Source organism: Sphingomonas sp. LaA6.9, assembly GCF_022601895.1.
Classification (GTDB): Bacteria; Pseudomonadota; Alphaproteobacteria; order Sphingomonadales; family Sphingomonadaceae; genus Sphingobium_A.
Map to the genome: position 1 here is coordinate 115,344 of NZ_JAKVIO010000005.1, position 40,695 is coordinate 156,038.

44 protein-coding genes (1 of these 44 cut by a window edge) are annotated in these 40,695 nt (G+C 65.6%); 27 read left to right on the forward strand and 17 right to left on the reverse strand.

Features of this window, described 5'->3' with window-relative positions:
- The 5 genes from gltB to MKI88_RS04435 all read left to right on the forward strand — a co-directional run.
- On the forward strand, positions 1-3,231 hold the 3' portion of the coding sequence (gltB, locus tag MKI88_RS04415) for a glutamate synthase large subunit (protein WP_241629744.1). It extends 1,305 nt beyond the left edge of the window; 3,231 of the gene's 4,536 nt are visible here — the last part of the coding sequence; its start codon lies beyond the left edge, outside the window; its stop codon occupies positions 3,229-3,231.
- An 89-nt stretch (positions 3,232-3,320) separates the two neighbouring features.
- Positions 3,321-3,764: a hypothetical protein gene (locus MKI88_RS04420; protein ID WP_241629745.1), complete on the forward strand. Its 444-nt coding sequence runs from the start codon at positions 3,321-3,323 to the stop codon at positions 3,762-3,764.
- 77 nt (positions 3,765-3,841) lie between these two features.
- The gene (locus MKI88_RS04425) at positions 3,842-4,513 is read left to right on the forward strand and encodes a glutathione S-transferase family protein (protein WP_241629746.1); all 672 of its coding nucleotides are present in this window, start codon (positions 3,842-3,844) and stop codon (positions 4,511-4,513) included.
- Positions 4,513-4,965 (forward strand): RidA family protein, encoded by a 453-nt coding sequence (locus tag MKI88_RS04430; protein WP_241629747.1) that lies wholly within the window; start codon positions 4,513-4,515, stop codon positions 4,963-4,965. Before MKI88_RS04425 ends, MKI88_RS04430 begins: the two co-directional genes overlap by 1 nt.
- A gap of 130 nt (positions 4,966-5,095) precedes the next feature.
- Positions 5,096-5,506 (forward strand): hypothetical protein, encoded by a 411-nt coding sequence (locus MKI88_RS04435; RefSeq protein ID WP_241629748.1) that lies wholly within the window; start codon positions 5,096-5,098, stop codon positions 5,504-5,506.
- Between the two features lie 28 nt (positions 5,507-5,534).
- On the opposite strand, the gene ubiG is transcribed toward MKI88_RS04435, so the two are convergent.
- On the reverse strand, positions 5,535-6,263 hold the full coding sequence (gene ubiG / locus MKI88_RS04440) for a bifunctional 2-polyprenyl-6-hydroxyphenol methylase/3-demethylubiquinol 3-O-methyltransferase UbiG (RefSeq protein ID WP_241629749.1): 729 nt from the start codon (positions 6,261-6,263) through the stop codon (positions 5,535-5,537).
- Positions 6,264-6,330: 67 nt separating this feature from the next.
- Between ubiG and MKI88_RS04445 the strand changes: the two genes are divergently transcribed.
- The 9 genes from MKI88_RS04445 (at position 6,331) to MKI88_RS04485 (ending at position 17,083) form a co-directional block, all read left to right on the forward strand.
- On the forward strand, positions 6,331-7,593 hold the full coding sequence (locus MKI88_RS04445; protein WP_241629750.1) for an aspartate kinase: 1,263 nt from the start codon (positions 6,331-6,333) through the stop codon (positions 7,591-7,593).
- Positions 7,590-8,609 (forward strand): nitronate monooxygenase family protein, encoded by a 1,020-nt coding sequence (locus MKI88_RS04450; protein WP_241629751.1) that lies wholly within the window; start codon positions 7,590-7,592, stop codon positions 8,607-8,609. Before MKI88_RS04445 ends, MKI88_RS04450 begins: the two co-directional genes overlap by 4 nt.
- Positions 8,610-8,729: 120 nt before the next feature.
- Complete coding sequence (gene ptsP / locus MKI88_RS04455; RefSeq protein WP_241629752.1) at positions 8,730-11,015, forward strand: phosphoenolpyruvate--protein phosphotransferase; 2,286 nt, start codon at positions 8,730-8,732, stop codon at positions 11,013-11,015.
- Positions 11,016-11,121: 106 nt separating this feature from the next.
- Positions 11,122-12,042, forward strand: a complete 921-nt coding sequence (locus MKI88_RS04460) for a helix-turn-helix domain-containing protein (protein ID WP_241629753.1) — start codon at positions 11,122-11,124, stop codon at positions 12,040-12,042.
- A gap of 82 nt (positions 12,043-12,124) precedes the next feature.
- On the forward strand, positions 12,125-13,036 hold the full coding sequence (locus tag MKI88_RS04465; RefSeq protein ID WP_241629754.1) for a tol-pal system YbgF family protein: 912 nt from the start codon (positions 12,125-12,127) through the stop codon (positions 13,034-13,036).
- A 45-nt stretch (positions 13,037-13,081) separates the two neighbouring features.
- Positions 13,082-14,020, forward strand: coding sequence for a tRNA lysidine(34) synthetase TilS (gene tilS / locus MKI88_RS04470; protein WP_241629755.1), 939 nt, complete (start codon positions 13,082-13,084; stop codon positions 14,018-14,020).
- A 90-nt stretch (positions 14,021-14,110) separates the two neighbouring features.
- Positions 14,111-16,063: an ATP-dependent zinc metalloprotease FtsH gene (gene ftsH, locus MKI88_RS04475; protein ID WP_281063706.1), complete on the forward strand. Its 1,953-nt coding sequence runs from the start codon at positions 14,111-14,113 to the stop codon at positions 16,061-16,063.
- A gap of 3 nt (positions 16,064-16,066) precedes the next feature.
- Positions 16,067-16,453 carry a hypothetical protein gene (locus MKI88_RS04480; protein ID WP_241629756.1) on the forward strand — a complete coding sequence of 129 codons (387 nt, stop codon included), beginning with the start codon at positions 16,067-16,069 and terminating at the stop codon, positions 16,451-16,453.
- A 39-nt stretch (positions 16,454-16,492) separates the two neighbouring features.
- Positions 16,493-17,083, forward strand: a complete 591-nt coding sequence (locus MKI88_RS04485) for a DUF3800 domain-containing protein (RefSeq protein ID WP_241629757.1) — start codon at positions 16,493-16,495, stop codon at positions 17,081-17,083.
- A 264-nt stretch (positions 17,084-17,347) separates the two neighbouring features.
- Here the strand turns inward: MKI88_RS04485 and MKI88_RS04490 are convergent, their stop codons facing one another.
- Positions 17,348-17,899 (reverse strand): hypothetical protein, encoded by a 552-nt coding sequence (locus MKI88_RS04490; protein WP_241629758.1) that lies wholly within the window; start codon positions 17,897-17,899, stop codon positions 17,348-17,350.
- Between the two features lie 355 nt (positions 17,900-18,254).
- On the opposite strand from MKI88_RS04490, the gene MKI88_RS04495 reads away from it, so the two are divergent.
- The gene (locus MKI88_RS04495; protein ID WP_241629759.1) at positions 18,255-19,376 is read left to right on the forward strand and encodes a sensor histidine kinase; all 1,122 of its coding nucleotides are present in this window, start codon (positions 18,255-18,257) and stop codon (positions 19,374-19,376) included.
- Positions 19,377-19,398: 22 nt separating this feature from the next.
- The gene (locus MKI88_RS04500; RefSeq protein ID WP_241629760.1) at positions 19,399-20,124 is read left to right on the forward strand and encodes a LytTR family DNA-binding domain-containing protein; all 726 of its coding nucleotides are present in this window, start codon (positions 19,399-19,401) and stop codon (positions 20,122-20,124) included.
- 55 nt (positions 20,125-20,179) lie between these two features.
- On the opposite strand, the gene MKI88_RS04505 is transcribed toward MKI88_RS04500, so the two are convergent.
- From MKI88_RS04505 to MKI88_RS04515, 3 genes are all read right to left on the reverse strand, one after another.
- Positions 20,180-20,680: a hypothetical protein gene (locus MKI88_RS04505; protein ID WP_241629761.1), complete on the reverse strand. Its 501-nt coding sequence runs from the start codon at positions 20,678-20,680 to the stop codon at positions 20,180-20,182.
- 258 nt (positions 20,681-20,938) lie between these two features.
- Positions 20,939-21,328, reverse strand: coding sequence for a UrcA family protein (locus tag MKI88_RS04510; RefSeq protein WP_241629762.1), 390 nt, complete (start codon positions 21,326-21,328; stop codon positions 20,939-20,941).
- A 273-nt stretch (positions 21,329-21,601) separates the two neighbouring features.
- Positions 21,602-22,867, reverse strand: coding sequence for a dicarboxylate/amino acid:cation symporter (locus tag MKI88_RS04515; protein ID WP_241629763.1), 1,266 nt, complete (start codon positions 22,865-22,867; stop codon positions 21,602-21,604).
- A 117-nt stretch (positions 22,868-22,984) separates the two neighbouring features.
- Between MKI88_RS04515 and MKI88_RS04520 the strand changes: the two genes are divergently transcribed.
- From MKI88_RS04520 to MKI88_RS04540, 5 genes are all read left to right on the forward strand, one after another.
- Positions 22,985-24,031, forward strand: coding sequence for a cupin-like domain-containing protein (locus tag MKI88_RS04520; protein ID WP_241629764.1), 1,047 nt, complete (start codon positions 22,985-22,987; stop codon positions 24,029-24,031).
- A gap of 66 nt (positions 24,032-24,097) precedes the next feature.
- Entirely contained in the window at positions 24,098-24,544 is a 447-nt protein-coding gene (locus MKI88_RS04525; RefSeq protein WP_241629765.1) for a MarR family winged helix-turn-helix transcriptional regulator, read from the forward strand.
- A 522-nt stretch (positions 24,545-25,066) separates the two neighbouring features.
- Entirely contained in the window at positions 25,067-25,759 is a 693-nt protein-coding gene (locus tag MKI88_RS04530) for an energy transducer TonB (protein ID WP_241629766.1), read from the forward strand.
- A 157-nt stretch (positions 25,760-25,916) separates the two neighbouring features.
- Entirely contained in the window at positions 25,917-28,865 is a 2,949-nt protein-coding gene (gene uvrA, locus MKI88_RS04535) for an excinuclease ABC subunit UvrA (RefSeq protein ID WP_241629767.1), read from the forward strand.
- A gap of 142 nt (positions 28,866-29,007) precedes the next feature.
- Positions 29,008-29,442, forward strand: a complete 435-nt coding sequence (locus tag MKI88_RS04540) for a CHRD domain-containing protein (RefSeq protein WP_241629768.1) — start codon at positions 29,008-29,010, stop codon at positions 29,440-29,442.
- A gap of 129 nt (positions 29,443-29,571) precedes the next feature.
- On the opposite strand, the gene MKI88_RS04545 is transcribed toward MKI88_RS04540, so the two are convergent.
- Positions 29,572-30,120, reverse strand: coding sequence for a hypothetical protein (locus MKI88_RS04545; RefSeq protein ID WP_241629769.1), 549 nt, complete (start codon positions 30,118-30,120; stop codon positions 29,572-29,574).
- Positions 30,121-30,329: 209 nt separating this feature from the next.
- Here MKI88_RS04545 and MKI88_RS04550 point away from each other — a divergent pair, with 209 nt between their 5' ends.
- Positions 30,330-31,004, forward strand: coding sequence for a hypothetical protein (locus MKI88_RS04550; protein ID WP_241629770.1), 675 nt, complete (start codon positions 30,330-30,332; stop codon positions 31,002-31,004).
- Positions 31,005-31,046: 42 nt separating this feature from the next.
- Here the strand turns inward: MKI88_RS04550 and MKI88_RS04555 are convergent, their stop codons facing one another.
- The 4 genes from MKI88_RS04555 to MKI88_RS04570 form a co-directional block, all read right to left on the reverse strand.
- Positions 31,047-31,715 carry a hypothetical protein gene (locus tag MKI88_RS04555; RefSeq protein ID WP_241629771.1) on the reverse strand — a complete coding sequence of 223 codons (669 nt, stop codon included), beginning with the start codon at positions 31,713-31,715 and terminating at the stop codon, positions 31,047-31,049.
- Positions 31,716-31,857: 142 nt separating this feature from the next.
- The gene (locus MKI88_RS04560) at positions 31,858-32,364 is read right to left on the reverse strand and encodes a DUF3237 domain-containing protein (protein WP_241629772.1); all 507 of its coding nucleotides are present in this window, start codon (positions 32,362-32,364) and stop codon (positions 31,858-31,860) included.
- 39 nt (positions 32,365-32,403) lie between these two features.
- Positions 32,404-33,219, reverse strand: a complete 816-nt coding sequence (locus MKI88_RS04565) for a hypothetical protein (protein ID WP_241629773.1) — start codon at positions 33,217-33,219, stop codon at positions 32,404-32,406.
- Between the two features lie 266 nt (positions 33,220-33,485).
- On the reverse strand, positions 33,486-33,860 hold the full coding sequence (locus MKI88_RS04570; protein ID WP_241629774.1) for a GFA family protein: 375 nt from the start codon (positions 33,858-33,860) through the stop codon (positions 33,486-33,488).
- Between the two features lie 209 nt (positions 33,861-34,069).
- Here MKI88_RS04570 and MKI88_RS04575 point away from each other — a divergent pair, with 209 nt between their 5' ends.
- The 3 genes from MKI88_RS04575 to MKI88_RS04585 all read left to right on the forward strand — a co-directional run bounded on the left by MKI88_RS04575 (position 34,070) and on the right by MKI88_RS04585 (position 34,864).
- Positions 34,070-34,237: a hypothetical protein gene (locus MKI88_RS04575; protein WP_241629775.1), complete on the forward strand. Its 168-nt coding sequence runs from the start codon at positions 34,070-34,072 to the stop codon at positions 34,235-34,237.
- A gap of 122 nt (positions 34,238-34,359) precedes the next feature.
- Positions 34,360-34,566 (forward strand): cold-shock protein, encoded by a 207-nt coding sequence (locus MKI88_RS04580; protein WP_241629776.1) that lies wholly within the window; start codon positions 34,360-34,362, stop codon positions 34,564-34,566.
- Between the two features lie 85 nt (positions 34,567-34,651).
- The gene (locus tag MKI88_RS04585) at positions 34,652-34,864 is read left to right on the forward strand and encodes a hypothetical protein (protein WP_241629777.1); all 213 of its coding nucleotides are present in this window, start codon (positions 34,652-34,654) and stop codon (positions 34,862-34,864) included.
- 58 nt (positions 34,865-34,922) lie between these two features.
- Here the strand turns inward: MKI88_RS04585 and MKI88_RS04590 are convergent, their stop codons facing one another.
- The 3 genes from MKI88_RS04590 to MKI88_RS04600 form a co-directional block, all read right to left on the reverse strand.
- Entirely contained in the window at positions 34,923-35,204 is a 282-nt protein-coding gene (locus MKI88_RS04590; protein WP_241629778.1) for a hypothetical protein, read from the reverse strand.
- 108 nt (positions 35,205-35,312) lie between these two features.
- Positions 35,313-35,657, reverse strand: a complete 345-nt coding sequence (locus MKI88_RS04595) for a hypothetical protein (RefSeq protein WP_241629779.1) — start codon at positions 35,655-35,657, stop codon at positions 35,313-35,315.
- A gap of 54 nt (positions 35,658-35,711) precedes the next feature.
- Complete coding sequence (locus tag MKI88_RS04600) at positions 35,712-35,867, reverse strand: hypothetical protein (protein ID WP_241629780.1); 156 nt, start codon at positions 35,865-35,867, stop codon at positions 35,712-35,714.
- A 367-nt stretch (positions 35,868-36,234) separates the two neighbouring features.
- Here MKI88_RS04600 and MKI88_RS04605 point away from each other — a divergent pair, with 367 nt between their 5' ends.
- Positions 36,235-36,597 (forward strand): VOC family protein, encoded by a 363-nt coding sequence (locus MKI88_RS04605; protein WP_241629781.1) that lies wholly within the window; start codon positions 36,235-36,237, stop codon positions 36,595-36,597.
- A 54-nt stretch (positions 36,598-36,651) separates the two neighbouring features.
- On the opposite strand, the gene MKI88_RS04610 is transcribed toward MKI88_RS04605, so the two are convergent.
- From MKI88_RS04610 to MKI88_RS04625, 4 genes are all read right to left on the reverse strand, one after another.
- On the reverse strand, positions 36,652-37,482 hold the full coding sequence (locus MKI88_RS04610; protein ID WP_241629782.1) for a hypothetical protein: 831 nt from the start codon (positions 37,480-37,482) through the stop codon (positions 36,652-36,654).
- Positions 37,479-38,255 carry a DUF2092 domain-containing protein gene (locus MKI88_RS04615; RefSeq protein ID WP_241629783.1) on the reverse strand — a complete coding sequence of 259 codons (777 nt, stop codon included), beginning with the start codon at positions 38,253-38,255 and terminating at the stop codon, positions 37,479-37,481. The genes MKI88_RS04610 and MKI88_RS04615 overlap by 4 nt, the downstream gene beginning before the upstream one ends.
- 215 nt (positions 38,256-38,470) lie before the next feature.
- On the reverse strand, positions 38,471-38,896 hold the full coding sequence (locus MKI88_RS04620) for a VOC family protein (protein ID WP_241629784.1): 426 nt from the start codon (positions 38,894-38,896) through the stop codon (positions 38,471-38,473).
- 80 nt (positions 38,897-38,976) lie between these two features.
- A complete protein-coding gene (locus MKI88_RS04625; RefSeq protein ID WP_241629785.1) occupies positions 38,977-39,843 on the reverse strand; it encodes a helix-turn-helix domain-containing protein in 867 nt (288 codons plus the stop codon).
- 46 nt (positions 39,844-39,889) lie between these two features.
- Between MKI88_RS04625 and hisN the strand changes: the two genes are divergently transcribed.
- Positions 39,890-40,678 carry a histidinol-phosphatase gene (hisN, locus tag MKI88_RS04630; RefSeq protein WP_241629786.1) on the forward strand — a complete coding sequence of 263 codons (789 nt, stop codon included), beginning with the start codon at positions 39,890-39,892 and terminating at the stop codon, positions 40,676-40,678.
- The last annotated feature ends 17 nt before the right edge of the window (positions 40,679-40,695 follow it).

Consider the following 40,695-nt stretch of genomic DNA (forward strand, 5'->3'; position numbering starts at 1 on the left):
CGCGCGATCAAGGACCGCATCTCGACCGAGCTTCCCTATGCCGAAATGGCGGGGCGCTTCCTGTCGATCGACGATCTCCCCGCCGCCGCAGCCGATGCGACCCCAGCTTGGGACCGCGCCGAACTGACGCGCCGCCAGGTCGCCGCAGGCCAGACGCTCGAGGACATGGAACTGATCCTCTCGCCCATGGTCGAGGACGCCAAGGAGGCGATCGGCTCGATGGGCGACGACACGCCGCTCGCGGTCATCTCGGACAAGCCGCGGCTGATCAGCCAGTTCTTCCGCCAGAACTTCTCGCAGGTCACCAACCCGCCGATCGACAGCTTGCGCGAAACGCAGGTGATGAGCCTCAAGACGCGCTTCGGCAACCTCGCAAACATCCTCGACCGCGAGGCGCAGAATGACGGCGTGCTCGTGCTCGACAGTCCCGTCCTCACCTGCGCCGAATGGGCGCGTTTGAAGGCGCATTTCGGCGCGCAGGCGGCCGAGATCGACTGCACCTTCGAGACCGGCGGCGGACAGGAAAGCCTGCGCGCTGCGATCTCGCGCATCCGCGCCGAAGCTGAACAGGCCGTGCGCGAGGGGCGCTCGGAAATCTTCCTGACCGACGAGAATGTCGGGCCCGATCGTGTCGCGATCGCGGGCGTGCTCGCCGCGGCCGCGGTGCATACGCACCTCGTCCGCAAGGGCCTGCGCTCATATGCATCGGTCAACGTGCGGACCGCCGAATGCCTCGACACGCATTATTATGCGGTGCTGATCGGCGTCGGAGCGACCACGGTGAACGCCTATCTCGCCGAAGCCGCGATCGCCGATCGTCAGGCGCGTGGCCTGTTCGGCGACTTCAGCCTCGAGGAATGCCTCACGCGCCACAAGAAGGCGGTCAATGACGGCCTTTTGAAGATCATGTCGAAGATGGGGATCGCGGTGATCTCCAGCTATCGCGGCGGCTATAATTTCGAGGCCGTCGGCCTGTCGCGCGCGCTGGTCAACGATTTCTTCCCCGGCATGCCCGCCAAGATCTCGGGCGAGGGCTATGCCTCGCTCCACCTGAGCGCGCTGATGCGGCACGAGGCGGCCTTCGACAAGGCGGTGGTCACGCTGCCGATCGGCGGCTTTTATCGCCAGCGCCACGGCGGCGAGACGCACGCCTATTCGGCGCAGCTCATGCACCTGCTCCAGACCGCGGTCTCGACCGACAGCTATTCGACCTATCTCCAGTTCGCGCGCGGCGTGCGCGATCTGCCCCCGGTCTATCTGCGCGATCTGCTCGAGTTCAATTTCACCAACGAGCCCGTTGCGATCGACAGCGTCGAGGCGATCACCGAGATTCGCAAGCGCTTTGTCACCCCGGGCATGTCGCTCGGCGCGCTCTCTCCCGAAGCGCACGAGACGCTCGCGATCGCGATGAACCGCATCGGCGCCAAGGCGGTATCGGGCGAGGGCGGCGAGGATAGCGCGCGCTACAAGCCCTATGAGAATGGCGACAACGCCAATTCGGTGATCAAGCAGATCGCCTCGGGGCGTTTCGGGGTCACGGCCGAATATCTCGGCGCGTGCGAGGAAATCGAAATCAAGGTGGCGCAGGGCGCAAAGCCCGGCGAGGGCGGCCAGCTTCCCGGCTTCAAGGTCACCGAGTTCATCGCGAAGCTCCGCCATGCGACCCCGGGCGTCTCGCTGATCTCGCCCCCGCCGCACCACGACATCTATTCGATCGAGGATCTGGCGCAGCTGATCTACGACCTGAAGATGATCAACCCGCGCGCGCGCGTCTGCGTCAAGCTCGTCTCCTCGGCGGGTATCGGCACGGTCGCGGCGGGCGTTGCGAAAGCCCATGCCGACGTCATCCTCGTCGCGGGCCATGTCGGCGGCACCGGCGCCAGCCCGCAGACCTCGGTCAAATATGCGGGCACGCCCTGGGAAATGGGTCTCAGCGAGGTCAATCAGGTGCTGACGCTCAACGGGCTTCGCCACCGCGTGAAATTGCGCACCGATGGCGGCCTCAAGACCGGGCGCGATATCGTGATCGCCGCGATCCTCGGCGCCGAGGAATTCGGCATCGGCACATTGTCGCTGGTCGCGATGGGCTGCATCATGGTGCGTCAGTGCCATTCGAACACCTGCCCCGTCGGCGTCTGCACGCAGGACGAGAAGCTCAGGCAGAAATTCGTCGGCACCCCCGAAAAGGTCATCAACCTGATGACCTTCATCGCCGAGGAAGTGCGCGAGATTCTCGCACGGCTGGGCTTCAAGTCGCTCGACGAGATCATCGGACGCACCGAGCTGCTGCGTCAGGTCAGCCGCGGCGCCGAACATCTCGACGATCTCGACCTCAACCCGATACTCGCCAAGGTCGATGCCGACGATGATCTGCGCCGCTTCAACCTGCCGACCTTCCGCAACGAGGTGCCTGACAGCCTCGACGCGCAGATGATCGCGGATGCCAAGGCGGTGTTCGAGCGTCGCGAGAAGATGCAGCTCACCTATAATGTCCGCAACACGCACCGTGCGGTCGGCACGCGCTTCTCGTCAGAGATCACGCGGCTCTACGGCATGTCGGCGCTCGCCGACGGGCACGTCCATGTCCGGCTGCGCGGCTCGGCGGGGCAGTCATTGGGCGCCTTTCTCTGCAAGGGGATCACGCTCGAGGTCTTCGGCGACGCCAACGACTATGTCGGCAAGGGGCTTTCGGGCGGCATCGTGACCGTGCGTCCCACGGTCAGCTCGCCGCTCGACAGCCATGCCAACACGATCATCGGCAATACCGTCCTCTACGGCGCAACCTCGGGCAAGCTGTTCGCGGCGGGTCAGGCGGGTGAGCGCTTCGCGGTCCGCAACTCGGGCGCAGAGGTCGTGGTCGAGGGCTGCGGCGCCAATGGCTGCGAATATATGACGGGCGGCACCGCGGTCATTCTCGGCAAGGTCGGCGCCAATTTCGGTGCGGGCATGACGGGCGGCATGGCCTTCATCCTCGACGAGGACGGCCATTTCGAACGTCGCGCCAATCCCGACAGCATCGTCTGGCAACGCCTCGACTCCGCGTACTGGGAAGCCAAGCTCAAATCGCTCATCGCCGAGCATGCGGTCGCGACCGACAGCAAATGGTCCAACGCGATCCTCGACGACTGGGACCGCAGGCGGCTCCAGTTCTGGCAGGTCTGCCCGAAGGAGATGCTGTCGCGGCTCGAATACGCGCTCAGCGACACCCCCGCGGAGGTCGCGGCCGAATAAGCACGGAACCCGTTCAGCCTGGACTCATTTTAACTTATATATGTGTCCAGGCCGTACCCGCGCGTGCCTCGCGCGTCTGGAGGATTGCGATGCGTTATTTCGTGCTCGGCCTTGTTGCGCTGGCCTTCACCGCGCCCGTCCACGCGCAGGACAATGATGTCGCGCCCGAGGAACGGATTGCGAAGACGATGAACGATCCCGTCATGCAGGACCGCGTCGCAGGCGCGATGTCGGGCGTGATGGGCGCGGTGCTCGACATGCGCATCGGCGAGATCGAGCGCGCGATCGACCCGACCTCGCGCACGCCGCGCGACGAGACGCTGCGCGACCGCGCCGAGCGCGACGATCCCTATTTTGAAGAGCGCATGACGCATCGCACGCGTGCGATGACGGGCACGATGGGCGCCATGGCGACGCAGATGGTGGTGATGATGCCCGAATTGCGCAGGTTGATGGCAGAGATGGCGGGCCGCATGGCCGATATCGGAAGCCGCGTATCGCTGCCCGATTACGAATACGATTGGGACGATTGAGAAAAAGCGCCGATCGCGCCTGCTGCGCCGCATCAAAGGCTGGACGGACTCGCCGCGCGCGCTAAAGTCGCGCCTCCATGTGGCACCTCTTCCAGTTTCCGCTCTGTCCCTTTTCGCGCAAGGTCCGGCTTCTCCTCGGTGAGAAGGGCGTCGGCTATGAACTCGTGCGCGAATCCCCGTGGGAACGCCGCGACGAGTTCATCGACATGAACCCCGCGGGGCAGACCCCGGTGATGACCGAGGCCGATCGCAGCCTGATCCTCATCGATTCCTCGGCGATCTGCGAATATTTCGAGGAAACCACCGACAAGGCGCAACTCATCGGCGGCACCGCCGCGCACCGCGCCGAGGTCCGCCGGCTGGTTTCATGGTTCGACCACCAGTTCTACGGCGATGTCGTCGCGCCCCTGATGCACGAGCGCATGAAGAAGCGGCTGATCGACCGCGCCGCGCCCGATGCGCGCATCCTGCGCGAGGCGATGAAGAACGCGCACAGCCATTTCGACTATCTCGACTATCTGCTCGATCACCGCACCTGGCTGGCGGGCGCGACATTGAGCCTCGCCGATCTCGCGGCGGCGGCGCATATTTCGGTCGCGGACTATCTGGGCGGCATCGACTTCAAGGGGCACGAACTGGTCAAGCGCTGGTATGCGGGCCTCAAGTCGCGCCCGAGCTTCCGTCCACTGCTCTCCGAGCGGATGGAGGTCATCAAGCCCCCCGAATATTACGACAAGGTGGATTTCTGATGCGCCATGCCCGGCTTCTTGCGCTCGCCTCGTCGCTCGCGCTCGGACCGGGCGCGGTTGCGCAGCCGCCTGAATATTATCCGGTCGAAGGACCGCAGGCGCGCCCCTTTTCGGAAGCCGTCCGCGTCGGCGATATCCTCTATCTCTCAGGCGAGATCGGGACGACCCAAAGCGGCGCGCTCGCCGCGGGCGGGCTCGCGGGCGAAACGAAGCAGATGATGGAGAATATCGGCGCGAAGCTGCGCAAGCGGGGCCTCGGTTTCGACGACGTCTTCAAATGCACCGTGATGCTCGCCGACATGAGCCGCTGGGGCGATTTCAACGCGGTCTATGTGACCTATTTCAAGCCCGGCCGCCTGCCAGCGCGCAGCGCCTTTGGCGCCAACGGGCTTGCGCTCGGCGCGCAGGTCGAGCTCGAATGCTGGGCCAGGTTCCCCGACGCAAAGCGCTGAAAGCGCAAGCCGCGCACCCGCGGCTTGAGAAATCGCAAGGCGCACCGACACGCCGCCCCTAGAGTTCATTTCGCTTGTGAAAAAGACAGTCTGGTTGCGCACGTGCGGCTCTCACTCGGCGGAGTATTCCATGCACAAACTGATCCTTCCTCTTGCGGTCGCGATCGCAGCGATCGCCGCCCCGGTCGCCGCGCAGCCGGCCCAGCGCGAAAGCATCGTCTCGATCTATCGCGCCGCACCGGGCCAGCAAAAGGCATTGCTCGAATGGTTTGCGCGGCAGGACGGCTTCGCCAAGGCGGCGGGCGTTCCGGCTTCGCAGCTTTATGTCCACCAGAATGGCGCCAGCTGGGATTTCGTCTGGATCCAGCCCAAGACGACCGAGGCGCAGGACAAGGCAATCGATGATGCCGCCAAGGCCGCGGGTCAGCTGGCCGGGCCGAAGATGGGCCTCAAGCTGCGCGAATATATCGCCGAGCACAGCGATACACTCGCGGTCGGCCCGATCAGCGCCGACGAATGGCTGAAGGTCGTCGGCCAGTAATGACCGGCGGACGGCCGGTGCGCGCGTGTCAGGCCGCGTGCACCGCCGTCACGAAATAGTCGAGCGCCTTGTTCTCGCTGAGCTTGAAGCCGTGCATGGGCGAGAAACTCATGCCCGTCACGTCGATCACTTTCAGCCCCGCGGCCTCGACCAGCGCGCCCAGTTCCTCGGGCGTCAGGAACTTGTCCCAGTCGTGCGTGCCCTTCGGAATTCTCCCCGTCCCTTCGGCAATCGTGATCATGGCGAAGTGCGACAGGCTCGTGCGGTTGGGGGTGGACAGGATCATCAGCCCGCCCGGCGCGAGCGCGCCAGCCAACCCCTCCACGAACGCCCGGGGATCGGTCACATGCTCGACAACCTCCAGAGACGTGATGAGGTCGAAGCGGCGCTTGCCCAGCGTCTCGATCCCGCCCTGCTCATAGGAAACCGAGAGCCCCGACTGTTCGGCGTGCAGACGCGCCACCGCGACATTCTCCGCCGCCGCGTCGATCCCGGTCACCACCGCGCCCAGCCGCGCCAGCGGTTCGCACAAAAGGCCTGCGCCGCATCCCATGTCGAGCGCCGTCATGTTCGCCAGCGGCCGCCGGTCATGCTCGTCGAGCTGCCAGTGCCAGTCGGCCATGTCGCGAATATAGTGGAGCCGGACGGGGTTCATCCGGTGGAGCATCGCCGATGACCCCTTGGGGTCCCACCATTCCGCCGCCATTTGCCCGAAATGCGCGGCCTCTTTCGGATCGATCGTAGTTGCGTTTGCCATATCTCGACCCTATCAGGGCCGCGCCCTTTGACCAAAGGGCTTTTCAGGGAATTTCCGGGAAGTCTCAATGGCCCGTATTGTAATGAAATTCGGCGGAACCTCGATGGCGGGCATCGAAAGGATTCGCAACGTCGCGGCGCGCGTCAAACACGAGGTCGATGCCGGCAACGAGGTCGCGGTCGTCGTTTCGGCGATGGCGGGCGAGACCGACCGGCTCGTCAACTTCTGCCGCGAGGCAAGCTCGCTCTACGACACGCGCGAATATGACGTCGTCGTCGCGGCGGGCGAACAGGTGACGAGCGGCCTGCTCGCGATCACGCTCCAGTCACTGGGCGTACGCGCGCGCAGCTGGCTCGGCTGGCAGCTTCCCATCCACACCAACGACGCGCATGCCTCGGCGCGGATCGAGACGATCGACACCGAAGCGCTCATCGCCGCAATGGCGGGCGGGCAGGTCGCGGTCATCCCGGGCTTCCAGGGCATGGCCGAGGATGGCCGGGTGACGACGCTCGGGCGCGGCGGTTCGGACACCTCGGCGGTTGCGGTGGCGGCCGCAGTCAAGGCCGACCGCTGTGACATCTACACCGATGTCGACGGCGTCTACACAACCGATCCGCGCATCGTGCCGCGCGCGCGCAAGCTGAAAAAGGTCACCTACGAGGAAATGCTCGAGCTGGCGAGCGTCGGCGCCAAGGTGCTCCAGACGCGCTCAGTCGGGCTCGCGATGAAGGAGAAGGTGCGCGTCCAGGTGCTCTCTTCCTTCGAGGATCCGACCGACGACGAACTGCCGGGGACGATGATCGTCGGCGATGATGAGATTGAGGAAAACGAGATGGAACGGCAACGCATCACCGGCATCGCGCTGGACAAGAACGAGGCGAAGATCACGCTGACCGATGTGCCCGACCGCCCCGGCGCGGTCGCCGCGATCTTCGGGCCGCTGGCCGAGGCCAACATCAATGTCGACGTGATCGTGCAGAATATCGCGCACGACACGGGTTCGACCGACGTCACCTTCACCGTCCCCGGCGCCGAGCTGGCGCGCGCTATCGACGCGCTCGAAAAGGCGAGGGGAACGATCGGCTATGGCGAGCTGAAGCACGACACCAAGATCTGCAAGGTCTCGATCGTCGGCGTTGGCATGCGCAGCCATGCGGGCGTCGCCTCGACGATGTTCAAGGCGCTGGCCGATCGCGGCATCAACATCCAGGCAATCGCGACCTCCGAGATCAAGGTCTCGGTGCTGATCGAGGAGGATTATGCCGAGCTCGCGGTCCGCGTGCTGCACACCGCCTATGGTCTCGACGGTCCGGAGCCGCTGGAGGCATGAGCATCGGTCAGGAACGCCTCGCCCGCCGCATGGCGCGTGGCGCCGAATTCCTCGGTTGCGACGTCGCAATACTGGGCGGCGCGATGAGCTGGATCTCTGAGCGCAACCTCGTTTCCGCCATCTCCAATGCCGGCGGCTTCGGCGTCATCGCGTGCGGCGCGATGAGCCCCGAGCTGCTCGACACCGAGATCGCCGAGACGAAGAAGCGGACGGACAAGCCCTTCGGCGTCAATCTCATCACCATGCATCCGCAGCTTTTCGAGCTGATCGGGGTCTGCGCGAAACACAAGGTCAGTCATGTCGTGCTCGCGGGCGGCCTGCCCCCGGCGGGTGCGCTCGATGCGATCAAGGCGAGCGGCGCGAAGGTCATCTGCTTCGCGCCCGCGCTGGCGCTCGCGAAGAAGCTGATCCGTTCGGGCGTCGATGCGCTCGTGATCGAGGGGATGGAAGCCGGCGGCCATATCGGCCCGGTCTCGACGTCGGTGCTCGCGCAGGAAATGCTCCCCGAAATCGCCGATCAGCTTCCCGTTTTCGTCGCGGGCGGGATCGGCAAGGGCCAGCTCATCGCGGGCTATCTCGAAATGGGTGCGGCGGGCGTCCAGCTCGGCACGCGCTTCGTGTGTGCGACCGAGTGCATCGCGCACCCCAATTTCAAAAAGGCGTTCATTCGCGCCTCGGCGCGCGACGCGATCGCCAGCGTCCAGATCGATCCGCGTCTGCCCGTGATCCCCGTGCGCGCGCTCCGCAACGCCGAGATGGAAGCCTTCGCCGCCAAGCAGCGCGAAGTCGCGCAGATGCTCGACGACGGCAAGGTCGACATGGGCGCCGCCCAGCTCGAAATCGAGCACTACTGGGCGGGCGCGCTGCGCCGCGCGGTCATTGACGGCGATGTGGAGTCGGGATCGGTGATGGCGGGCCAGTCGGTCGGCATGGTCAAGGCAGAGGAGCCCGTCGCCGATATCATCGCGACGCTGATGACCGAAGCGGCCGAAGCGCTCGAAACGCGCGCACATTGATCCGTCGGCGCCCCGCAGGGGCGCCGCGCTGCCCGTTGCACGACGATGCGCGAAAAAGCGGTGCGACATCGCGTGAGCGTATTGGAAAGCGCGGCGACTTTCTGATAGCCCTTTTCGACAATGGCCTCATCCGCACCGACCACATCCGCCGTCGCCTCCGCGCGCGAAATCCTCACCCGCCTCCACGATGTGATGGCGGCGCGCACAGGAGCGCAGGCCAAGCTCAATCAGGTCGTCAACATCGTCGGCGAGGCGCTCGATAGCGAGGTCTGCTCGATCTATCTGCTGCGCGACGGCGTGCTCGAACTCTTCGCGACGCGCGGGCTGAAGCAGGAGGCCGTCCACGTCACCAAGCTGGCATTCGGCGAGGGGCTGGTCGGCACGATCGCCGAGAATGTCGAGATGCTCAATCTCGACGAAGCGGCGAGCCATCCCGATTTCGCCTACAAGCCCGAAACCGGGGAAGAGCTGTTCCACAGTTTCGCAGGCGTGCCGATCGTGCGCCGCGAAGAGGCGGTGGGCGTGCTCTCGATCCAGCATGCCGAACCGCGCAAATATGACGACCTCGTCATCGAGGCGCTCCAGACCGTTGCGATGGTGCTCTCCGAACTGATCGCCAATGCCGGGCTGATCGACGAGAAGGCCGCCGCCGCAGGCCGCGTCCACAATACCGATCCCGTGCGGTTGACGGGCCTCAAGCTCGTCGACGGAATGGCGCGCGGCTTTGCGGTCTATCACCAGCCGCGCATCACCATCGAGCATACCGTCGCCGAGGATGTTGAGGCGGAGCGGCACAGGGTCTATTCGGCCTTCGACAAGATGCGCGAGCAGATCGACCGCATGGCGAGCCAGGCCGAGTTTGGCGGCGGCGAGCACCAGGAGGTGCTCGAGATGTACAAGATGTTCGCCTATGACGAGGGCTGGTCGCGCCGCATCAACGAGGCGATCGACAGCGGCCTCACCGCCGAGGCGGCGATCGAGCGCGTCCAGCAGCGCACCCGCATGCGCATGCGCCAGATCGACGATCCGCTGCTCGCCGACCGGATGCACGATCTGGAGGATCTCTCCAACCGGCTGTTGCGCATCGTCTCGGGACAGCTCGGCTCGGCCGCGCAGCTCGGGCTTCGTCAGGACACGATCCTGATCGCGCGCAACCTCGGCCCCGCCGAGCTGCTCGAATATGATCGCCGCCGTCTGAAAGGCGTGATCCTCGAGGAAGGCTCGCTGACCGCGCACGTCATCATCGTCGCGCGCGCGATGGGCGTCCCCGTGCTGGGCCGGGTCACCAATGTCCGTCGCACGATCGGCGAGGGCGACCTCATCCTGCTCGATGCGAGCCAGAGCGCGGTCTTCGTGCGCCCCTCTCCGTCGATGGAAGAGGCCTTCGAGGCCAAGCTCGACGTCAGCCAGAAGCGCCGCGCCGCCTTTGCCGCGCTGCGCACCGAACCTTCGGTTACGAAGGACGGCACGCATATCGCGTTGATGGTCAATGCGGGGCTGCGCGACGATGTCGCAGCGCTCGACACCACGGGCGCCGAGGGCATCGGGCTGTTTCGTACCGAATTCCAGTTCCTGGTTTCCGCCACCCTGCCGCAGCGCGAACGCCAGCAGCGACTCTACCGCGACGTGCTTGAGGCCGCGGGCGAGCGCCCCGTCATCTTCCGCACCGTCGACATTGGGGGCGACAAGGCGCTGCCCTATATGCGCCATGATGGCGAGCATGAGGAGAATCCCGCGATGGGCTGGCGCGCACTGCGCGTCGCGCTCGATCGCAACGGGCTGATGAAGGCGCAGGCGCGCGCACTCATCGAGGCCGGCGCGGGGCGGACGCTCCACATCATGTTCCCGATGGTCTCCGAGCCGTGGGAGTTCGACGAAGCCAAGGCGCTGTTCGAGGCGCAGCGCGACTGGGTCTCCTCGCGCGGGCGGATGCTGCCGAATGCGATCCGCTACGGCGCGATGCTCGAAGTGCCCGCGCTCGCCGAAAGTCTCGATATCCTGCTGCCAAAGATCGACTTCCTGTCGATCGGCACCAATGATCTGACCCAGTTCCTGTTCGCTGCCGACCGCGCGCACCCCAAGCTCGCCGAACGCTATGACTGGCTGAGCCCTGCGATCCTGCGCTTCCTGCGCCGCGTCGTGGCGCCCGCCAAGGCCGCGGGCGTGCCCGTTGCGGTGTGCGGCGAAATGGGCGGGCGGACATTGGAGGCGATGGCGCTGATCGGGCTCGGGATCGAGCGGCTTTCGATCACCCCGGCCGCGATCGGACCGGTCAAGGCGATGCTGCGTTCGCTCGATCGGGCAGCGCTGCAGACTGCGCTTTCGGCCTGGCTCGATACCCCGCCACCCAGCATGCGCGCCGCGCTTTCGGGATGGGCGGTGGAACACGGCGTGGAATTTACCTGAACTCTTGAAAAAAGCTTCGCAATTGCAGGCTCGCCGCATTGACATTGCGCGCGCGCAAATGTGACATGGGCGCACTGGGTCGAAAATCTGACAAGTCACGGACGGGATGACGGATCAAAGCGAAGCCGAGGGGATGCACGCAGCCCCCAAGAAAGTTGGGGAGCGGCTTGCCGAGGCGCGCAAGGCCGCAAATCTTGATCTCGCCGACATTGCGACGCGCACGCGGATCCCGCAGCGCCATCTCGAGGCGATCGAGGAGGGGCGCTATAACGACCTTCCCGCGATCACCTATTGCTCGGGCTTCACCAAGGCCTATGCGCGTGCGCTGGGGCTGGACGAGGTCGCCTATGCGCGCGACGTGCGCGCCGAGCTCGAGGATTATCGCGGCATCGCGCACGAGCCCCAATATTTCGAGCCCGCCGATCCCGCGCGCGTCCCGACGCGGGCGCTCGCCTGGACCACCGCTATCCTCGTGCTCCTCGTCGTGGGGGGCTTCCTGATCTTCCGGGGCGGCCTGCTCGACGGCATTGGCGGCCGCGACCCCGCCGCGATCGCGGCGGGCACCGATACGCTCGACGACGAAGGCAATGAAGCGCTCGCAGCGACCAATGCCGCAGCGCCCGCCGCGCCGACTGCCGCAGCCGCGCCCGCCCCCGCTACGGGCGCCGTGGTGCTCACCGCCACCCAGGATGTGTGGCTGCGCATCTACGAGGCCGGCGGCAAGCGGCTGTTTGAAAAGACCATGGTGACGGGCGAAACCTATCAGGTTCCCGAGGACGCCACCAATCCGCAGATCCTGACCGGTCGCCCCGACGCGCTGCGCGTCACCGTCGGCGGTCGCGAGGTCGCACCGCTCGGGCCACCCGAGAAGACCATTGCCGATGTCGGCGTCAGCGCCGCGGCGCTAGCCGCGCGTGCCGTAGCCGCCGCCCCTGCGGCCCCGACGGCACCGGGAACCGCCCCCGCCGGCACGCCGTTGCCGTCGGCTACCAACGCCCAGACGCCCCCGGGCCCCGTCCGGCCGTGATCCAGTCGCCGCACCGGCCTTGAGGCCGGGGCCGCGCTGTCCCATAAGGCGCCTGAACCATCCTATGAGCGGGACGAATACCATGCGTAGAACGCTGTTTCTGGCGATCCTTCTTGGCGGCATCGCCGCGCAGCCGCTTGCGGCGCAGAGCGGGGCCAATCTGGCGCCGCGCGTCGACAAGCTCGAAAAGGAAATGAAGGCCGTCCAGCGCAAGGTCTTCCCCGGTGGCGCGCCCGGCTATTTCGAGCCCGAGATCGCCCCGCCCGCACAGACGATCGATCCCGCCGGCTCGCCCGCATCAGCCCCGATCGACGATCTGACCGCGCGCGTGAGCGCGCTCGAAACCGAGCTCAGCAGGCTTACCGAGCAGTCGGAACAGAATGCCTTCAAGCTCAGGCAGCTCGAAGATGCGGCGACGAAATACAAGGCCGAGGTCGACGGCCGTCTGACTGCGCTCGAAGGCGGCGCAGCGCCTGCAACGCCACCGGCGGCGTCTACGGGGAGCGTCAAGCCCCCCGTTGCCAGGCCCACCGCGGCAGCGCCCACGCTCAGCACCGAGCGCGCGGCCCTGCTCGATGCAATCCAGAAGCCCGCAACGGGCGATGCGGGCGAGGATGCATATCTCTACGGCTATCGGCTGTGGGAAGCGAAATTCTATCCTCAGGCGCAGGCGCAGCTGAAGGATTTCGTCACGAAATATCCAAAGCACAAGCGCGTCAGCTATGCGCAGAACCTGCTTGGCCGCGCCTATCTCGACGAGGGCAAGCCCGCGCTCGCCTCGGTCGCATTTTATGACAATTACCAGAAGCTGCCCAAGGGCGAACGCGCGCCCGAAAGCCTCTATTATCTGGGCGTATCGCTGACGCGGCTCAAAAAGACCGCGGATGCGTGCAAGGTCTTCGAGGAGTTCGACGCGGTCTATGGGGCCACCGCTCTGGCAGGGCTCAAGGCGCAGGTCGCCAGGGGCAAGGCCGACGCAAAATGCAAGGCGTGATCGGCCGATTCCCGCTTTCGCGCGAATGGCGGTAAAGCGGGCGCGATGACCATCGCGCCCGAAATTCTCGATCGCTTCTTGAATGGCATGCCTGCGCGCAGCGATGACGCGCCCGTCGGCGTTGCGGTATCTGGCGGGCCCGACAGCCTGGCGCTGCTGCTGCTGGCCGAGGCGGCCTGGCCAGGACAGGTCCGCGCGGCGACGGTCGATCACGGGCTGCGCCCGGAATCCGCGGCAGAGGCGCGCTGGGTCGCCGATATGTGCGCCGCACGCGGTGTTCCGCACCACACATTAACGCCTGAAACGCCGATCACAGGTTCGCTTCAGGCCGGGGCGCGGCGTGCGCGCTACGCCTTACTTGATGCCTGGCGGGAACGCGAGGGCGCGACCTGCGTCATGACCGCGCACCATGCCGACGATCAGGCCGAAACGCTGATCATGCGGCTGAACCGCGGCGCAGGGGTCGGCGGGCTTGCGGGGATTCGAGCGATCAACGGGCGTGTCGTTCGCCCGCTGCTCGGCTGGCGTCGCGCCGAGCTTCAGGCGATCGTCGATGCAGCGGGGCTCACCGCGCTGCGCGATCCGTCAAACGAGGACATGCGTTTCGACCGGGCGCGCTTTCGTCGCCATCTCGCCGATGCGCCGTGGCTCGACGCGCAGGCGCTGGCACGTAGTGCCGCCAATCTCGCCGAGGCCGAGGCGGCGCTTGGCTGGATGGCCGAGCGGCTCGCCGCCGAACGCATCGTCGAGACCGCATCGGGCATCACGCTCGACCCTTCGGGATTGCCCGCCGAACTGGTCCGCCGCCTGCTGCGCATCGTGCTCCGGCGGCGCGAATCCGGCCTCGATCCCTCGGGCCCCGCACTGGACCGCGCGCTGGCCGAAATCGCCCTTGGAGCGCAGGTCAGCCTTGGCGACCTGCTTGTGCGCGGCGGCGATATCTGGCAAATTTCCACCGCTCCGCCTCGCCGTACGGGCATTTGAGCCCGCCACCCGCAGAAATGCGGGGTGTTGCATTGTCATTAGGCATTTGTGCCCTATCTTGGCGGTGTACGAATCTATCCGGACACCCTGATGAACGACGACGACAACAAGCAGCCCGAAACCAACCCCTGGATGAAGAGCCTCCTGATCTGGGTGGGCATTCTGGTCGGACTCGCGCTGTTCGTGGCCATGTTCGACGGCCGTACGCGCGCCGCCGCGGCCGACGGCATCTCTTATTCCGAATTCCTCCAGCAGGTCGATCAGGGCACGGTCAAGAGGGTCGAGATCGCGGGCGACGTCGTCTCGGGCACCTTGTCCAACGACAAGGCGTTCCGCACCTATGCGCCCAATGACCCGATGCTCATCGAGCGCCTGAAGGAAAAGGGCGTCAATTTCGCGGCCAAGCCCGAGGAACAGCCCTCGATCTGGCTCGTCATCCTCTATCAGTCGCTGCCCTTCATCCTCATCATCGGCATCGCCTTCTTCATCATGCGGCAGATGCAGAAGAATGCGGGCTCGGGCGCGATGGGCTTCGGCAAGTCGCGCGCGCGCATGCTGACCCAGAAGGAAGGCCGCGTCACCTTCGACGATGTCGCGGGCATCGACGAGGCACGCGAGGAGCTGCAGGAAATCGTCGACTTCCTGAAAGACCCGACCAAATTTGCGCGTCTCGGCGGCAAGATCCCCAAGGGTGCGCTGCTCGTGGGTAGCCCCGGCACCGGCAAGACGCTGCTCGCCCGCGCCATCGCGGGTGAGGCGGGCGTGCCCTTCTTCACCATTTCGGGTTCGGACTTTGTCGAGATGTTCGTCGGTGTCGGCGCCAGCCGTGTCCGCGACATGTTCGAGCAGGCCAAGAAGAATGCGCCGTGCATCGTCTTCATCGACGAGATCGACGCGGTCGGCCGCCATCGTGGCGCTGGCCTCGGCAACGGCAATGACGAGCGCGAGCAGACTCTGAACCAGCTTCTCGTCGAGATGGACGGTTTCGAGGCCAATGAGGGCATCATCATCATCGCGGCGACCAACCGCCCCGATGTGCTCGATCCCGCGCTGCTGCGTCCGGGCCGCTTCGACCGTCAGGTCGTCGTGCCGCGCCCCGATATCGACGGCCGCGTGAAGATCCTCGAGGTCCATATGAAGAAGGTGCCGCTGGCGCCCGACGTCAGCGCGCGCACGATCGCGCGCGGCACGCCGGGCTTCTCGGGCGCCGATCTCGCCAACCTCGTCAACGAGGCAGCGCTGCTCGCGGCGCGCAAGGGCAAGCGCCTTGTCGCGATGCTCGAGTTCGAAGAGGCCAAGGACAAGGTCATGATGGGCGCCGAGCGCCGCTCGATGGTTATGACCGAGGACGAGAAGAAGGCGACCGCCTATCACGAGGCCGGCCACGCGCTCGTCTCGCTCCACGTTCCCGGCTGCGATCCGCTCCACAAGGTAACCATCATCCCGCGCGGCCGTGCGCTGGGCGTGACGTGGAACCTGCCCGATCGCGATCGCTATTCGATGTCGATGAAGCAGATGAAGGCCAAGCTCGCGCTCTGCTTCGGCGGCCGCATCGCCGAACAGCTGATCTATGGCGAGGATTCGCTCAACACGGGCGCTTCCAACGACATCCAGCAGGCGACCGACATGGCGCGTGCGATGGTCATGGAATATGGCATGAGCGAAAAGCTCGGCTGGCTGCGCTATCGCGACAATCAGGACGAGGTGTTCCTCGGCCATTCGGTGTCGCGCAGCCAGCACATGTCCGAGCAGACCGCACGCCTGATCGACGAGGAGGTTCGCCGTCTTGTCGAGGAAGGCGAGTCCGTTGCGCGCCAGGTGCTGACCGACAATCTCGACCAGCTTCACAAGCTCGCCGAAGCGCTGCTCGAATATGAGACGCTGTCGGGCGAGGAATCGAAGCGCGCGATTGCGGGCGAGGATATTGGCCGCGACGACGGCAATGTCCGCAAGCCCGCTTCGCTCGGGACGGGCGGCTCGTCCATCCCCAAGACGCGGCGGCCGAGCGGCGGCTTCGGCGGTCCGGCGCCCCAGGGCGCCTGACGCGTGATCCCGGGGGGAGTGCTGGCGCTGCTGCTCGTGCAGGCGGTGTCGACTGCGCCCGCCATTTCCGGACAAGGCGCCAGCGTCGCCGATTTCCTTGCGCGCGCGCAGGCGGTCAGGAAGCTCGGAGACGCCGCGGCGACCTCCTCCGAACTTGCCTCCATCAAGGCGGAGGTCGCGGCGATAACGCGCGCCTATCGTGCCGATCTCGCGAAACAGAAGGCGGCGGGACAGCCGACGCATAGCTGCCCGCCCGACCGATCCGGGCTGACATCAGCGAATCTGATGGCCGATCTCAATCAGGTCCCGGTCGAGCTGCGCGCGACCACCAGCGTCAGGTCGGTCTATTACGCGATGATGAAAAAGCGCTATCCCTGCCCGTTTCCGTGATGCTGCCCCAACGGTATTGAAAGAACGGGAAGGCGATCGATGCCCATTTATTGCGACGAAAGCGGCGGAACCTCGGCGGGGGCAATGGTGTTCGCGGGCGTCTCGATCGAGGCGGACGCCGCCGATGCCCTGCTTGCGCGCTTCAGGACGGTCACCGCGATCCGCGGCGAGATGAAGGGAAGCCGTATCTCGCTTGTCGAGCGCGGGCTGTTCTTCGAGCTGCTCGAGCGCTTTGGCGGACGCGCGATCGTCGCCCAGCTTCCCGCAAAGCACATTCCCGGCGTGCCCGGCGAAAAGGACCGCGACCTCAAGGCCTATGTGGCGCTGCTCGAGGACGTGATCGAGGCCTGGCTGCCCGAGACGACGGGCTGTGCCGAGGTGATCATTGACGATGGCCGCTACGATCCCGCCACGCTTGGACTTGTCCGCCAGGACATCGCTTCGCTGCTGGGCACCTGCGGGCGCGCGCGGCTTGCGGACAGTCGCCGCTCCGCGGGCGTCCAGATTGCCGACGTCATCGCCAATTCGGTCTTCAATCTGGCGATCGCTTCCGAGCGTGCCGAACGCATTCGCCGCATCCTCGCCCCCTTCATGGTGGACAAGGTCGTGCGGCTGAGGACGATCGGGTGACGCTTTCATGAAATTTTCTTGACGGAGCGCGGAACCCGTTTGCGCCCCGCACGTTCTGTATTGGCTCGATCGAAAGAAAGAGCGACATGACAGGCCCGAACCTTCATGGAACGAGCCGTCTAGGGAGCCCCGCCGCGAAAGCGACGGGGCTTACCTGTTTCTGGCAATGGGCTGGTCGCACAAGCCCGCCGCTTTCGGCCAGCCGCCGCTTCTTATGCGACTGTCGCGGAAAGAGGGGCTGATATCCCCTCCCCCCGTCGATTGTCAGTTGGGCAGCGCGCCCGCTTCGACCTTTTCCACCCATTCGGGGTAGAAAGACGGCTCTCGGCTCGACCAGCCGATCGCGGTCGCCGCCGCCTCGCTGATCGACTGGAGCAGCACGCGGCGCTTGTCGGGATGCAGGTGCGGCAGCGCTGCGGCCGCGCAGAAAGCGCCCGGCAGCCAGGGCCGCACGCTCGCGCCGATCAGCCTTTCGTAGAGGAAGCGATACGAACCGAAGCTCACCAGCCGGTCCTGCCCCAGATCGAAGGCCGAAACGGTCACCAGCGGGGCCATCAACGGTTCCATCGCGTCGAGCCCGCTGTCATCGGGTACGAGCGCCCGAATTTCGGGAAGGCGCTCATAGATGCGCGTCTGCGCGTTGATGCTCGCGGACTCCACGATGTCGCGCGACCACAGTTCGATCGCATCGTGGCGCTCGAGCCCAATGTCGAGCGAACGCCGGATATAGCGCTGCGTGGCTGCGGGGAAGCTCGCAAACTCTTTCAATTCGGCCAATGTCAGCGCCCCGTCCGCCGGCCGTGCCCTGGTGCCCATGTCCTGTCTCCAGACCTTCTGCCCCTGGAGCCGATCATGCGCCTGATATGGTTGACGTGGCTTTAACGGCGCATTTCGTCCCCGTTCAGACATGGAATCAGAGATGGGGGTGCAGAGCAAGAATCTTGCGACGAAATGTGTGCAATGCACAATAATTGACATTCTGGCGTGACAATCCTGCAACAGTCGCGATTCCGCGCTGCGGAATCGACACGGACCGGGCGCCCATCCGTTCCCCGTTCCGACCGCGGACGAAACGCGCCTACCGCCTCGCCTTTCGACAAAATCGGGGAGCCTTTCGACGGACGACATAGGAGCAATGGCGCTTTTCGGTCTTTGCGCGCTACAAGGATGCATGGAATTTGAAACGCATGCACAGGAACAGCCGCACCACACCGTTCGACCGATCATCGCTTTCTACTCGATAATCGGCTTCTGGCTGTTCTACGCACTGATCGTCACGCTGCGCGCGATGGTCATGGATTTTCCCGCGCAGGCCGAAATGGCCGAGCGCCGCATGGTCGTCACCGCGGCGGGCATCGTGCTCACCTGGCTGCTCTATCTGCTGTTACGCCAGTTCGATCGCCAGCCGCTCTGGCTCCGCATCACCACCGCCTTTCTCGGCGCGATCCCGTGCGCGGTCGCGGTGGCGGCGTTCAACTATTACGTCTTCAACGTCTACGACCCCCAGAGCATGTTCGACGAGGCCGATCTCGCGATGAAGGCGGAGGGATGGACGCTGTGGCAGGAGATCGGCGAGCAGGGGCTGTCGCGCTTCTTCTTCTTTTCGGCCTGGGCGGCGCTCTACCTCGCCATCTCCTATGCGGGCGAGGTCCGCGTCGCCGAGCGCCGCGCCGCCAAGTTCGCGCGCGCCGCGCAGCAGGCCGAGCTGCGTTCGCTGCGCTATCAGGTCAATCCGCACTTCCTCTTCAACACGCTCAATTCGCTGAGCTCGCTGGTGATGAAGGACAGCCGCGCCGAGGCCGAGACGATGATCATGAACCTCTCGACCTTTTACCGCACCTCGCTCTCGGGCGATCCGCTCGACGATGTCACGCTCGAGGAGGAAGTGCGCCTTCAGCGGCTCTATCTCGATATCGAGGGCGTACGCTTTCCCAGTCGCCTCAAGACGCGGATTGAGGTTCCCCACGCCCTCCTCAACGCCTGCGTACCAGGGCTCATCCTCCAGCCTTTGGTCGAGAATGCGATCAAATATGGCGTGTCACGCGCAAGCCGTCCGGTCACCGTCTCGATCACGGCGCGCGCGGAAAACGGTCAGCTGATCCTCACCGTCGCGGACAACGGCAATGGCGCTGCCGAGGGCGAGGACATCCAGGGCAATGGCATCGGTCTTGCCAATGTCCGCGACCGGCTCGCCGCGCGTTTCGGCGATTCCGCGCGGATCGAATGGCTTGCCCCGCCCGAGGGCGGCTTCGTCGTCCGGCTGACGATGCCCGAGGTCTATCGTGGCGGTTGAAGAGGCGCTAGAAGATGCGCCGATGCGAACCCTTATCGTCGATGACGAGCCGCTCGCAATCGAGCGGCTCCAGCTGATCTGTGCCAGGGAACCGGTGATCGAGGTCATCGGCACCGCATCCGATGGCGCCGCCGCGCTCAGGCTTGCCGAGGCGCTCAAGCCCGATCTGCTGCTGCTCGACATTGCCATGCCCGAGCTTGACGGCATCGGCGTCGCGCGCGCGCTCGCACGTCAGAGCCAAGCGCCCGCAATCATCTTCGTCACCGCGTTTGACAGCTTCGCGGTCGAGGCATTCGACATCGAAGCGGTCGATTATGTGCTCAAGCCCGTCGCACCCGACCGGCTGGTGCGCGCGGTCAAGCGCGTTGCCGAACGCCGCGGCATCGTGCGCGAGGCCGAACCCGCGGCCGAGTCGCATTTCGCCACCGAATTCTGGGTGCCACACCGTGCCGAGCTCGTCCGCATCGCCGCCGACGATATCGACAGGATCGACGCCGAGCGCGACTATATGCGCCTCCATGTCGGCGGGCGCAGCTTCCTGCTCCACCAGACCATCGCCTCGCTCGAAGCGCGGCTCGATCCCGACCGGTTCATCCGCCTCCATCGCTCGACGATCGTCCGGCGCGATCGCATCCTCCGCCTTCGCCACGACGGCTGCGGGGTCTGGTTTGCCGATATGGGCGATGAAGGCGAGGTGCGCATCGGCCGCACCTATCTCGCGGCGGCCAAGGCGATCGCGGGGCGCTAGAGCCTTTCCCGGCAAGAAGGCGGAACCGAAACGGTCGCAGGAACCGCCCTGTACGTCATTCGACCCTGCGGACGATTCCTTCGGAACTCGCGACCTTCAGCCCCAGCCTTCGAACCATGAGCACGCTCCGCGCCGACCTGCCATCGGCCGCCGGCGTCAGCCACTGCTCGACCGAGAAATTGCTTTTCGTCGTGAAGCGAAAGCGAAAGCGCCCACCAATTTCGTCGATCGTCACTGATCCCTTGGCTTCGGACATCGTGCCGGAGAAACGCGCCGGGGCAATTTTTCGGATGCGCCAGCGCCGTTCAAAGGCCGGTCGGCCGTCCTCCTCCACCCTTTGTACCAGGTCAAGCGCGCCATCGGCGCCGATCTCGCCATGACCCACGGTGTTTGAGCGATAGGGCTTCCTCGCAATCACCTTGATCGTGCTGACGCTTTCGGTCCGCCCCGCGAAAAAGCGCAGCGGATCGTCGAGATGCGGGACGCCGGCGGAGACCGGGCCCATGGCCGTGGCCAGAAAGAGCATCGGCGGAGCAGCGCGATACAACCGGCTCATGCCCTGATCAGTGCGATGCTGACCACGGGGATACGCGGTGTCCCCGCCACGGCCATCGCCAGTCGTCTGCGCATGTCGCCCTCCCCTTCATTCCGGGTGGATCGTTTGCATCACAGCATAGACCGGCGCGATGTTCCTGAAAACATGCTCAAAAGTATAACGCCCCCGGCCCAAGGGGAGGCCGGGAGCGTCATTTGCCCTTGGTGGGCGGGGCGGAACGGGGACGGCGAAGCGCGGTGCCGTCACACCGTCGGGGGATTACTGGCGGCGGACGGCGATCTGGCCTGTCGCGTCGCGGCTGGCCAGCTGGTCGCCGCCCCGCGCCGCGGCTACCGCGATCTCGATGTCGCGCGTCGCGCGTTCCATTGCGCCGCCATAGCATTCGTTCGACAGCTGGATCATCTTCACGGGCTTGATCCCGCCGACCTCACAGATCGTGCGCGCCGCGTTGCGGACCCGCGTGTTCAGCCGGTCAACGCCTTTGTTTTCGGTCAGGTCGAGGTCGGCATAGCTCACCGCGATCGAATGCGTCTCGCTGGTCGGGGCGGTGGCAACCATCGGTTCGGTTTCGCCGGCAAAGGCCGCCGCGTGGAGCAATGTGGCGCCGGCCAGCGCGGCCGCAATGGCCGCACATGTCTTTACATACATGGTCTGGTCCTTCCTGAAACTTCGGGTCGTCGGGCGCCGCCGCAAGGGGAAGGCGGCGCGGGGTGCGGGCGGATCGGGTAGGCTCTGGGAACGCCGTCGATCCGCCGCGCATCTATTGACTACAATTGTCCCGATCGGGCTTCACGCGCGCTTCGACAGGCGGCTCGGGAGGCTCTGCGAACGGCTCACAGGGCGATGAACGACATATAGATATCGACGAACGCACGTCGCTATATGAATATTTCTTAAGAAATGGCAGATTCGTTGCATTTGTTACGAATCTGTGACCGGGCTCGTCGACGACTCGCTGATCACGCCGCTGTGACGCGCAATTGCGCTCGTCGCCGCCACATCCATCGTGACATTGCCGACGGTGCGCACCAGATCAGGAATCATCTCGACCGCGACGAGCAGCGCGAGCGGCTCGAGCGGCACCCCCATGGCGACCGCGATCGGAGTGATGGAGGTCAGGAAGCTGATCTGGCCGGGCAGGCTCACCGATCCCATCGTCGTGACCGCGGCAACGACGGCGCCGGTCGCGATCGTCGCGGGATCGAGCGACATTCCGAACCAGTGCGCGACATAGATCGCGACCGCCAGGTTCATCGCGGGGCTGGTCACGCGGAAGATGGCGACCGCGATCGGCAGCGAAACGCTCGCCACGCTCGCGGGCACGCCCAGCGTCGCGCAGCTCCGGAGCATGGGCGGCAGCGAGGCGAGCGAGGACTGGGTGGAGAGCGCGACCGCCTGCGCGGGCGCCACCGCACGCACAAAGGCACCGAGGCGCAGCCCGCCCCCGAACGCCGCCATCGGATAGGCGAGCGCCCAGGCGGCAAGCCCGGCGCATGAGACGATGACGATATAGTGGAGCAGCGCACCGATCGCGGAGGTACCCGCCTGGATGCCGACGACCAGCGCCAGCGCGAACACGCCGAGCGGCGCCAGCCACAGCACCCAGCCGACCATCACCAGCATCGCGTCCGCGATCGCCGCGAAAAAGGCGGTGAGCGGCTCGCGCTGCGTCGCGGGCAATCGCGTGATCGCGATCGCAAACAACGTCGTGAACAGGATCAGCGGCAGCATGGCGTCTGCCGCGGCCGCCGCGATCGGATTTGTCGGGACGATCGAGCCGAGGAAATCGGCGAAGCCCGGCGGGGCGCCGACCTCGACATGCGGCTGGCCCAGCGCGGCACGCAGCGCCTGCGCCGCCTCCTGCGGCATCGGCCAGAGCACGAGCAGGCTCGGGATCAGTATCGCCGCGATCGCGGTCGACAGCCAGAGCAGGCCGACGAACAGCGCCACCGATTTGAGCGCAAGCCCCCCGCCGCGCGCGCTGTCGGCGGTGCGCGCGATACCGGTGATGAGCAGCGCCACCACCAGCGGGATGATCGTCATCTTGAGCGCATCGAGCCATAGTCCGCCGATCGGCCCCGCAATTGCAGTCACGCGATCAAGACCGCCTAGTCCGGCCCATACTGCACCTGCGCCCAGCGCAAGCCCGGCCAGCAACCCGATCAATATCCTCCACGCTTGCGGCATGCATCCCCCTCAACTCTAACCTGCCGTTGAGTAGCCGCGAATTGGAGTGCCGCCAATCGTAACAATTCTGACGCACGGCCGTCATAGGACGCGACAGGGCAAGGGCGCGGAAAACCTATGGCGGGCAAGAAGAAAAAAGGTGGGGGCGGTCATGGCGGCCTGGCTGTCAACGATGATCTGAGGCGCGAAATTGCTGAGGCACTGTTGCTCGGGGCCGAGCCCGACCGGCTCGCGCAGCAGATCGCGGGGCGCGGAATCGTCCATGCGCTCGCGGTCTCGGAGATCGAACGCGCGGCGAAGAGCCCGTATCTGATCGGCGCGGCGCGCCTGCGCGCGCGCCTCGCCAAGCGCGACTGGGTACTCGCCAATCAGGCGCGGCTGGCCGCCGGCCGTGCCGACGCCGCCGCCGCCGAAGTGCCGCGGCTTCGGGTCGGCGATGCCATGGATTTCTTCGGCGATTTCTATCACGCCCACCGCCCCGTACTGCTCACCGGGCTGGTGGATCACTGGCCCGCGATGCAGCGCTGGTCACTCGACGATTTCGAGCAGCGCTTCGGCGATCGCGAAGTCCGCGTCCAGTGGGACCGCGAAGCCGACAAGGATTACGAAGTGAATTCAGCCGCGCATGGCACAGTGCGCCGCTTTGCCGAGGTCATTGCACGGTTGCGCGATTCCAGGCCCAGCAACGACTTCTACATGACTGCCAACAATCACGATCACAATCGACGCGCACTCGCGGAACTCTGGAACGACGTCGGCGATATTCCGGGCATACTCGTCGCCGAACCGGGCCGCGATGGCTTCCTGTGGATCGGCCCGCGCGGCACAATCACGCCCTGGCACCATGATCTCACCAACAATCTGCTGCTGCAGATCCGCGGCACCAAGCGCGTCCGCCTCGTCGCCAGCCACGATACGCCGCTGATGCGCAACCATCGCCACTGCTTCAGCGAATGGAAGACCGGCGAACTGCTTCCCGGCCCGGCGCGCGAGGGGCGCCCCGCCGTGCTCGAATGCGATATTGGTCCGGGCGAAGCGCTCTTCCTGCCCGTCGGCTGGTGGCATCATGTCGAATCGCGCGATGTGACGATCGGGATGTCGTTCACCAATTTCGCCGCCGACAACGATTTCTACAGCCATTATTCGAGCTACGGCCTCGTGTGACAGCAATCGCCTCGGCGACGCGCTGGCCGATTGTGCTGCGGTTCGATCTGCGCAAGAAATGGCGCCATGGACGGAGAAGAGATCACTGGCGAATCCATCGCGTGCGCCGCGGACGACGTATCGGCGACGCACGTCGATGCGCAAATGAGCGCGCGGCTCAACCTCGCGCGCGGACTGCTCCACATGCGCCACCTGCGCCTCGAGCTCTTCAACCGCGACTATTTCGGCGAGGCGGCGTTCGACATGCTGCTCGATCTCTATGTCTGCCACCGCGAGGGGCGCACCGTCTTCCAGAACGACGCTTATATCGCCTCGCTCGTTCCGCCCGCGACCGCGCATCGCTGGTTGCAGACTCTGCAGCGCGACGGGCTGGTGGTGCTGTCGGGCGACCGGCGCGACCGGCGCCGAACCATCGTCAACCTTACGCCGCTAGGCTGCACGCGGATCGAGATGCTGTTCGACGCCTGGCTCGCGATCCGCGACTCGGTGGCCGGCGGCGCGCCCTGGGCCTGATGGCGGAAAAAGGGTCGACGCGGACGCCGGCTCGCATATAGCCGCACCGTGTCCGCGTCGACCGCTCGGTTGGCGCTCATTGCCCGATCCCTGGTGCGCCGTCGCGTTGCGTGGTGTGTAGCTCCCCCCGCTCCTGCGCCGTCGCCTTGCGTCCCGACCCTGCAACGATCGCCTTCGCGCCCCGAAGCGCATTGGCATTGGAAGCCCCCCGACTTCCAATGGCTGCAACCTAACTGTCATGACACCGATGGGCAAAGCCGCGATGCGCGCCTCGGCATCAATTCAGGCCCATTTTGAAAGCATTGAGCAGCTTCAACGGGTTGCGCGGTGATCTTCCCGGCGCGAGCAGTTCGGGGTCGGTCAAACCGGCTTGGCGACCGCCACGCCGAATAATACAAGTGCTCAAGATCGGGGGATAAAATGGGTATCGCTACGCTTCTGGCATTCACGGCGGCCGCGTCCGCGCAGCCGGCTGCGACATATACGCCTTCGGGAAAATGGACCGTCGAGTTCGCCGACTCGATGTGCGTCGCGATACGCGAATATGGCACGCCGGAGGCGCCGCTGACTTTGCTCCTGAAACCCCTCCCCGGCGATTCGAATATCGAGCTCATGATTGGAGCGAGCCGGAACCTGGCCCGCAAGACGAAGGGGGAGACCAAGGTGACGCTGGATCCCTCGGGCCAGAACTTTGCCGCCTATTATTATGACGCCTACGCGTTCAAGCTGCGTCGACACATTAGCCGCTATTATGTGCAGGACATCCCGCTTGAAGCGCTCGGCAAGGCGACCGCTATCAATTTCGATACCGATCAGGCGTCGCGACGAGAGTTCGCGCTGACTGACATGGCGCAACTGCGCAAGGTTCTCGATCGATGTCAGGATGACCTGCTGCGCAGCTGGGGGGCCGACCCCGCAGCATTGGCGATGATCGCAACCAGAGCAAAAATGGTGGCCGGCTACGTCAGCGACCTCGACTACCCGAAGGGCGCGGCAAACAGGGGCGAACAGGGCACCGTCGCATTGCGCTGGGTGGTCGATCCGAAAGGCCAGCCGGTCGGTTGCACGATCGTCAGCAGCAGCGGGTCGCTTGAACTCGATTCGGTGAGTTGCGCCCTCGTGTCGGCGCGCTTCCGCTATGAGCCTGCGCTCGATACCAGCGGCAAGCCGGTGGCGTCGTGGGTATCCCAGCGCATCACCTGGCGGCTGCCTTAAGCCGGACCCGCCAGCCGGCCGGCCCTTGTCGCGGCGGCTGCTGACACTATCTGGCAGCAGGGCCGCGCGTTCCGCCGCGCCCGCGCTTGCGACTCGCGAACAAATCTGGAACAGATGCCACCATGCTGACACATATACCGAAGCATCGGCGTTCCGAATGCTGACCCACATAAGCGTGCGCGGTGCGCGTGAGCACAATCTCAAGGGCGTGGATGTAGAGATTCCGCGCGATACGCTGACCGTGATCACCGGCCTTTCGGGCTCGGGCAAGTCGAGCCTCGCCTTCGACACCATCTATGCCGAGGGGCAGCGCCGCTATGTCGAGTCGCTCTCGGCCTATGCGCGCCAGTTCCTCGAGCTGATGCAGAAGCCCGATGTCGACCATATCGAGGGGCTCAGCCCCGCGATCTCGATCGAGCAGAAGACCACCAGCCGCAACCCGCGCTCGACGGTCGCGACGGTCACCGAGATCTACGACTATATGCGCCTCCTCTGGGCGCGCGTCGGCATTCCCTATTCGCCCGCCACCGGGCTCCCCATCGCCGCGCAGACCGTCAGCCAGATGGTCGACCGCGTCATGCAGCTCCCCGAGGGTACGCGCTTCTACCTGCTCGCCCCCGTCGTGCGTGGCCGCAAGGGGGAGTATCGCAAGGAGCTCGCCGAATGGCAGAAGGCGGGCTTCACGCGCGTGCGGCTGGACGGCGAGTTTTACGAGATCGAGGAAGCCCCCGCGCTCGACAAGAAGTTTAAGCACGATATCGAGGTCGTGGTCGATCGTATCGCCGTCAGGGAAGGCATAGAGACGCGCCTCGCCGACAGCTTCGAGACCGCATTGAAGCTTGCCGAAGGCCTCGCCTATGCCGACATGGCCGACGGCCCCGTGCCCGGCCGCGAGGCTGAGGTCGCAGCGGCCGGCGGCGCGATGAAGGGCGCGGGCGTCCCCGACAACCGCATCGTCTTTTCCGAGAAATTCGCGTGCCCCGTCTCGGGCTTCACCATCGCCGAGATCGAGCCGCGGCTCTTCTCGTTCAACGCGCCGCAGGGCGCGTGCCCCGCCTGCGACGGATTGGGCGAGAAGCTGCTCTTCGACGAGGATCTCGTCGTCCCCAATCACGACCTCTCATTGAAGAAGGGCGCGATCGTGCCCTGGGCCAAGTCCAACCCGCCCAGCCCCTATTACATGCAGGTACTCGCCAGCCTCGCGCGCGAGTTCGGCTTTTCGCTCGACACCCCGTGGAAGGACCTTCCCGGCGAGGTCCGGCTGATCATCCTCCACGGCACCGGGGGCAAGCCCGTCACGCTCACCTTCGTCGACGGGCGCAAGAGCTATGACGTCAAAAAGCCCTTCGAGGGTGTCATCGGCAACCTCAACCGCCGCATGCTCCAGACCGAGAGCGCGTGGATGCGCGAGGAGCTGAGCAAATACCAGGCCGCGCACCCCTGCGAGACCTGCGGCGGCGCGCGCCTCAAGCCCGAGGCGCTCGCGGTCAAGATCGCGGGCACCGACATCAGCGCCACGACGCGCCTCTCGGTCGCCGACGCGCTCCCCTTCTTCACCACGCTCCCCGAAAAACTCACCCCGCAGCAGAACGCGATCGCCGAGCGCATCCTGAAAGAGATCGTCGAGCGCATCGGCTTCCTCAACAATGTCGGGCTCGACTATCTCAACCTCGATCGCACCTCGGGCACGCTCTCGGGGGGCGAGAGCCAGCGCATCCGCCTGGCCTCCCAGATCGGCAGCGGCCTGTCGGGCGTGCTCTACGTCCTCGACGAGCCCTCGATCGGCCTCCACCAGCGCGACAATGACCGCCTCCTCGAAACCCTGAAGCGCCTGCGCGATCTCGGCAACACCGTGCTCGTCGTCGAGCATGACGAGGATGCGATCCGCCACGCCGATTACATCATCGACATGGGGCCGGGCGCGGGCGTCCATGGCGGCGAGATCGTCGCCGAGGGCACGCTGGACGAAGTGCTCGCCAACCCCGCGAGCATCACCGCGGATTACCTGACCGGCCGGCGGGAGGTCCCCGTCCCCGCGAAACGCCGCAAGGGCTCGGGCAAGAAGCTCACCGTCCACAACGCCACCGCGAACAACCTGCGGGGCGTCACCGCGAGCATCCCGCTCGGCACCTTCACCTGCATCACGGGGGTCTCGGGCTCGGGCAAGTCGAGCTTCACCGTCGACACGCTCTACGCCGCCTCGGCGCGCGCGCTCAACGGCGCGCGGATGATCGCGGGCAAGCATGAGAAGATCACCGGGCTCGAGCATCTCGACAAGGTGATCGACATCGATCAGTCGCCGATCGGCCGCACCCCGCGCTCCAACCCCGCCACCTATACCGGCGCCTTCACCAATATCCGCGACTGGTTCGCGGGCCTCCCCGAATCCGGCGCGCGCGGCTACAAGCCCGGCCGCTTCTCCTTCAACGTCAAGGGCGGCCGCTGCGAGGCGTGCCAGGGCGACGGCGTGCTCAAGATCGAGATGCACTTCCTCCCCGACGTCTACGTCACCTGCGATGTCTGCCACGGCCAGCGCTATAACCGAGAAACTTTGGAAGTGAAGTTCAAGGGCAAGAGTATCGCCGACGTGCTCGACATGACGGTCGAGGACGCGGTCGAGTTCTTCAAGGCCGTCCCCCCGATCCGCGACAAGATGGCGATGCTCGCCGAAGTCGGGCTCGGCTATGTCAAGGTCGGCCAGCAGGCGACGACGCTCTCGGGCGGCGAGGCGCAACGCGTCAAGCTCGCCAAGGAACTGAGCAGGCGGGCGACGGGCAACACGCTCTACATCCTCGACGAGCCCACCACGGGCCTCCATTTCGAGGATGTGAGGAAGCTCCTCGAAGTCCTCCACGCGCTCGTCGAGCAGGGCAATTCGGTGGTGGTGATCGAGCATAATCTCGACGTCATCAAGACCGCCGACTGGATCATCGACCTCGGCCCCGAAGGCGGCGTCAAGGGCGGCGAGGTGGTGGCGGAAGGCACGCCCGAGAAGGTGGCGGATAATCCGCGGAGCTTCACCGGCGGCTATCTCAGGCCGCTGCTGGAGCGCGGCAAGAAGGCGCCGGCGACGGAGCTGCAGTTCGACGAGGCGGCGGCCGAATAATCCTTCTTGGTGGGAGAAGGATACGCAGCCTTGCGTCGGCGCAAGGGCGCCCTCGGAACAGTTGCACGGCGCCGGGGGTTGCAGCGAAAGAAGGGCGGGCGAATTGCGATCGTCCCGCCGCATTCAGCAAAAGGAGGTTTGCATGAAAATCCTCTTATCAGCCCTGCTTCTCGCGCCCGTTGCGCTCGCAGCCGGCGCCGTCGCGCCCGCCCAGCAGGGCGGCCGGCCGATCTCGGTCAGCATGACCGGCGCCGCCGAGGTGCCCGGCCCCGGCGATGCCGACGGCAGCGGCACCGCCAGCTTCCGCATCAATCCCGGCCAGACCCAGGTCTGCTACGAGCTTGCGGTCAAGAACATCGAGACCGCCACCGCGGCGCATATCCACCGGGGCGCGCCCGACGTCGCGGGCCCCGTCGTGGTCCCGCTCGACGCACCCGCGAGCGGCACCAGCAAGGGCTGCGCCGATATCGATCGCGCGCTCGCCAAGGAGCTGATCCAGACCCCTGCGGCGTTCTACGTGAACGTCCACAACGCCCCGCACCCCGCGGGCGCGGTACGCGGCCAACTCGGCAAATAAGGTCCGGCACGGCCCGCCGAGCGCAAAGCCACCCGCGGGCCCGCCATTTCGAGGAGGCCTGTTCCGCTCATCCTGAACTTTTCGAAGGGCGGGAAGGTGGTGGCCGAGGCTGAGCCCGCGCGCCACGCCTCACATCGTCACCACCACCGCAAAGGCGTGGATGCAGAGCAGGGTGACCAGCCCGGCGAGGCTCCACCGTCTGGACGTGGTGAATGCGGTCGCGGCGAGCAGGCCGAGGAAAAGCGCGTTGGTGAGCCAGAAGCGACCGCCCGGGATCGTGCCCGCGTGCAGCGTCACGATCGTCAGCGCGGCGAGGTTGCAGCCCAGGATCACGCCCAGCGCGGCGCGCTTGTTGACCATGAAATGCTCGTCGAGATCGCCGGGCTCCTTGCCCGGATCGGGAAAGACCAGCGAGGCCGCCAGATAATAGGCTCCGCTTAGCGCCAGCGTGATCAGCATGCTGCCGAGCGTCGGCGCGCCCTGGTCGCGCAGCCGCCAACTCTCGAACCAGAAGGTCGTCAGGTTGACCAGTATCTCGACCGCGAGCAGCGGCGTCAGCCAGCCGATTCGCACCTTGTCGTGCAGTTTGATCGACCGCGCCAATCCGCCGAGCATCTCGGCGATCGACAGCCCGAGCAGCAGGACGAACAGCGCGAACACGAATTCGAATGGCGTCATGTCCCCGCTCCCCTTGCGGCGCCTCCGATGCGCGCAAGACTAGCGCCGAACGCCCGGCGCGCAAGCCACCGCACGTCGTCGGCCGTTCGCCCCCCGTCGGGAAAATTACGCGGGCGAAAACACAGTACGGCCGGCCGCGCCGGGCCCGGATATACTCCTTGCGCCGCGTGAGCCACGACTCACGCGCGCGGTGCCGCCGGAGGTGGACCATGAAACTCGCCGATCTGAAGCGCTCGGGAGAGGAGCGCCCCGTCTGGTCCGCGCCGGTCGCGGATGTGAAAGGCAATACGCATTACGAGCTGTCGATCACCGGGCCGGGCGCGGCGATCGAGGAGGTGTTCGCGAAGTCGGACTTCGAGATCGAGATCACGCCGGGCGCCCCCGCCGAAGAAGCCGAGGCGATGTCGAAGCGCTTCCTCAAAAAGCATGTCGGGGATCGCCGCTTCGATGCGCCGTCGCTCGACGACATCCTCACGCTGCGCGACCACAGGCCCCCCGCCGCGACCGACAATCTGAAGGACGCCGTCACCGTCTATCTGCGCCCGACCGAGGGGGAGGGCACGCTCTGGGTACTGTGGTTCCCCGTGCTGTTCGTGCCGCCCGCGACCCCGCTGCTGTTCATCCTTCCCCGCGTCTGGTGGACCTGGTCGATGGTGATTCCGTACACGGGGAATCCCGATCTCATCCTGTTTCGCGACATTCCGGCGCCGCCCTTCATTGCCGACACCGCTTTCGCGCCCGGGACGACGGTGGAAGGCGTGGAGTTCGTCGGACCGGCGCTGCCCTGGGCCCAGTCCCACCCATGGCATAACGTCTTCACCTTCACCGCGCCGACGCTGACCGACTTTGCGATGGGCGGGCACAGTATCCCGTGGATTGCGTAGGCCCTGATCGGTTCAGGGCGACCGACGGGGCGGCGAAGCCCGTCAGGGGCAAAGCCCCAATCGCGCGCAGATCGCGAAGAACAACTCGTCGAGCAGCCGCAGCGCTTTCGAGACCGGATCGAAGGCGCCGTGGACCGCATCGCGAAGAGCGTCCAATGCGTGCTCGCCCAGCAGGTCGCTCAGGAATTCGACGATTTCGCTCTGGAGGAGCGCGTCGAGCAACCGGTCGACCGAGTCGATCATGACTTCGCCGCCCTCGGGAAGCGGGACGCCGAGCATTCCCAGCCCCGCCTTCAGCGCGGCCTTGAGCGCCATGCGGCATCCGGGGCAACGCAGCTTGGCCCACACCTCGCGCAGCCGGCGGCTCGCCCAGCCGACGAAGATGCGAAAGCGGCCGCGAACCTGCGCGACGACGCTCAGCATCAATGCGTCCAGATCGTCGCTGACACTGCCCGCGAACAGTTGCATGGTCCGGAGTTCGGTCGCCAGCGGCTTCACCCCCGGCAGTTCGGCGGTGAAGCCGGCTTCCGCGGGCGCCTCGCCGCTTTCGACAACGCGCTCGACCAGCACGAAGGCTGAACAGTGATCGTCCGCGATCGGACGGGGCAGTGGAATCATCATGTCGAAGCGGCCGCCCTCTTCGAGTTCGACCAATGTGCCCGTCACGAACATGCGCACCTCCGCGTCAGCGCCGCCTGTCCCGAGGCGCACCGCGCCTTATCGCTTTTCGCGCGCAACCGATATCGGGCAGGATTACGTACCGCTGGCGATAGCCTGATCTTGCGCTGTCCTGCAGTTAGCCATATTGGTTGTCCGTGGAACCAGGCGGGTCGGGTTCAGGTCGGCGACCAAGTTACTGCACGCGCCACACCGTCGAATAGGCGTGCGGGCCGCGCCATTCGGTTCGGACGAGGTAGAGCCCGCGGTTCATCCACGCATAGGGGCTGCCCTCCGCGGCCTCGAACAGGATCGCGCCGCGCGCGTAGAGCTCGGTCGGGTCATAGGGCTTGCCGCGCGCCAGTTGCGCCGCGAAGCGCGGCGGGAGCGAGATCAGCCCGATCGAGCGCGCCGCGATATGGTGGTTGTCGTCGGTCTCGATCACGAAGCGCCCCTCGACCTCGACGACATTGTCGGCGCGTCCCGTCTGCGTGAAGGTGCCGCCGGGCAGGAGATGCCCCCTTATCCGCGCGCCGTCGATCTCCGATCCCGGGATGATCTGGAGCGTGACGCGCCGCCCCGGGGCGAGCGCCTCGACATCGGTGATGTCGGCCACGCTGAAGCGGAGCGCGCACAGCGGCGCCAGCCCCGGCGGTGTTTCGGGGCCGGGGTCTCCGGGGCGTTGCAGGTCCTGGTCTTCCATGAGGACGCCTTTCCGCGCGCCGCCGGGTGGGGCGGGGGCCTAGAGTTCGAGCCCCTTTTCCTTGGCGGTCTCCTTCGCGCGTTCGACCGCTTGGGTCTGTTGCTGCCTCGTCAGTTCCGCCATCTGCGCGACCCTGGCCTGGTTGGTCACGGCGACGCCAAAGCCCGATGCCAGCGCGGGGTTCTGCTGGCTCGGCTTCACCTCGAAGGTCACGACATTCAGGCAGGGCAGCACCCGGTCGGTGCGGACATCGTGATTGCTGCACTCGCCATAGCTCGAATTGTCCTTACTCATGCGCTGCCCGTCACGCGAACGGACGATGAGGCCCGAATTGTTGCCATAGGGCGCATCGAAGCTTCCGTATTTTGCGGCAAGTTCCTGCGTGATGCTCTCGAGCGCGATTTCCTGCCCCGCGGCATATTCGGTCGCGCGGTCGACATGGACCACCTGCTCGCCGCCCGGCGGACCGACGAGCCAGACATTGACCTTGTCGAGCCCGGTGTCGGCGTTGAGGTTGATCCGCGACATCTGGCCGCCCTCGGGCAACGAGAGCGTGTTGGTATTGGTGTTGATCGCATAATTGGCGTTCTTGCATTGCAGCACGCCCTTGACCTGGTCGAGCGTCATGCCCTGGCGTACGCCCAATATGTCGTCGGCGGGCTCGCCCTTGGGCGCCGTCTGCGGCTTGACCGCGTCGCAATCGATTTTGGGCGCCTCGATCGCGGGCGCCGCGACATCGGTCGCATTCGCCACGCCCGCGTCCGCGGCCGCGTTGGCCTCGCCCGTCGCATTGTCCCCGCCCCCGCAGCCCGCGAGGAACAGGAGCCCGCCGATCAGGAAAATGTCGCTGCGCATTTCGAATCCCCTTTCAGGATGGCCAAGGGAAACGCACTTCAACCACTGCAACGTCGCGGCGGAGCGGGCGGCCGATGCCGCGGCGCGTGTCGCGTCACGCGCGGGTGTCGCGCGGTGGTCAAACGGGCCCGCGCGCTTCGGCCCTGTCGGCGGGCCATCACCCGACACGATTCCATTGCCCCGATCGCGACGCCTGCGCAACGCTTGAGCCTCCGGAAAAAATAGCCAGTGCGCGGCTCCATTGGCTCATCGGGCGAGCCGCGGGATCAGCCTTCGGGTCCGTCGCTCTCGATCACCGTCACCACGTGCACATCGAAACCATCAAGCAGCCGCGCATTATAGCCGATGCGCGGCGGCGAGCCCTCAGGGAAGCATTCGTCGAACCGCTCGGGGAGCGCGTGCCAGTGCGTGCTGCATCCGCACGTCGCGCAGAAGCGGAAGGCGATCATGCGGTCGCCGTGGCTGTAGCTCGACAGCGCCGCCGCGCTCCCCGCCGCGAGGCGAAAATCATCGGGGTGGCAATAGGCGCACAGACTGCCCAGCTTTCTGCAGATCGAGCAGCGGCACGCCTTCACCTCGCGCGGCATCGATGGAACCGTGAAGCGCACGCGCCCGCAATGGCATGATCCGGTCGCGCTCATCGCGGCACCTCCTTGCGGTCCCTGTTGTGACGTGTTCCGATGGGTGAGCCTAGCGCGGAAGCAAGCGCGTGCAAGCGCTTGGGGGCGAATTCATGCGACTCGCCACCGTCGCTGTGCTACACCCGCCACATCGCGCGATTCCTGCCCTCAAGCTCTCGCGCGGCTGAGAGACCCTATGCGCTCCCGCTTGCCCCGATGGTGCGCACTCAATGGAAGACCTCAACTATCTCTATCATCGTCAGCAGGTTTCGCTGATGCGCGCGCACGCTGCCAGCGATTCGTGCAGCCGCCGCGTGCATGAAAAGCTCGCCCATGCCTATGGCGATCGCATCGCGCGTTTCCGCTGCGCCGACGCCAGCGAGCTTACGGCCGCCTGAACCGTATATCCTTGCGCCGGCCGGGGTCGGATGGCGCAAGGGGTCAATCAAATTCCGGCCCCGGCCTACCGCGTCGCCTATCCATCGGACCGGCGGCCCGGCTCTACCCAAGGAAATATGATATGCCGATCGGCACCGTGAAATTCTTCAATACCGACAAGGGCTATGGCTTCATCGCGCCCGAGGATGGCGGCGAGGACGCTTTTGTTCACATCACCGCGGTCGAAGCCGCGGGCATGCGCACGCTCGATAAGGACCAGCGCGTTTCTTACGAACTGCAGGCAGACAAGCGCGGCAAGTTGGCCGCGGCAAACCTGCAGCAGGCCTGATCCCCTGCCCTGGGGGCGGGCGTGCGGGGGCTTGATCCTTTGCACGCCCGTTGCCCCGGATACCCTGCCTGCCGCGGACCCCGTGATGAAGCCCAGCCAGCCTACCCACGCGCAATATTGCCATGAACAGGCCCGAATTGCGCGCATCGACGCCGATGCCGCGACGCTGGCCAATGTCCGCGATCGTTGCCTGCGTTCCGCGGAAGTCTGGGAAGATCTTGCTGCGCGTTCCGATCGCGTAACCGCAGAGCGACGCGTGCGCGATGCCGCCACCGCAAGGCGCATGGGCCGCGGCTGAGCCGCCGCCGGGCTTCACGCCTGGTGGAATTGTTCGATGTCTTCGAGCACCGAGATCGTCACCACAACGTCCAGCGGACTATCCCAGTCGACATGGAGCAGGAATTCGACGCCACCGGCTTCGGCGCCGCGCCATGCGGACCGACATTGGTGACGTAGATGCTGGCGGCACCCAGATGCGGCCGTCCCAACGTCTTCGGGCCGCCCATCAGGCCCTCGACGAAATTGAATTCCGCCGCGGTGATGACAACTGCCGAATCCAGCCGGATCGGCGGCCAGTCGAAATTCTTGCGGATCGTACCCTGTTGACCGCGATAGAGCACACGAATCGACCGAGCCATGATGACCGTCCTCTCAAGCCCCGCATCGTCTGGTGGCTAGCAATGGTCATCGCGGCGAGTCGATCCAAGTGTGCTCCGTTTCGGCGAGGTATTCGCGCGCGGTACGCCTCAGTTCCGCGTGCCGCCCGTTCGCGCGGCGAGCGCAGTGCCGAGGATCGCGGCGACCTGCGCCAGCTCGCCGAGCGCCTTGCCCGCATCCTTGCGCGCGGCTCTGGCCTCGTCGGCAGGGGCGTGCGCACTTGCCTTGCCGCCGCGCATCTCCCTGGCGAACGCCATCAGCCCTGCCGCCGCCATCTCTGCGACCAGAGGGTGCTTGAGCAGTGCGATCAGCTTCTCGCCATCCTTGCGCAGCGCCTTCGGGATCTTCACCCCGCCGACTTCCCTGGGTAGCCGGTCGGCCTTCTTCGCCTTGGCTGATTTCTTGCCCTTTGCGGCCTTTTCCTTTTTCGCCATGCGCTTCTCCGCCCTTGCGCGTTCATTACACGCCCAAGCCGCCCGCGCGTCAAATCATTCGCGCGGCTGGGAGACTTGCCTTGGCGGCGACGACGATGTCGCGTCACCGTCTTGCCGCGTCTTCGCATCGGGCATCACGCGCGCACCTGCGCTGGGCGTGTCGGCGCCCGAAGGTCCCGTGACCACATCGAAATCGAAACTACCGATCATGTTCTACCTCCTTGGTGGAGGCCGTCGGCGACGCGGGGGCGGGGGCAAGCTGTCGATGGAAAGCCGGGCGCCGCCCTGCGTGCAGGCGGCTTCCGGTTCAGTCTTGCGTCAGTCGCGCAGCGTGCCGGGAACCGCCAGTTTATACCAGCGGTACCAAAATCGGCCAAGAGCGTGCGCGTGCATGACGCGGCAATGCCTAGCCGCATCCGTCCGAACGGGCAAGCCGCGGTGTCGGTCGACAATGCGCTTGTGCGGCCCTCCCGCATCGCGATCGCGATCGGTCATGCTATGGAACGGTCTGGGCCAACACGCATCGGCGCCGCGCGGGCGCGCGAGACGGTTCATATCGCCAGCAAGGAGATATCCCATGATCCGCAAGGTTGCCTTCACCATGTATCCGGTGTCCGACATGCCACGCGCGCGGGCGTTCTACGAAGGGGTGCTCGGGTTGGCGTCGACCTGGCCCGAAACCAGTCCCTGGGTCGAATATGATCTGCTCGAGGGAGGCTGTCTCGCGATAACGACGGTCACCGGCGGCAAGCCGAGCGCGGAGGCGGGAGGCACGATCGCCTTCGAGGTTGCGGATCTGGACGCGCTCATTGCGGATCTGACCACACGCGAGGCAAAGCTCGTCGGCGATCTGGTGAAGGGGCCGCATTGCCGCATGATGGTCTGCCTCGACCCCGACGGCAATTCGATCATACTTCACCAGCTCGACGCGAAAGACTGAATACCGGTCAGAATCGAGCCGCCCGATGCCGCCATTGCGGTGGTCGGAATTCCGTTATGGCACCACCACCGTCGTCGATGGCTGGCTGGCCGGATCCGGCACGGTAACATAGACGACCGTGTCGCCTTCATATTGCGGCTGATAATAGGCGCCGCCGCACGAATAATAGGAATAGGCGCCATAGGGATAGGGCGCGCAGCCGGGCGGCAGGGCATAATAGGCCGAGCCGATCGCCGCCGCGGTCAATCCCGCGACTGCTCCTATCGCGAGCCCGGCGCCGATGGGGTGATCGTAATAGCCGCCCCAGCCATCCCAGTCATTGTCGATGTTGATATCGTTATTGATATTGGTGTTGCGGTTGACGTTGCGGTTGGTGTCGCGATTTGTCTGACGGTCGCTGCGGTTGGTCTGGCGATCCGTGGCTCTGTCGCCGCGGTTGGTCTGACGATCAGCGGCCCTGTCGCCCCGGTTGGCCTGGCCCGCGCCTGCCCGATCGCCGGCTGCCGGCCGCTGCGTCGTACCGGCGCCTGCCCGCTGGCCAGCGCCTGCACGCTGACTGGTTCCGGCTCCGCCCGCGCCCGGTCTAGTCGCGGCTTGACCGCGGCTTGCCGAGCGATCGCTGGGTCGGCTGTAGCTGCCGCCGCCGGGACGACTATAGCTTCCGCCGCGACTGGCGCTGCCGCGGCTCGCGGTGCTGCTGCGGCTGGCCCCGCCGCCACCGCGGCTGAAACTGCCACCACCGCCGCCGCCGCCGCGGCTCATGCTCGTCGAACCGCCGCCGCGTACGCCGCCGCCGCCGCGACCACGCGCATCGGCGGCCTCGATCTGTCCGGCAACGAGTATCAGGAGTGCGGCGATGCACGTGAATGAAGAGGCCCTCGTCATTTCTTGTCCTCCACCAACGTGGCGAGCTGGATCTGCTTCGCGTCCTTGCCGGGCACGAAGGTGAAGTCGCTCACGGAAAGGGGAGGATTGAGAACCCAGTTCAGCCGGGCAGAATAGGCCGGCAGTGCCGGATCGGTTCGATCGACGATCACGAGTTTGCGCGGCAGCGGACGGTCGCCCTGCTCGATCCACACTTCCCAATCATAATCACCCTGTCGGAATGCCCAATGATCGGTCCGGACGCCGTCGATCCTGGCGGTTCCAACGCTGAAGCCCGACGTCAGCGCCTGCAGGTCCGAATCATCGCCATCGTTCCACCGGAAGAGATCCTCCAGGGGCAATGAAATGCCGAACTTGTCGTAAATCGCCTTGATGAATTCGGCATTGGTGGCCGGCGCGGGCGCGGTTGCGTAGAAATTGAGCTTGGGCGCATAGATGGTGAAATTCTTGCCATTGAAGTAGAATTCGCGATCCTTCAGATCGCTGTCGAAATGAACCCAGATGCCCGGCCGCATCACCTTGTATTGGACGACCGCATCGGTTTGCAGGCGCTGATTGTCGACGGTAACAAGATCGCGGGTGGAATTGGCGGTCAACTGAAAGGACTTGAGCGTTTTGAGATAGTCGCTCATGCGCTTCAACGCCGCGACCGCTTCGGGATTGACCGCTTCACTGGTAAGGGTCGGAGCGCTGGCAGGCGTGTCCGCCTGGCCACTGGCGTTCGTGCCGGTCACCAACGTCGCAGCGCAAAGGATCAATGCCAAGCCGCGCATGTTCCTGCTCCACCATGGTTCATTCTGAATATGGCATCAAATCATTGCGCGAACTATCGGTGTTATCCCGCAATTTGACGGGGTAAATTCCTTACCCGCGGCAAGATGTGCAAGCCGGATATTGCTGTAATAGGCTGAATCCATGGGATATATTCAGAAGACTTTTTCAGCCTTTTCGGCCACGTCCCGATACGCCTCTGGATGAGGCGCGGGGGCTATTGCGCCCATGGATCATAGCTGCCGAAACTCCAGGCGTAGCCCTCGGTATCGAAGGCCGAATAGACGCGGCCGCCATAGTCCTGATCTATGGGGTCGAGGATGATTTTGGCGCCTCCGGCCAGCGCGGTGGCGGCGTGGGCATCGACATCGTCGAGCACGACATAGATCGACTGGGTATTGCCGCCCGCGTCCTGCGGATGGAGGATATTGGCCTTCTTCATATAGTCGCTGTCGCGCGCGAAACTGCTCAGCATCACCAACTGACCATCGCGCACGAGCTGGGCGTGATGGATGAAGTCGGGGTTCTTGTCGTCGGCATAGACCGCGTGGCGGGTGAAGCCAAAAGCATCACACAAAAAGGCGATCGCGGCGGGCGCGTCCTTGTAGGACAGGCACGGAATGATGGCGGGTTTGACGGGCATGTCGGGTCTCCGGCAATGATGAGATCGCAACGCTAGCCCTGCGCCGTCGCTCGATCTTGCACGATTGTAACCTGCCGCGCTCAGTCGTCGCGGACGCCGCCCTGCCCGGGTATCAGTCGCGCGCGAAGTTCGCCCGGCGTCATGTCGCTAAAGGCGCGGACGTCGCGCGCCAGATGCGGCTGGTCGTGATAGCCTGCTTCGACCGCGAGACCCGCAAGACTGTCGTCGGGACACGCCCGAAGCGCATTCCAGAAACGCTCGAAGCGCGCGAGCCGGCGATAGGCATCCGGACCGATCCCCGTTTCCACCCTGAAGCGATGCGCCAGATGCTTTCTGCTCCAGCCGATCTCGTCCGCTAGCACCGCGACACCTGGCGCCGCGTCTCGCGCGAGCTGCTTGCGCGCCCAGAGCACCGCATGGTCAAGCGGACGTGCCACATAGAGCCGGCGCATCAGGAATTCATCGAGAAGCGCAAACCGCGCCTCATGCGAAGCGGCATCGGCGAGCCGGGCGCCGACGTCTCTCGCGGCGGTCCCAAGCAGATCCTCGAGCCGCGCGACACAGTTCGCGATCTCGCCGGCGGGTACGCCCGTCACCGCGGCGAGACTCTCGAGCGGAAGAAACACATGGACGCCCGCCTGCGAGCCACAGGCGCGTGAGATAGAGGTGGCATCGGCGATACCGCCCGCAAAACCGTCGCCCGCGTCCAGAACAATGGCGCGCCCGTCTGCACCGACGATCTCCAGCGGATCGCCGAGGTTGAAGATGAGCACGCCTTCGGTCGCGGCGAGTTCGCGCCGCGCGGTGAAGGAGGTCGTCCGTTCGAAATAGCTCGTATAGCCGACAACCGCGCCCGTCAGCCTCGCTTCGGGCGGCGCTTCGACCATTTCCCACATGTCGACGCCGTCGTCATGGCGGCGCACCGTGCCGGGCCGGCGATTTTCCATCCGCATTGTCTAGCCGCTTGTCCGCGCATGCGCTACCGCACGCGCCATGACCCGTCCCGACACCGACATTGCGCTTGTAAACCGGCTGGCCGACGCTGCCGGCGCTGCGATTCGCCCCTTTTTCCGCGCGCGCTACGAGATCGAAACCAAGGGCGATGCCTCCCCCGTGACTCAGGCCGATCGCGCCGCCGAGGCGGCGATACGCGCGATCCTCGACGCAGAACTGCCAGCTGACGCCATTATCGGCGAAGAATATGGCGAGAAGCCGGGCACGAGCGGACGGACCTGGGTGATCGACCCGATCGATGGCACGCGCGCGTTCATCGCGGGACGCCCTATTTTCGGCACGCTGGTCGCGCTGCTGCAGGATGGCTGGCCGGTGATGGGGCTGATCGACCAGCCGATCACGCACGAACGCTGGATCGGCTATGTCGGCCGCACGACCGAGCTCAATGGCAAGCCCGTATCGACGCGCAACTGCCCCGCGCTTGACAAGGCGATCCTCGCAACCACCGGGCCACAATTTTTCCCGGGATGTTCGGGCGAGCATTTCTCATGGCTCGCACGCCAGTGCGGCGACACGATCTTCGGCGGTGACTGCTACAATTATGGCGGCGTCGCGTCGGGGCATATCGACATCGTCGTCGAGGCGGGGCTGAAGCTGCACGACTTTGCCGCGCTGATTCCCGTGGTCGAGGGCGCGGGCGGGCGGATGTGCAACTGGGCGGGCGATCCGCTCGATGCCGACAGCAAGGGTGACGTCATCGCGGCGGGCGATCCCGCGCGGATCGACGACATCATCGAGGCGCTCGCTGCCGGCGATCATCATCACTGATCCCGGCATCACTGCTC

Excerpts from the sequence above, each read along its gene's own strand:
- MKI88_RS04615 (WP_241629783.1), bottom strand. The coding sequence starts at position 38,255 with ATGCGCGGCTTGGCATTGATCCTTTGCGCTGCGACGTTGGTGACCGGC.
- MKI88_RS04625 (WP_241629785.1), bottom strand. The coding sequence starts at position 39,843 with ATGGAAAATCGCCGGCCCGGCACGGTGCGCCGCCATGACGACGGCGTC.
- MKI88_RS04435 (WP_241629748.1), top strand. The coding sequence starts at position 5,096 with ATGCACAAACTGATCCTTCCTCTTGCGGTCGCGATCGCAGCGATCGCC.
- MKI88_RS04565 (WP_241629773.1), bottom strand. The coding sequence starts at position 33,219 with ATGCGCAGCGACATTTTCCTGATCGGCGGGCTCCTGTTCCTCGCGGGC.
- MKI88_RS04540 (WP_241629768.1), top strand. The coding sequence starts at position 29,008 with ATGAAAATCCTCTTATCAGCCCTGCTTCTCGCGCCCGTTGCGCTCGCA.
- MKI88_RS04605 (WP_241629781.1), top strand. The coding sequence starts at position 36,235 with ATGATCCGCAAGGTTGCCTTCACCATGTATCCGGTGTCCGACATGCCA.
- MKI88_RS04610 (WP_241629782.1), bottom strand. The coding sequence starts at position 37,482 with ATGACGAGGGCCTCTTCATTCACGTGCATCGCCGCACTCCTGATACTC.
- MKI88_RS04430 (WP_241629747.1), top strand. The coding sequence starts at position 4,513 with ATGCGCCATGCCCGGCTTCTTGCGCTCGCCTCGTCGCTCGCGCTCGGA.
- MKI88_RS04600 (WP_241629780.1), bottom strand. The coding sequence starts at position 35,867 with ATGATCGGTAGTTTCGATTTCGATGTGGTCACGGGACCTTCGGGCGCC.
- uvrA (WP_241629767.1), top strand. The coding sequence starts at position 25,917 with ATGCTGACCCACATAAGCGTGCGCGGTGCGCGTGAGCACAATCTCAAG.
- ftsH (WP_281063706.1), top strand. The coding sequence starts at position 14,111 with ATGAACGACGACGACAACAAGCAGCCCGAAACCAACCCCTGGATGAAG.
- ptsP (WP_241629752.1), top strand. The coding sequence starts at position 8,730 with ATGGCCTCATCCGCACCGACCACATCCGCCGTCGCCTCCGCGCGCGAA.
- MKI88_RS04530 (WP_241629766.1), top strand. The coding sequence starts at position 25,067 with ATGTGCGTCGCGATACGCGAATATGGCACGCCGGAGGCGCCGCTGACT.
- MKI88_RS04460 (WP_241629753.1), top strand. The coding sequence starts at position 11,122 with ATGACGGATCAAAGCGAAGCCGAGGGGATGCACGCAGCCCCCAAGAAA.
- MKI88_RS04445 (WP_241629750.1), top strand. The coding sequence starts at position 6,331 with ATGGCCCGTATTGTAATGAAATTCGGCGGAACCTCGATGGCGGGCATC.
- MKI88_RS04620 (WP_241629784.1), bottom strand. The coding sequence starts at position 38,896 with ATGCCCGTCAAACCCGCCATCATTCCGTGCCTGTCCTACAAGGACGCG.
- MKI88_RS04510 (WP_241629762.1), bottom strand. The coding sequence starts at position 21,328 with ATGTATGTAAAGACATGTGCGGCCATTGCGGCCGCGCTGGCCGGCGCC.
- MKI88_RS04500 (WP_241629760.1), top strand. The coding sequence starts at position 19,399 with ATGCGAACCCTTATCGTCGATGACGAGCCGCTCGCAATCGAGCGGCTC.
- MKI88_RS04550 (WP_241629770.1), top strand. The coding sequence starts at position 30,330 with ATGAAACTCGCCGATCTGAAGCGCTCGGGAGAGGAGCGCCCCGTCTGG.
- MKI88_RS04450 (WP_241629751.1), top strand. The coding sequence starts at position 7,590 with ATGAGCATCGGTCAGGAACGCCTCGCCCGCCGCATGGCGCGTGGCGCC.
- MKI88_RS04490 (WP_241629758.1), bottom strand. The coding sequence starts at position 17,899 with ATGGGCACCAGGGCACGGCCGGCGGACGGGGCGCTGACATTGGCCGAA.
- MKI88_RS04590 (WP_241629778.1), bottom strand. The coding sequence starts at position 35,204 with ATGGCTCGGTCGATTCGTGTGCTCTATCGCGGTCAACAGGGTACGATC.
- MKI88_RS04520 (WP_241629764.1), top strand. The coding sequence starts at position 22,985 with ATGGCGGGCAAGAAGAAAAAAGGTGGGGGCGGTCATGGCGGCCTGGCT.
- MKI88_RS04595 (WP_241629779.1), bottom strand. The coding sequence starts at position 35,657 with ATGGCGAAAAAGGAAAAGGCCGCAAAGGGCAAGAAATCAGCCAAGGCG.
- MKI88_RS04545 (WP_241629769.1), bottom strand. The coding sequence starts at position 30,120 with ATGACGCCATTCGAATTCGTGTTCGCGCTGTTCGTCCTGCTGCTCGGG.
- MKI88_RS04425 (WP_241629746.1), top strand. The coding sequence starts at position 3,842 with ATGTGGCACCTCTTCCAGTTTCCGCTCTGTCCCTTTTCGCGCAAGGTC.
- MKI88_RS04560 (WP_241629772.1), bottom strand. The coding sequence starts at position 32,364 with ATGGAAGACCAGGACCTGCAACGCCCCGGAGACCCCGGCCCCGAAACA.
- MKI88_RS04585 (WP_241629777.1), top strand. The coding sequence starts at position 34,652 with ATGAAGCCCAGCCAGCCTACCCACGCGCAATATTGCCATGAACAGGCC.
- MKI88_RS04505 (WP_241629761.1), bottom strand. The coding sequence starts at position 20,680 with ATGAGCCGGTTGTATCGCGCTGCTCCGCCGATGCTCTTTCTGGCCACG.
- MKI88_RS04515 (WP_241629763.1), bottom strand. The coding sequence starts at position 22,867 with ATGCCGCAAGCGTGGAGGATATTGATCGGGTTGCTGGCCGGGCTTGCG.
- tilS (WP_241629755.1), top strand. The coding sequence starts at position 13,082 with ATGACCATCGCGCCCGAAATTCTCGATCGCTTCTTGAATGGCATGCCT.
- MKI88_RS04580 (WP_241629776.1), top strand. The coding sequence starts at position 34,360 with ATGCCGATCGGCACCGTGAAATTCTTCAATACCGACAAGGGCTATGGC.
- ubiG (WP_241629749.1), bottom strand. The coding sequence starts at position 6,263 with ATGGCAAACGCAACTACGATCGATCCGAAAGAGGCCGCGCATTTCGGG.
- MKI88_RS04495 (WP_241629759.1), top strand. The coding sequence starts at position 18,255 with ATGGAATTTGAAACGCATGCACAGGAACAGCCGCACCACACCGTTCGA.
- MKI88_RS04485 (WP_241629757.1), top strand. The coding sequence starts at position 16,493 with ATGCCCATTTATTGCGACGAAAGCGGCGGAACCTCGGCGGGGGCAATG.
- MKI88_RS04570 (WP_241629774.1), bottom strand. The coding sequence starts at position 33,860 with ATGAGCGCGACCGGATCATGCCATTGCGGGCGCGTGCGCTTCACGGTT.
- hisN (WP_241629786.1), top strand. The coding sequence starts at position 39,890 with ATGACCCGTCCCGACACCGACATTGCGCTTGTAAACCGGCTGGCCGAC.
- MKI88_RS04575 (WP_241629775.1), top strand. The coding sequence starts at position 34,070 with ATGGAAGACCTCAACTATCTCTATCATCGTCAGCAGGTTTCGCTGATG.
- MKI88_RS04465 (WP_241629754.1), top strand. The coding sequence starts at position 12,125 with ATGCGTAGAACGCTGTTTCTGGCGATCCTTCTTGGCGGCATCGCCGCG.
- MKI88_RS04525 (WP_241629765.1), top strand. The coding sequence starts at position 24,098 with ATGGACGGAGAAGAGATCACTGGCGAATCCATCGCGTGCGCCGCGGAC.
- MKI88_RS04420 (WP_241629745.1), top strand. The coding sequence starts at position 3,321 with ATGCGTTATTTCGTGCTCGGCCTTGTTGCGCTGGCCTTCACCGCGCCC.